Below are 47,125 nucleotides of genomic sequence, written 5' to 3'. Positions count from 1 at the left end.
CCGGATCCTTCGGCTACACCGTCCGGGTCTTCCCGAAGCACCCCTCCCTGGCCTCGAAGGCCGAACTGGGTCTGATCGCCAACGCCTGACAGTGCGCGCCCCCGCGGCCGGATCGGGCAGCGGGGGCGCGTTCCACCCCGAGCTTCATCGCAACGCGCGGTGGCAGATCCAAAGCCAACATCAAACACAAGGGAGTGACGATGGCTTCGAAGAAAGTCTTGGCGATTGTGCTGGCCGGCGGTGAGGGAAAACGACTCATGCCGCTTACCGGAGATCGGGCCAAACCAGCGGTCCCGTTCGCAGGGAGTTACCGGCTGATCGACTTCGCCCTGTCCAATCTAACCAATTCGGGCTATTGGCAGATTGTGGTCCTGACCCAGTACAAGTCCCACAGCCTGGACCGGCACATTTCAGAAACGTGGCGGATGTCCGCACAATTGGGCAACTATGTAGCGTCGGTGCCAGCTCAACAGCGCGTCAGCAAAAGCTGGTTCCTCGGCAGCGCCAATGCGATCTACCAGTCGCTCAACCTCATCGAGGACGCCCGTCCTGACATCGTCGTAGTAGTTGGTGCTGACCACGTCTACCGGATGGATTTCGAGCACATGGTGCGCAGCCATATCAGCTCCGGTGCAAAGGCCACTGTAGCGGGCGTGCGTCAACCTCTGGCCATGGCCGACCAGTTCGGCGTGATCGAAGTAGAGCAGGCGGCTAGTTCCGGTAGTGCGAGCGACGGCACGGCCAAGAGGATCGCAGCATTTGTGGAAAAGCCGGCTTCGACGCGTGGACTTCCTGCAGACCCTTCCCAGTTCCTGGCATCGATGGGGAACTACGTTTTCGACGCCGATGCCTTGGTGGCGGCACTTGAGCACGACGCTACGCGGCAAGACACGAAGCACGACATGGGCGGTGACATCATCCCCTATTTCGTCTCCCGCGGCGAAGCGTTCGCCTATGACTTTTCAAACAACGATGTCCCCGGGTCCACAGACCGTGACCGCAACTATTGGCGTGATGTCGGCACTATCGACTCATACTTCGAGGCACACCTCGACTTGATCTCGCCGGAACCGGTGTTCAATCTCTACAACTCCGATTGGCCCATCTACACACGGCAAAGCGCATCGCCTCCGGCCAAGATGGTTCGCGGGGAAGGCGGTACCGTCGGCACGGCCCAGGACTCAATTGTTTCCAACGGCGTCATCGTATCGGGCGGTCTCGTGGAAAATTCGGTGCTTTCCAACGATGCGTTCATTTCCAGTGGTGCTCGCGTTATCGACTCGGTGCTGCTGGACAACGTCACCATCGGCGAAGGGGCGGTGGTCAAGCGGGCCATCCTGGACAAGAACATCAGGGTTCCAGCCGGCGCAACCATCGGCCTGGATCCGGACCTGGACCGACGGCGCGGCTACAACGTCACGGATTCCGGCATCACGGTCCTGAGCAAAGGTCAACACGTACCGCTCCCGGATGAACACGACCGGGAACTGGCTCGTGCGGTACTCCTGACTACCTGAAATCGCGGGAGTTGGACTTCACGGTCAGGACCAAGGGTTCCAGCTTGTCTGCCACGAGATTGGTGACTCCTTCCGGCGATCGTTCAAGGAAACCCCGGACGATCAGTGCGGATGACTCCCGGGCTACACGGCGATGCCTCTTCCAGAGGCCGACGCTGCAGATGACATTGAGGATGCCGCTCTCGTCCTCCAGATTGATGAAGGTGATCCCTTGCGCAGTCTGGGGGCGTTGGCGGTGGGTCACGACGCCGGCCACCTCAACACGCCTGCCGGACTCGACCTGGGAGAGTCGGTCTACCCGCAACACCCCTCTGGAATCCAGGGCTGCGCGGGCATGGCGCATCGGGTGGTCATCGGTGCTGATGCCCGTGGCCCACATGTCGTAGGCAACATTTTCCAGGGGCGAGAGCTCGGGCAGCAGCGGCGGCTGAACCGCGACGTGGGTCCCGGGCAATTGTCCTTCCCGCTCGAGCGCGGCATCGCCGGCCTGCCACAGTGCTTCGCGGCGGTTCATCCCCAGCGAATCGAGTGCGCCGGCTGAAGCGAGTGCCTCCAGCTGGTCCGCGCTGAGATTCGCGCGGCGGGACAGATCCGCCATGTCCCGGTAGGCGCCATGCTCCTCACGCTCGGCGACGATCCGCTTCGCCACCTCGGTCCCGATGGACGTGACGCCGTCGAGCCCCAACCGCACCGCGCGTGAGCCATCCCGCCGGTGCAGGTGGTCCTCGCGTGGTCGATCCTGCTGGAAGAGGCCGATCTCCGGCTGGTGGAAGTCCAAGCAGGAATCCATGCCGCCCACTTGGCCCGCTTCGGCCCTTGTAACCTCGTCGAGCGCTTCGAGGGTCGCCTCTGCAAGGGAATGCAGTACATCCGGGCGCAACACCTGGACCCCGTGCCTGCGGGCATCCGCCACGAGGGTTTGCGGGGAGTAGAAGCCCATGGGTTGTGCCCGAAGCAGGGACGCGAGGAATGCGCCAGGATAGTGCAGCTTCAGCCACGAGCTTGCATAGACCAGCACCGCGAAGCTCAAGGAGTGGGATTCCGCGAAACCGAAGTTCGCAAAGGCTTGGATCTTGGCGTAGATGGCATCGGCGTCGTCCTTGCTGATCCCGTTGGCCGCCATCCCCGCATAGAGCTTGGCCTCGAGCGACTCGATCTTCTCCCGGCCCCGTTTGGAGCCCATCGCGCGGCGGAGCAGGTCCGCATCCTCGGCAGTGCACCCGCCCACGGCAACTGCCATCTGCATCAGCTGCTCCTGGAACAAGGGCACACCCAAGGTCCGCTTAAGCACTGGCTCCAGCAATGGATGAAGATACGTGATTTTTTCCGTGCCCGCACGGCGCCGGATGTACGGGTGGACAGCGCCGCCTTGGACGGGACCTGGGCGGATCAGCGCGATTTCGACCACCAGATCGTAGAATTCCCGCGGTTTCAGCCGCGGCAGCGTGCTGATCTGGGCCCGTGATTCCACTTGGAACACCCCGATCGAGTCGGCCCGGCAGAGCATGTCGTAGACAGCCGGTTCTTCCCGCGGAATGGTCTCGATTGTCCAACGCTCCCCGAAATGCTTGTCGATCAAATCAAAGGAGTACTGCAGGGCGGCGAGCATTCCGAGGCCGAGGAGGTCGAATTTGACCAGGCCCATCCATTCGCAATCGTCCTTGTCCCATTGCAGGACCGTGCGGTTTTCCATCCGGGCACGCTCGATGGGTACCACCTCGCCGACAGGCCGCTCGGTGAGGACCATGCCGCCGGAGTGGATGCCCAGGTGCCGCGGGAAGCCCAGTATCTGATCAGCAAGGTCCAGGACCGGGGCCGGGATGTTGTTGGTCTTTCCTTCACTGAGATCGCCCCAGTGATCGAGCCGCTTGGACCAGGCGTCCTGCTGGCCCTGGCTGTAGCCGAGAGCCTTGGCTATGTCCCTGACGGCGTTCTTCGGCCTGTAACTGATGACATTCGCTACTTGGGCCGCGTTGAACCGTCCGTACTTGCCGTAGACGTATTGGATGACTTCTTCCCGCCGGTCCGAGTCGAAATCGACGTCGATGTCCGGTTCTTCCTCGCGGAGGCTGGAGAGGAAACGTTCAAACGGAAGGTTGTAGAAAATACTGTCGACGGCGGTGATCCCCAGCGCGTAGCAGACGGCCGAGTTCGCCGCGGAACCCCTGCCTTGGCAGAGGATGCCGCGGGAACGGGCAAACTGGACGATGTCGTGCACAATCAGGAAATAACCGGGGAAGTCCTTCGCCTCGATCACTGCGAGTTCCTGCTCGATCCGGCTACGGACCCGTTCGTCGGCGTCCGGGTATTTGTCCCTGATGCCTTCTTCAACCAGTTGCCGCAGCCAAGTGATAAGGCTGTGCCCTGCAGGAACATCGAGCTTGGGGAGCTTCGGGCGGGCGGCCCGTAACTGGAACGCAAGCTCCTCAGCGATCTCGACAGTCCGTTCGACCGCGCCAGGGTAGCGGGCGAACCGCGCTGCCATCTCGGAACCGCTCCGCAAATGGGCGCCGCTGCTTGCCGGCAGCCAACCGTCCAGTTCCTCCAGGCTGCGGCGTGCCCGGACAGCCGCCATGGCCGTTGCCAGCGGGTATCCCTCCGGGGACGCATAATGTACGGCGTTGCTGGCGATGAAAGGGATGCCTGCGCCCTCGGCAATACGGACCAGGGCGTCGTTGTGGCTGCTGTCGAGGGGATTCCCGTGATCGAAGAGTTCGACCGCCACGTTTTCCCGCCCGAATCTCTCGATCAAGGCCTCCACTTCAAAGGCAGCGGCTTGCTCGCCGGCGCTCATGAGGGCCCTCCGGACGGAGCCTTTGCGGCATCCGGTCAGCACCAAGCAGTGGTCCCTCAGGGAATGCCCCAGCTCGTCGAGGTCGTAGATGGGGTGGCCCTTCTCGGCATCGGCCGCCAGATGTGCGGACGTCATCGCCCCTGCCAAGCGGTGGTAGCCCTCTTCCTGGCGTGCGAGGACGAGCAAATGGTCACCTTCGGGGTCGGCTTCCCCTTGCTGGGGTTTGCTGAGTCCGAGCGACAGCTCAGCGCCGAACACGGTCTTCAGCTCGTAGGCTTCGGCGGCCTCGGCCATTCGCACGATCCCGTAGAAGCCGTCGTGGTCGGTCAGCGCTAGGGCATGGAGGCCCAGCCGGACGGCCTCCTCAACAAGTTTTTCGGGTGATGAGGCGCCGTCCAGGAAGCTGTAGTGCGAATGCGCGTGTAGTTCGGCATAAGGCACGACGGCGGCACCCGCCCTGGACACGACCCTTGCGGGATCGAGGGGGACCGGACGGTAAGGTCCGCGTTTCCTTGACCATGCGGGGCTGTCACCGCCGTCTCCCTTGGCCTTGCCGATCTCCGGCACGCGCCGGTCTGAAAGCGTGCGTTCGAACTCCGACCACGGGATTGACGGGTTGTTCCAAGCCATCTTTAACTCCTGCCTAAAAGTTCGGTGTTCGACTCTGGCTATTCAGTCGTAGCGGGCCTCTGCCCACCAGTTCTGCTCGTCCAGGAGAAGGAGCCACGCCTCTCCGTTTCCGTCCACAAGCTGGAAGCGGTCCGCTTCAAGGCGATGGGAGGAGTCCCACCACCGCTGTTTCAGCGGCCAGGGTCCTGCCCACTGAATCACCAACCGTCGTCGTGCAGGGTCTCCGGTGGGACAGAACCACGTTGGCGGGGCAAGCAATCCGCCACGATGGTCCGTGCGGACTTTTTCCTTGTCCGCATCAAGCAACAGGACAGGGATGAGGGAAGCGAACACCGTGGCGGGCTGCGGGTCTGGAATCCTGCCGGGCCAGGGTCTGGAGGCCAAGTCGGCTGCTCCCGCGGGCAAGGCATCTCCCCAAGGAACCAAACGACGACGCTCGGCCAGCAGCCGGCCTCCGGAGATCGCGGGCACTACTACGGCCTCATGCCCCAGCATGCTTTGGATCCGGCTGAGTCCATGATGAATCTGCTCCTCGGCTCCGTCTCCAAAGAGCGCCCGCCCATGATGGGCGATGGAGTCCACCCGGATGGGGACGAACTCGACCCGCGTGACCGGTGACGACAGCCCGCCGCGGGCCATTCCGCCGTCGCTCATTCCACCGTTGACTGCTTTATTGCTGGTGTGGGCAGGGGGCTGTGACTGAAGCTGCCAACGCACCCTGTCCACGACGTCGCTGGCCGTGAAATGGCGGGGATGGCCCCACGTCCGCTCGGAGCGGCTCCCTGCTTCGTCAGTGATGAGAACCCTCAGCTCCGTGCAGACCAAGCCCTCCGTCTGCACTCCGGCGACGAAAGCATCTGCCGTGGCGCGGAGCTGGAAGGCGAGTTGGTCAACCCGGTCCAGGCCGGGTTCGAATTCCGCCCGTTGATCCAGTTTCCGCGGGGGAGTCCGGGGGATCACTTTGCGGGGATCCTGGCCGCTTGCCAGGGCGTGCGCAATGATTCCGGCAGCCCCGAAACGTGCCCGGACATCTGCAGCGGGAAGATCGGCGAAATTCCCCAAAGTGAGGATGCCAAGGCGTTTGAGCAAGGAAGCCAGCTTCGGCTGGCCTAGTACTTCCACCGGAAATGGAGCAAGGAAATCCCGGGAAGAACCCGGCGGGAGCACAAGAACAGCAGAGAGTTCGCTGGTGCTCCGGGCTGCTTGCTCGGCGGCGAACACGGAATCGGCGATCCCCACCCGGGCCTCCACGGCGAGGCGGTCGGCCGATTCAAGCACAGCACCCGCGGCCGCTTCTTCTCCGCCGTAATACCGGGCAGCACCCTTGGCCCGTATAGCGCATAGGCCGGGGCGAAGCACTTCCACTCCAGGAGTCCGTTCCTCGAGCGACGAGACCACAGGCTCGAATTCCCTCGCATCCCGCACAGGATCAACGGCACATACCACCAGTTCAGGACAACGGGTCTGTGCTTCCCTCAGCCGCAAGCCCCGGACCACTCCCTCTGCCCGGGCTTCCGCGGAGCAAGCAGCTATGACACCTTGGCCTATGACTGCCGCAGGCACATCAGGCGGGAGGGCATCTGCCAAGCGGGCGGCGACGAGGGGCCAATCCGGGAACCATGTCACCAACGCGCGGACCGGGGTTTCACGCTGAAACAGCATCATGCTCCCATCCGATGGCGGGACAGATCTACCGGACCGCTGTCCGCAAGATCCACGGAGGCCCTGCGGGAACTTCCCCGCAGTGCGACTTCGAGCTCGAGCTCCTGCTTGGCGAGATGTCCATTACCCTGTCCGAGCCCCGCCCACTCATATCCATTCACTTGCAAGACAGCTTCACTCTGCGGCCATGGTCCCAGGACAAGGAGGACGGCACTCCGCTCCCGGAGCCTGGCTCCCAAGCGGGCAGCCTCGGCGGGTGCGACTTTTTCCGGAGCACGCGCAAGCACCACCGAGAGCACGTCCGCCATGGCGGCGATCACCGGCGTCCAACTGGCCCCGGGGTCAGGCACCAGCACCAGCCGATCAAGCGCAACGCCGAAACCCGCTGCCGCCTCGACCCCGAAGTCAGGCAGCCCTGCTACTCCGCACCATGAGCCATTGCGTGACGGGCCGGCCAACAAGGCCATGGCCAGCGACATGGATCCCTGTATGGAGTACGCCGCTCCCGGCCGCAGTCCACCCGGGAGGAGCCTGCTGAGTGAGGGGAGCACGGGGAGCGAGCGTTCGCTTCCGCGCTTGCCCTGCATGAGGTGGATCCGCGCCTGCAAGTCATCGCGCAGCGAGGCCGGCGAAGCGGAAGACAGGCGAGAAGGCATGCTTCAATTTTCGAACATATATTCGAATGAGTCAATCGGAGCTGCTCGCCGGGTTTCCCTTCGCTGGTTCCCTCGACCACGTCACGCTCGACAATGAAACAGCCAGAATCGAGGCGAGGATCAACGCCGACGCCGGCGCGGCAACGGCCCAAGGGGCGCGCTCCACATAGTTGATGCCCTCAGCCAGGATGAGGCCCCACTCGGGCGACGGCTGATGGGGGCCGAGGCCCAGGAACCCCAAGGCAGCCAAGGCGAGCGCGATTCCCGGTATCCGGAGCATCGAATGCCTGAACACCGGGCCAAGGACCACTGGGAGGATATACCGCCAGAGGATGCGCGCCCGTCCTACGCCCAGGACCGGAAGGATCTTCACGTGGGGCCGGGCCCTTGCCTCCTGCGCCAAGGCCGCTGTGTGGGCTGCCAGGGGTGCCCAACTGACCAAGGCGACGGCTATCGCCGCGCCTTCGGCCGAGGGCCCGGTCATCACGGCAACGATCAGGCCGGCCAGGATAGGGGGAGCGGCGTTGGCTACTTCAAGGGGGCCGGTGGCCGCGAGCGGGAAGAGCCCGACGACGATCCCGATCACAAGGCAAGCCAGCACCACGAGCAAGGCCGTTCCCAGCGTGGACACGGCACCATGCCCCACCCGGGCAAGGAGGTCCCGTCCGCTGGCATCGGCCCCGAAAGGCAGATCGAAGCCCGGGCCGGCAAGCCGTGCATGGTTCGAGGTGAACGGATCGCGAAACAAGCCCACGACAACGATGAGCAGCAAGGCCCCCGCTGCACTGAGCGGAACGGCGACATCCCGCCGTCGTGGTCTTCCCGGCGAGTCTGGAACCGGAACCGTCCCCGAGCGCAGCGCCGCTCCCAAGAGAAGGTATCGGGCAACCGCGCCGAGGGAACCTGCCCCGATCGCCAGCATGAGGAGGGCCAGAACGCCTGCCTGCAGCGCGGGTATGTCCTGGGCGCCCGCCGCGCCCAGGACCGCGCGGCCCAAGCCCGGAATCGCGAACACTTTCTCCACGGCAACCGCCCCGCCGGTAAGGCCAATGAGGACAAGTCCGATCTGGCTCATCACCGATGGCAGGGCCCGGCGGAGCACCGCCGCGGCGAGCCGGGCGCGGGCTGCTCCGGCCATCGCCCACGTGGCCACCCATTTTTCGGCGAACGCCAGGCTGATGGCGTCGGAAAGAAGCCGCCCGATGAGCCCGCCGGCGGGCAGGCCGAGGGAGAGCGCCGGCAACACCGCGTCGTCCATGCCCTGCCAGCCATAGGGCGGAAACCAGCCCAGCCACACGGCACCGACCACAAGGAGCATCGCCGCCAGGAGGAACTCAGGAAGGGCGGTCATGGCCGCCGCCACGACGCCGGAACCCCGCCCGGGGTTCCCGGCCAGCCCGCGGATCACGGAAGGAACGCACAACGCGGTGGCCACCACCGCTGCAACGGCCACCGCGCACGCCATCAGGGTGACGGAGACGCCGAGGGTTTCAACGGTGCCAGGGCCAACAGGCGTATTGGTGATCCAGGAATTTCCCATGTCCCCGCGCATAAGGCCTCCGGCCCAGTCGAGGAAAATGTGTACCGGTCCTCGATCGAGTCCGAGTTCCGCGCGGATCAGGCCCAGCGTTTCATCAGTCGCTTCCCGGTCGGCGTACCGGGCCCGCAGGATGGTGTACTCCGGGCTTTGTCCCGAAAGCCACGGCAATAGCCCGATCAGCACAACTATGGCAAAGAGCGCGACGGCTCGGGAAGCCGCAGTTTTGATGAACGCAGGGCCCCGCATCAGCCGGCGATTCCTGTCTTGCTGGTGATCAGGGCGCGCTCGCGGGGATCACGTTCGACGTCGCGGATCCTGGCCGATTCGCCTTGGATGACGCGCTCGTGCAGCAGCGGCACGGCCGCATCCTTCGAGAGGATCAGTGCTTCGGCGGCGGCAATTGCCGCCCGGCGCTCCGGTCCTGCCGGGATGGCGGCGGCCTTGCTCAGTGCCGCCTCCACCTCCGGATCGCAGAACTGGGAGATGTTGAAGGAGCCTTTGCAGGAGAAGTCGCTGAACATGTAGGCGACGGGGTCGCCGGAGTCGAGGACCGTGGCGCGGGACAGGATGAAAGCATCGAACTTGCCGGCCAGGGCGTCTGCCTCGATGTGCTGGTACTCGCGGACTTCCTGCTCCACGATGAAGCCGGCGGCTTCGAGCTGCTGCTCAAGCTGCACCGCGACCTCCGGCAGCTCGGCCCGGTCAGTGAACGTGCCGAGTTTGATGCGGCGGCCACTGGCGGGTGCCGCTTCCGCACGATTCTTCAGTGTTTCGGTATATGAGGTGTTTTGCCGCTCCTTGGCGGCCCAGGGGAGAGCCGGGCCCAGGAGGCCTTCGGCGATGTCCGCGCGTCCCTCGTAGACCCGGTCAACAATGGTGGCCCGTTCGATCGAGGTGCGTGCCGCTGCCCGGAGAGCGGGATCCGCAAAAGGACCCGCCTTGGTGTTCAGGTAAAGGGTATTGGTGCGGGGCATGGGGACTTCGTGAATCAAGTCTGCCTTGATCTGGGTGACCTGGCCTACGGGAATGGCCTCCACGACGTCGGCGGTTCCGGTCCTCAGGGCGGCCGCGCGCGCCGTCCCGTCGGGAACGTATTGGACGTCGACGCCGTTGCTCGCCGCTTTTTCGCCCCAGTAGTCGGCGAAGCGGTTGAGGGTTGCCGAGCTGGTGCCATCGGCCGACGCAAGGACGTAGGGGCCCGTTCCGGCGTTGATGGGACTCACGACGCCGCCGGGCTTGTAGGCGGACGCGGCGAGGATGGAAAGCTGCGGGCTGGAAAGCCGCTGCGGAACCAGCGGATCGTCCGTTTGGGTGGTTATGACGACGGCGTTCCCGCCGTCCGTGCGGACGCTTAGCTGGACGCCGTCGAGGATCCGCGGCTTGGGCTTGGCATTGGCCGCCGCCGTCAACGATGCCGCCACTTGCTCCGCCGTCAGAAGCGTCCCGTCATGGAATTTCACGCCGGCACGGAGTTCGAAGCGCCAGTTCTTGCCGTCAAGTTGCTTCCAGGCTGTTGAAAGCGATGGCTGGGCATCGCCGAGGGCATCAAGAACCACCAGTGTCTCGGTGGTTTTCCAGCGTGAGAGTTTGAAGGCGTCGTCGCTCAGGGGAGTGAGTCCTGAACGGGGTGGTTGCAACATGGCTACCTTGATTCGGGCGTCAGCACTGCTGGCCGGTGACGCGTTGCCTTGGGCGAAGCACGCGCTGAGGGAGGCGGCCATTGCGGAGGAGAGGAGTATCGCGGCAACTGCTTTTGGACGTGGAATCGCCATGGATTGGTGCCTTCTTTCGTGGGTGTGGGTGGATTAGACGCGGTGGAGTCGTTACGGGCGCGGTGCCGGGAGTGGTGCTGGAAGGAAACGGTGAATGAGTGCCGCGGCGGTGACGAGCTCCTTGGCTTCCACGGTCTGTGGTTTCGCGTACACAGCCGCAGTGGATCCTTGTTCCACGATGCGTCCCCCCGAGAGGACCAGGGTTTGAGAGCACAGACGGGCGACGGCGGCCAGGTCGTGCGAGACAAACAGGAGCCCAAGCCCGTCCCGATGGACCAGCTGTTCAATGAGGGCCAAGACCGTGTTCCTGAGGGGAAGATCGAGCCCGCTGACGGGCTCGTCTGCCAGGAGGAAAATCGGCGCGGGAACCAAGGCGCGGGCAATAGCCACGCGTTGCTTTTGCCCGCCCGAGAGTTCCCTGGGCCTGCGCGTAAGCATGCCAGGGTCGAGATCGACCCGTTGCAGGGCATCCAGGATCATCCTGCGGTGGTCTCCGTCGATGCGCAGTTGCCTCAGGGGTTCCAAGAGAAGCCGCTCCACGTTCATGCCCGGATCGAGGCTCGCCGCCGGATTCTGCGGGATGTATTGCACCGCCCGGCGGTACCATCTCAAGGACGGGGCCGGACCGGGCACAACCGGGGCGTCGTTGAACGTGACGGTTCCGGCGTCAGGCTTCTCCAAAGCAAGCAAGATCCGCAGGAGGGTCGATTTTCCCGCGCCAGAGCCGCCCACCAGGCCGATGCTGTCTCCCATCGCAATGCTGAGGGAAACGTCCTGCAATGCGGGCGGGGCTGACCGTTGCTTCAGAAGCCCTCTGCCTGGGTAGCTAAGACCAAGGTTTTCGGCGCTCAAGACTGCATTCATGCTGTGGCTTCCCGGCGAAGGGAATCGAAGCCGACATGGGCGGCTTCCACCAGTTGCTTCGTGTAGGGGTGCCTGGGCCGCTCCACGAGCGACTGCATCGATCCCTCCTCGACGATCCGGCCGGAACTCAGGACAACGGCCTTGTGGCAGAAGGCCGCAGCCACGGCGAGGTCATGCGTAATGAACAACATCGCGCCGGCGGATTCGGAATGTGCAGATTCGAAATGCGCAGATTCCGAGTACAAGGACAAGGCATCGAGGACCTTGGACTGGCTGACCATGTCCAATGCGGTAGTGGGTTCATCCGCCACCAGGACGGAGCTGGGGCAGGCAAGGGCGAGTGCGACGCAGACCCGTTGCAGCTGACCGCCCGACAATTCGCCGCTGAAACTTTCCATGGTCCGCTCGGCTTCCCCTATTCCCACCGACGCGAGCAGCTCAAGTGCCCGTTGCCGTGCCATCGAGCCGGAAAGGCCGGCCTGCCGCAGCGGGATCTCCAACTGTTTGCCCAGGCGCACCAAGGGATTTAGCGCTGACATCGGGTCTTGATGGATTGCGGTGATCCCGACGCGCTGGCGTTGCCGATTGGACAACGCCACCTCCACTCCATTGATCCGCAACCGCCCGGAAGCACTCATCGCCGCTGGAAGCTGTCCCAGGAGGGCAGCCGCGGTCAGGGACTTGCCTGAACCCGAGGCTCCGAGAAGAGCCAGTCTTTGACCCGGGTCGATAGCGAAGCTGACTCCGTCGATCAAGGCGCGTCCGCGGAGGGACACCCTCAAGTCTTGAACCAGGAGGGCAGGGTGCATGGGGAACTTTCGGGTAGGAATGAGAATGAATCTTGATGCTATCAATACTCATTCTCATTAATCGAAATATTGAGGCTTATTGAGCCCCCACGCTCTTGCCAAATAGCCACAGCCGGCGGTTAGGGTGGGGGCGTGGACTTTGAGCATGGCTATGCACACAACGGCTCCCTGCAGATGTATTACGAGGTTCATGGCCAACGTCGGCCGGACCGCACGCCCTTGCTATTGATCCATGGCGGCGGGTCCACGATCGAGTCGAACTTCCGGGAGCTCATTCCGCTGCTGGTCGAGACGCGGCAAGTCATTGCCGTCGAAGAAGAAGGCCATGGCCACACGGCGCCGATCGATCGTCCCCTTACTGCCGAAAACTCAGCCGCAGACGTCGCGGCGGTCCTTCGTCAGTTGGATGTGCCGTTGGCGGATGTGCTCGGCTTCAGCGCCGGCGGGCACACCGCGCTCGCATTGGCCATGGAACATCCTGCGCTCGTACGAAGGTTGATCATCGCTTCGTCCATGGCCGCACGCGACGCCATGGTGGATGGATTCTGGGATGGACTGCAAAACGCGACTGCCGCAGACATGCCCGAGGTCTACCGGGACGCCGACCGCAAGCTCAATCCGGACCCTCAACACCTTGAGAAACTCTTTGTCCTGGACAGCCAGCGAATGCTCACGTTTCCCGGATGGTCCGAGGAACAATTGGGCTCCATCACCGCTTCGACCCTCGTGTTGCTCGCCGACCGTGACGTGATCAAGCCCGAGCACGGAGTGCAAATGGTCCGGGCGATCCCGGGGAGCCGCTTGATGATCGTGCCGGGAAACCACGGGGACTACCTTGGGGAGCAAGCAGCCAGCGACGGCGATCTCCGGACGATGCGTGCGACCTTCCCCTTTCTCCTGCGCCACCTCGACGAAGCCTAAGGGGCAATCACCTTATTGCGGCGTGGAGAACTGCGGCATTTTCGGCCAGCCACGCTTGGCGGCGAAGAATCTTGTCACCGACGCCTTCATCCCACATCCGCTTCCACCCGCCGCCCTGGGTGAGCGCCCTCCGCCGCATCAAATGCCAGGAGCGCTCGGCGGCGTTCCGGGCGACGCCAACAACCTTGGCTCGATCAGCCGGACCTAGGCCATAGGCGTCCACCAGCACGGCGGCCCGGGAGGCGGCGTCGACCTCGCGCATCACGGGATCGCGGTCGCTGATGGGCATCCAGGCGCCCCACCAGAGGAGCAAGTTCGCGACTTCTTCCGCCCGGGTCGCGGGGCGCACCAAATCGAAGTCGATCAGCGCGACGGCGGTACCGTTCCGGAAGACGACATTCTCCGGAGTGATGTCCATGTGGGCGAGGAATGTCGCAGGTCCCGCAATCGAGCTCGGACACCCCTGGGGATCGGCAGCGTCGCCCGCGCGTGCCCAGTCCGGTACCCCAAGCGGCTGCACGGCGTCATCGTAGGCCCGCACCAAGCGCGCGACGCTGACGGCGCTCGATTCGTCGGCGACCCAACCGGGCCAGGGGCGGCCGGCGGTGTCACCGGGCACGAAACCCAGGGTGTCCCTGCCGCTTTCGTCGATGCCCAGGAAGCGGGGCGCCCCGTGGAATCCGGTCGATTGCAGGAAATCCAGGAGGCGGCGGACTCGCGGCGAAGCGTCGCTCACAGGGCGCCGCACGGTATCGCCCACCCGGACGAGCCCCTCCGTCACGTCTCCGCCGAGCAATGGAACGGCAGGCTCCGGCTGCTCGGGCTCGACGTACGGACGGGTATCTGCAGTCATCGTCCGATGCTGCCACGGCGGAGTCGATGGCGCCAGCCGGTGCGGTCCGCGCAAGAGCGCAGGCTCCAAGCGGTAGTGTCATCAGCGATGGAAGATCTGGGCGGCACGGTGCTGACAGCGGCTGGAGCCTTTGCGGCGACAAACCTCGATGACCTCCTGGTCCTGTCCGTTCTCTTCTTGTCAGCCAGGACGCGCCCGGTGCCAAGACTCTGGAGAATTTGGGTAGGCCAGTACATCGGCATCGGAATGCTGACCGGTGCGGCGGCCGCAGCGGCATTGGCGCTCACTCCTGTCCCGGTGGAGTGGGTGGGATTCCTCGGCCTCGTGCCGCTTGTCTTGGGCTGTTACGCCTTAATTAAGGTTGCCCGCCCGTCCGGAGATCCACCGAAGCCCCGCTCGTTGACGGTGCCCGTGGTTGTCGCGGTGACAGTGGCCAACGGCGGAGACAACATCTCCGTATACATTCCGCTGTTCCACTCGCTGGAACCGCCTGCTTCGGTGGTGACGGGGCTGACGTTCGCGGTGATGGTGGCGGTGTGGTGTGCCGCGGGCTACTGGCTGACCGCGCACCCGAAGGTGGGCGAGATCTGCCGCTGGGCCGGAAACTGGGTTATACCCGTGGTGTATGTCGCGCTTGGGGCCACAATCATTGTCCACTCCGGAGTCATTTCGATGCTGTTCCAGCGCTGATCTGTACGCATTCATCGCAGCTCGGCTCGGCCTCGCGATTCTTGGAAGTTTCGGTATTTAGACGCAGCATGCAGCGTTCTCCCATCCGCAAGTGATATGACTGCGGGTGGGTTTCAACCGGAAGCGCGCAGGAGGATTGGCAGGGTATGTTCCGAGGTTGGTTTGTTGTAAGCGCGCTCGTGCTGCTTTTCGGGGCAGCGGCTGTGTTGGGGTTCGGAGCCATCCTCCGCGCCAAGAGTGTGGCGGCCCGGATTGACGCGGCCGCCGCAGGGATATTGGCCGCGGCCATGGCGGCGGTAGGGCTCGGATGGGCTCCGCTGGGTGTGGTCCCGCTGGGAGCGGCGATTGGCCTTGTCTTCCTCCTGTTCGCCGTCAGGATCGTGTACCAAGGGCCACGGACAGCGGGAACAGCCGGGACAGGGCGATGGTCGGCGATCTATGGCGCAGGCATGGCGGCTCTTTCGGGCTGGGTACTGCTCTCCGCGTCGAGTGGAGCCGGATCGGTGTCGGATCATCCGGGACACCAACTGGGAATCATCCTTGCCGACATCATGGGCGCGCTGCTCATGCTCTTCGCCGCAACGGGGTGGGTGTTGGGCACGTTCGCGATGCCGGTCGAGAGCAAATCGCACGCTGTGCCCCGATTGAAGGGTGTCCGCGAGGCGCTGATGGCGGCTGGACTTGCCGTCGCGCTGTACGCGATCTCATAAGCCCGTCGCCGCCCGGAGCGACCGGGCGGTGGATTTAGAATGGAGCCATGATCGATATTTCGGTCGAGAAGGTTGCCCTTCTCCTGATCATTGCCGTTTTGGTCCTCGGACCCACCAAGCTTCCGGAGTATGCGAGGAAGCTGGGGCGGCTTATCCGCGAATTGCGGCGCATGGCCTCCGGCGCGCAGGAAAAGCTCCGCCAGGAACTCGGTCCGGAATTCGAGGACATCGATTGGCGGAAAATGGATCCGCGCCAATACGATCCCCGCCGCATCATCCGTGAAGCCCTCCTCGAGGACGAACCGCTTCCGGAGCCTGCCATCTCAACCCAGGTGCAGCCTCCTGCCCGCCCGGTTGTGCGTTTGGCGGCCGGGCAGAAGGCCCCTTTCGACGACGAGTCCACCTGATCGGTCAGTCGAGCCGCGGTGTGCGCGGGGGAACGGTGCGGCGCTCGCCTGTTGCTTCAAAGGCCGCAGCCAGGGCCAGCAGCGCGGTGTCGTCGTAGGCGCGGCCGGCAAACGTGAGCCCCACGGGCATGCCGGTATCGCTCATGGTTCCCATCGGCACGGTGACTGTCGGGATCCCGAGATGCCGCGGAACGAGGTTGCCGTTGGCCACCCATACGCCGTTGCGCCATCCGAGATCGGCTGAGGATTTGTTGACGTCCATGTCGGCTGGTCCGACGTCGGCGGCGGCGGGGAAGATGACCGCATCCAGGCGGAGGCCGTCCATCCATTCCTCGAGGTCCACCCGCCGGGTCTCTTCGAGTCCGCGGAGGCCTTCTTCGAGGAGCGGGATGTCGGTGACGGAAGCAACCGCGTGCGTGCGGATGTGCGCCGGGTAGTCGGCGATATCGTCGTCGAATCCGTCATAGCGGTCGGGGAGCGCCCCTTCCGGGTGCGGGAAAATCGCGCTGCCTTCGACGTCGGCGAGGCTGTTGAGTGCCGGGTCCCCGTTGGCCGAGAGGAAGTCGTCCCACGCCCACGCCGAGAGGTCGACGATTTCCCGCCGGAGGAACTCCGGGCTGACCAATCCGCGGGTGGCGATGGTGGGCGCTCCCGGGCGGTCGCCTTCGTAGTTGGAAACCACGGGGAAGTCCACCAACACCACGTCGGCACCGGCGGATTCGAGGTCGCGCCGGGCCGCCTCCCACAGTTCCAGCACGGAAGCGCGCGTGTCGATTCGCTGGCCGGTGGGTCCGCCGATGCCAGGAGTCTCGCTGGTCCCGGCGTCGGGGTCCGCGTTGATGTACATGCGCGGCACCCCGAAGCGTTTGCCCTTCAAAGCCGAGCGCGCGCCGTCGACGTCGGATGGTGCCAGCGTCGGGTACGAGGCCGGACGGACCCGGGACGCGGCCGGGATCTCAACCCACGGCTGCGCGCGCCAGAAGTCGCCGCGGGTTTCGGCGTCGTCGGCAACAATGACATCCAGCAGTTCCAGGAGGTCGGCCATGGACCGCGTGTGGGGCACCACGACATCCATGGTGGGGACCAGCGGCCAGTTGCCGCGCACTGAAATGACTCCTCGCGAGGGCGTGTACGCGCACAAGGCATTGTTCGACGCCGGCGCGCGGCCACTGGACCAGGTCTCCTCGCCCAGGCCGAAGGCTCCGAAGCTCGCCGCGGTCGCGGTTCCCGAGCCGTTCGAGGAGCCGGAACCGAAAGCCGCGGTGAGGAAAGCGCCGTTGTAGGGGCTCTCGGCGCGTCCGTAGACCCCGCGCTGCATGCCGCCGTTGGCCATGGGCGGCATGTTGGTCAGTCCGATGAGCACGGCGCCTGCCGCGCGGAGGCGTTCGATGGTGAAGGCATCGCGTTGGGCGATGAGGTTTTCGAACGCGGGGGAGCCCGCGGCGGCCGTGAGCCCTTTGGCCAGGTAGCTATCCTTGGCGGTGTACGGAATGCCGTCGAGGGGCCCGTGGGTGGCGCCGCTTGCCCGGCGCTCGTCGGAGGCCCGGGCATCTGCGAGAGCTTCGGGGTTCATGACAACAAGCGCGTTCAACGTGATGCCGTTGCGGTCGTAGGCGTCGATGCGGTCCAGATACGCCTGGGTGAGTTCCTCGCTGGTCACCTCACCGGCTTCCAGTGCTGCGCGCAACTGTGCAATTGAGGCCTCGACGACGTCGAAGCGGCTCATCGTGCAGCCTGCCCGTTGAGTGTGGGCTGCTGCTGCGTGATGCAGTGGATTCCCCCGCCCCGGGCGAGGATCGGCCGGGCATCCACGGTGACGACGCGGCGGCCCGGGTAGGCCTCGGCCAGGATTTCCGCGGCCAGGGCGTCGGCCCGCTCTTCGCCATAGCCGCAAGCAATGACCCCACCGTTGACCACAAGGTGGTTCACGTAGCTCCAATCGACGAAGCCTTCCTTGTCGCGGAGGGTCTCGGGCGCGGGAAGCAGCGTGATCTCGAAAGGTTTGCCGGCGGCGTCCTCCTGGGTTTCGAAGAACCGCTGCAGGGAGCGGCTGACCTCGAAATCGGGGTGTTCGGGATTGGTCTGCGAGTGCAGCAGGACCCGGCCGGGGGAGGGAAGCGTGGCCACCATATCGATGTGGCCGCGCGTGCCGAGGTCCTCGTAGTCACGCGTGAGGCCCCGCGGTACCCACACGGTGTGGGTAGTGCCCAGCGTGCGTGAGAGTTCCGCTTCGACTCGTGCCTTGTCCGCGTGGGGGTTCCGGTGCGGATCCAGCTGGACGGTTTCGGTGACGAGGACGGTGCCTTCACCGTCGACGTGGATGGCGCCGCCTTCGTTGACCAGCAGCGAAGTGACCAGTTCCGCGCCGGACGCTTCGGCGATAAAGCTGGCCATGCCGGCGCTCTTCTGCCATTCGGACCAGGCCGGTGCGCCCCAGCCGTTGAAGATCCAGTCGACTGCGCCGAGCACACCGGGGCGCTCGTCGTCGACGACGAACGTTGCTCCGACGTCGCGCATCCAGAATTCGTCGAGGGGCGCCTCAAACTGTTCGATTCCGGCGCCGAGCATGCGGCTGGCCCGGTCCCGTTCGCTGGGGTCGACCACCATGGTGACGGGCTCGAACTCGGACACCGCGTGGGCGACGGCGGTCCAGGCCGCGTACGCTTCTTCCGCCGAAGCGGCGTCGTCGCCCAAGGTCAGGCCGGTGCGGGGGAACGCCATCCAGGTGCGGTCGTGGGGGGCGGTTTCGGCTGGCATTCTCCAGGCCATGGAATTCTCCTCTGTGTTGTGAGGTTGTAGCCGCGGAACCAGGGCGTCCTTGCCTTCGGTGCGGCTGATGGATCTTGTTGATCGCATGATCAATAAGAAGAAAACTACTTTAGACTGTTCTGTGATGTCAAGCACCATACAGAAACGCGCTGCCCGGAAGACGCCGGCCGAACGCGCGGCCGAAATAGCCGAGGCCGCCCGGGAAATAGCGCTTGAGCAAGGGCTTTCCGCCATTACGCTGCGCAATGTGGCAGCGCGGGTGGGCGTGGCCTCGGGGCTCGTCGCGCATTACGAACCCAATGTGGAGGCCCTCGTGGCGGGCACCTTTGCGACCATCGTGGCGGCGGAGACCGAGGAGGTCGCGGGCCTTCTGGAGAGGCTGCCGACTCCCTTGGAAAAACTCGGGATGCTCCTCGAAACGCTTATGGACGGCAGCCGGCTCGATGTCACTGCAATCTGGGTGGAGGCGTGGACCCTAGGGCGCAGGAACGAGGCGCTCGCAGCCTGCGTCCGTGAGCAGATGGATGCATGGCAGGCAGTGGTGCAGCGCGTCGTCGAGGCAGGGATCGAATCCCGTGAGTTCGACACGTTCGACGCTCCGTCGGTCGCCTGGCAGATCCTGGGCATGGTGGACGGCCTGAATGCCCAGGCGCTGGTGCGCTGGGACGGCGTCAGTGACCGCGGTACGCATCTGGCCCGCGCGGTGGAAGGCATGGTAGGTGCGGCCCGCGGTTCGCTGTTGCCGGGCGGTGTCGCGCACATCGGGCGGATCTCAAGTTCGGATCCTTAGATCCCCAGGTAGTGTTCCAGCCGCTCGAACTCCGGTTGGGAAAGCTCGCTCGCGACGGCGGCGGCTCCCACCGCGCAGGCCGCCGCGAGGCTGCTTTCCTCATCAAGGCCCGATGCAAGTGCCAGCACCAGGGCCGCACAGAAGGCGTCGCCGGCCCCCACGCTGTTGACAACGCTCGTCTTGCTCGCGGGCGCATGGGCGGTCTTGACCCCTTGCCTGTACATCGACGCCCCGCCCGCACCGTAGGTAACGGCCACGCGTTTGGCGCTCCGGAGTTCGGGGATGAGCTCGTACTCGGACTCGTTGACGATCACCAGGTCGCACCGTTCCAAAAGTTCTGCCGGGAGTGCCTGTGCCGGGGCCGCATTGAGGGCGAAGAACCCGGTGGTGCGGCGCGCGGCTTCCAGCACGGCGTCGACGGCGATCTCCAGTTGCGCAAGCACGGGGCCGCCGTCGGAGAGCTCGGCGCGGTCCAGCGAGACCAGCGTGTTGGCTCCAGGTGCGACGGCGATCTGGTTTTCGCCGTCGCTGTCGATCACGATCAACGCCGTGCCCGTGGGCGCGGATACCTGTTCCACTGCCGCAACATCAACCCCTGCCCGGTCCAGGGCCTCCATGAGAAGCCGGCCGTCCGGGTCCTCGCCAACGGCGCCCACCATGCGGGCCCCACCTGCCAGCCTCGCAGCAGCCGCCGCTTGGTTGCCTCCTTTTCCGCCGGGCTGACGGGTAAGGGTGCCTCCGCCGATGGTTTCACCAGGGGAGGGCAGGCGGTGGACGCGGCACGTGAGATCGACGTTGAGGCTGCCAACGACTGTGAGCGTGGTGGGGATAGGCATGGGTTGTCCTTCGGGGATGGTGCGGGATGGCGGTGTTGGGTTTCCGGTCTAGTGCCAGAACCCGAGGTGGACCTCTGTTGCCTCGGGAAGCGGAACAGGGCCCGTTACGGTGACATTTCCGCCGCCGTGGGCAAGGACTTCGCGGCAGGGCAGGTCAAGGGTGGGCACACCCGACTGCTCGGTGACGATCGAGGCAAGGTCCTTCTCGGACAAGGCATAGACCACGCGTCCGATTCCTGCCCAGTAGATCGCGCCCGTGCACATGGCACACGGTTCGGTGCTGGTGTACAGGGTGCTGCCGGCCAATGCCCCGGCATCGAGCGTTTTGGCGCTCAGGCGGACCAGATTCGTCTCGGCATGCCCGGTGGGATCGTGTTCCGTGTTGACGGTGTTCATGGCTTCCACGATGGTTCCGTCCGGGGCCAACAGGAGTGCGCCGAACGGATGGTCGCCGCGATCCCGGGCTGCCCGCGCGAGGGAAACGGCGCGGTGCAGCAACTCGAGGTCGGCCTGGCTGGGCCCGGTGGGCGAAGAAGAAGTGTTCATCAAAAGCCCCTTTAGTTCGTCGCGGGCAAGGACAGGATCCGCTCCAGGAGGTGCGCCGCGGCGTCGCCCTTGACGGACAGCACAACCCGGGACGCCCGTTCCGGTACCTTCCGCGCGCTGGCGGCTCCGCCGTCGAGACGCTCACAGCGGGTCTGGCCATGAGCCGCACCCGTGCTCGTGTCCACGGAGATTCCGACGTGCGGGGCGTCGTCCAGCTCGAGGGCACCCACGGCGATTGCCGCTGCTAGCGGATCGTGGAGGGCGGCGCAATGCTCACCGAAAATGGTGTTGTAAAAGGCGAAGTACTGGACGAGCATGCCGGAGAGTGCGCTGGCCACCGGATGCCCGGCTGTCGCAAGGGCCGCGCGATGGGCCTCATCGAAGCGGTGGTTCATGGTGACGTCCAAGGGAACCAAGGTCACCGGCCAATCGGCCTCCGTCACCACGGCCGCCGCCTCTGCGTCATTGAAGATGTTGGCTTCGGCGACAGGGCTGATGTTGCCCGGCACAAACGCGGCCCCACCCATGATGGTGACATCGCGGACGAGTGCCGGGAGCTTCGGGTCCAGCTTCAGCGCGAGGGCCAGATTGGTGAGCGGACCGACGGCGATGACCCGCAACTCACCCGGGTGCTCATTGGCGAGCCGCACGAGCATCTCCGCGGCGGTCTCTGATTCGAATGTCAGTCCGGAGTCTTCCAAGGTGACCCCGCCGATGCCGTTCTCGCCGTGAACGTGCGGCGCTCCGCCGTCGAACGTTCCCACGAGGGGATCGTGGGCACCCACGGCAACCGGGATCGCGGCCCTGCCGGCAGCGTGCAGCAGGTTCAAGGTGTTGACGGCCCCGGTCGCGGCGCTGACGTTTCCGCTGACCGTTCCGATCCCGGCCAGCTCCACCTCGGGGCTCGCCAGAAGATAGGCGATTGCGAGGGAATCGTCGATGCCGGTATCGCAATCGAGATAGAACGGCTGCGGTGTGGTGGTGGTCATGGTGCTCCTTCGTGGATGTGGTGACGTGGGTTCGGGCTTAGGCATGGGCGACGACGACGGCGGGTGCCGCTGCGGCGCTCGCAGCGACAGGCCGGAGGACCAGGGAAGCAGCAAAGGCTGCGAGGGCGAAGCCCGCCGAGATCCACAGGGCAGTTTGGTAGCCGGCGATGGTTCCGGCGGCGACGGCGGGTGCGACGACGGCGATTCCCACACTGGCTCCGATTCCAAAGCATGCCCCATTCAGGCCGGGCACGGAACCCGGCGCCGATTTGGGTGAATTCAACACGGCGATGCCGCTGACGGTGCTCTGGAACTGGCCGAGATAGAGGACTCCCATGATGATCAGCAGGGCGAAGACCATCCAGCGGTCCGCGGCAAAGATTGCGACCGCTACTGCTGCAACGACGATCAGCCCGCTGCTGATCCGCAGGGCCTTGAACCAGCCGATCCGCTGCGCGAACCAGCCGGAGAACACTGCAGTGAGCACGCCCACGAAGGCTGTGGGCGTCAGGTACAGGAGGGCTGACATGGAAGCGGACAGTCCGTATCCGGCTCGTGCGTCCTGGCTCAGGAGGATCACGGTGAAGTTCAACGCCGAGAAGATGCCGGCAAGTGTCAGCACCGTGCTCGCCAAGACCGGCCATACTTGGCGGGACCGCAATTGCTCGATCGCGATCAGCGGACGCGCCACCCGCCTTTCCACGGCCACGAACGCCAGCCCGGCAATCAGTGCGCCGGCGAGATAGCCGAGGGTCCAGACATCGCCCCATCCGGAAGTGGAAGCCTGTCCGATCAGGTTGCTCAAGAGAACCAGGAACGTGCCCAGGGTGCCCGCGCCCCACCAGTCCATGCGTCCCTCCCGTGTCCGGGCGGGCCTCTTCGGGACCACGACGGCGACCAGCACGATCGCCAGCACGCCCACGGCGAGGACCAGGACAAAGAGGAACTGCCAGCCGATGGTGTCGGTGATGAATCCGCCCAGGAAGCCGTCGAGCCCGCCGATGCCGCCGTTGACCGCCGAAATGACGCCGACGGAAATGCCGAAGAGGCGTTTGCTGAAGCGCTCGGACAAGAGCAGGAAAGAAATGGTGAACGTGGCGCTCGTGGCACTCTGCAGGACCCTGCCCACGAGAAGAACGGTCAGGTTCGGCGCCAAAAGGCATAGGACCGTGCCGCACAACATGAGGGAGAGGACGATCAACAGGGTCCGGCGGCGTCCCAGGAAGTCGCTCCATCGGGAAAATGCCATACCCAGGACGGCGCCGGTCAGGAAGAACAGCGACTGGACCTTGGCCACGTTTTCCGTGGATTCCTGGAAATGGGCGGCCATGGCCGGCAGGGCCGCCGAGAACAGGCTGGCGTTGAGCTGGTAACTGAGGATCGAAAGGATGAGCGTGGCGATGAGGACAGGCACTCGGGCTGCTTTTCGCCGGACAGGGAGCCCTGCGGTGTTGGTGGCTTGGGTTGTCATGGACAAACTTCCTTGTTTGAAACAAAACGGCTTCGGGGGCGGCTCGATGCAGGTGTGGCGCAGAGCACAAGATGGCTTATATGTGAATCATACACGCTTGTTATACAAGCTCGGAATACCAATCGCGTAAACTCTCAATATCGACGAAGGGAGCCATCTTGGACCGCAGTGCTGAGGCCGTTCTTTCGGAGCCGTTGGATGCAACCGCCAACATCCCGCTCCGCGTTGCCGTTTACTCGCGCATCATGAACGCAATCAGGGCGGGGCACTTTCCCGTTTCGTCGCTATTGCCTTCGGAAACGGACCTGGGTTCGGCGATGAAGGTCAGCCGGACGGTGGTCCGTGAGGCGCTCATGCTCCTCGAGGAAGACGGATACGTACGGTCCCGCCGGGGCATTGGACGCTTTGTGGCTACCCGCCTGCCGCGGGTCGGCCTTGAACGGATCAGGCCGATGGAAGAGATTTTGGCGGAGGCCGGCTCCGCTATCCAGGTCAGCCGTACGCAGCACGTACTCCACCCGTCGTCGTCGGTGTTCACCGCAGAGCCCCTCGGAATCCGCGAAGAGGAGCCCTCCTGGTTCTTCGAGAGCGTCCTCAGACGGGATGGCTCACCTATTGCCTTAGTCCAAGAGCATGTCGCAAGCAAGGGGGGGCTCATTGATCGTGACCCTGAAGCGGCACGGGCCATTGTGGACGACGCAGGGGGGGAGGCTACGCTCCTGGCTAACTTGATCACGGCTGTTGGGCCGGCCTTTGGTCCCGGCGAGACCGACATTGCTGCGGGCACCCCGGGCGTCGCCCGAGGCGAGCTGCTTGAGCTGGATGCCAAGGATCCGGTGCTGATTCTGACTCAGACCGTGGAGCACTCCGGCCAGGTTGTCTACTTGGCCAAGACACTGGTCAACACGGGAGTAGTCCAGATCGGAATCATCCAGGGAACCTGATCGCAGGGCTGCCCATTTTCGCGTGGCAGCCCAAGTGGCTGGCAGTAGATGCCGTTTTGGGCGCTCAAAACGACACCTACTGCGAGTTGGTTGGGCGTGCGACTAGTTGGCCGTGGGACTAGTTGGCCGGGCGCACGGCTCGTCCCGCGGCCGCGATCACAAGCTTCTCCGGGAGCAGCTTGACGGCTACCCGGGCAACAAAGGAGTTGAGCCGGCCATCCACAACGCTTGGCTTGTTCCCGCGAATCGCGGACATGGCGGTGTCCACGACTTGTCCCGGGGTCCGCATGGATCCAGCGGCTGCAGCCTCGCCGGCGACTTCAAAGAACGGTGTGTCCGTAGCCCCCGGGCACACGGCCAGGACTTTCACGCCCGTTCCTTGCGTCTCTGCCCACAGCGCTTGGGTGAACGAGAGTACGAAGGCCTTTGTGGCCCCGTAGACGGCCATGTGGGGTATCGGCTGGAATGCGGCCGTACTCGCGATGTTGATGATGGTCCCCGCGCCGCGCTCAACCATACCGGGCAGGTAGCGCGTGGTGGTACCGACCAAGGTGGAGCAGTTCAACTGGATCTGTTCTGCATAGCGATCGGCGTCTGCGTCGAGAACTTGTCCGTGTGTTCCGAATCCCGCGTTATTGACCAGGATGTCCACTGTGAGTCCCAGGGAATCGGTGGTGAGCTGGAGTTCCTTTGCGGAGTCCGGCAGGCTCAAGTCCATGGCCAGGACGGTCACTTCGGTGCCGAGCCCGCGAAGTTCATCCGCAAGCGCGTCAAGTTTGTCCTGGCTGCGCGCAACCAGGATCAAGCGTGCGCCCTCTGCGGCCAGCCTTCGGGCAAAGACTGAGCCAATGCCGGTAGACGCTCCAGTGATGAGGGCTGTTTTGGCTGAAATATTCATTTCTACTCCTAATAAACTGACTGTGCGGTTTGTTTTTTGGCTACGCGTCGAAGTCTTTGGCTCTTGGTTTGCTGCGCTACTCGCTGGAAATGAACTGCTGCTCGAGGAGCTGCAGTAGTAGGGTCGCGCGTCGCTCGAAGGCATCGAGATCTTTGGGGTCAAGGGCGTCGGTGACCGACTTCAACCCATCGAATGCGGCCACGATAACCGTTGCCGCGTCGCCGGGATCGCCTGAAAACGTCAAGACGCCGCTTGCGCGGCCCCGTTGAAGAATGTCGGCGACGAGATCCACCCATGCGGCCAGCGGGGAGGCTCCGCCGGGGTGCTCCTTCGTGGATGCCAGTTGATTCGCCAAATGCACCACGCCCCACGCGGATGTGTCGCTCAGGACTGTCCTGACCATGAACTCCCCGAGATGGCGCAACTCCTCCAGAGGGTTGTTCTTGCTGAGAATTTCCTCGTGGACACGGCGCAGCCAACGTGCCTTTTGCTCGTCGACGACGGCCTGGGCCAACATTGCCTTCGAGGAGAAATGGAAGTAGATGGCCCCCTTCGTGAGCCCGACTTCGCGGATGATGTCGTCCATCCGGGTCTGCTCGAAACCCTTGCGCGCAAAAACATCCGCGGCAACCCGAAGGATCTCACTACGCGTGGCTGCGCCCTTGGGCGTGCTGCCGGTATCGCCTATCTCCATATAGCCAAACTACAAACCGACCAGTAGGTATGTCAATTTGGGGCCGGTTCACTCCCTCCGATAGCTCCATGGGCCCGGCTTGCCGATAGGATTTGGGCGTTTAATGGGGGCGCAACAGCAGCGATCGTTGCTCCAGCAGATCCTGGGAGGAGTGGGGGGACCCAATGCGCGATGAAGCGCTCTTCGAGGCTTCCGTCAATCGGGAGCTCGTTCATAAGCGCTCCGTTTCGGAAGTCTTCTTGACTGACTTTGTTCAATCAAGTTCCAGGCGGTTCGTTGCGGGGGCGCAATGGCCGCGATGGCATGTCTTTTATGGATCGCCGGACGGTTCCCCGGATTCGGCCCTCATGGCCGAGACGTTGAGGCAGGCAGTGATCTTTTTGTCCCACTTGTGCGGAGTGCCCCTCACGCACAAGTTCCTCATGCCGCACATGAGCATCTCGGTGGAACCCACGGCCTTGGATCCCCTGGTGCCCGCGCAGGTTGCTGTCGAGCTTGACGTGAAGGATATGAAGCTCAGCGGAGGGCAGCTGTCGGCCCTGACTGTGTCTGCGCGGTTCGTCGTTGATGGCACTCCCATCGGGGAAGGTGCGGCGGCTGCCCGCATTGTGAATCCTGCCACGTACGAGCGATTTCGCGGCGCGGTCCCCCCTGTGCTTCCCGGGGCCGGCGAAGACTTGCTGGCATGTGCCGACGTCGGGCATGCCACCCAGCGGAACGTGATGCTCGGGCAAAGTTCGCGCCCGTCCGTCTGGCCGCTGCGGGTTGATCCAACCCACCCCATCTTCTTTGACCATCCCCTGGACCATGTCCCGGGAATGCTTCTGGTTGAAGCCGCGAGGCAAGCTGTGCGCGCAGCGTCTTCCCGCCCGGATGCCGATTTTGCCCTGTTTGAGGCGGAATTCATGAAGTTGGTCGAGTTCAGCTATCCCGTGGATGTTGCTGTGACACAGCTCGAACCACATAATGCCCTCGGTGTGATGAGGGTCCGGTTGTTGCACCAGGAAGACATCCTCATGTCCTTGTTGGCTCGGGTCAAAAGTCCGCGCTAGTTCACGGGGTCACTGAGCCCTGCGGGTGAATCGGCGCGATCGCGGGCATCATGAAACGCCACATGTCGTCGATCCGCTTGAGAACGTCGCGCCGTTCGGTCAGCACGTTGGAAACCATCTGGACGCCCGTGAAAGACGCAACCAAATACCGTGCGAAATCCGCGGCATCAACTTCGGGCCGCACGTCACCTTCCAGTTGAGCCTGGCGCGTCAGCATCTCCATGGTCGTGACCCAGTCCTGGTAGGGACCTTTGACGTCTCCATTGAACGCCGAAGCTTCAAATGTCAGCCGGATTCCAGCCCTGACAATGGGCTCGTCGAGTAGCTGTTGCCCGAATGTCCGGCACATGGCGATCATGGTCTCCAGTGCGGGCAGTCCCGCGGCGGCGATCTTCTCTCCCGCGACACGCACGATGTTGTGCTGTTCGGCGATGACCGCAAGCGCCAGGTCTTCCTTCGACTTGAAATGGAAGTACAGCGCGCCTTTGGTGACCGAGGCGCGGTCAGTGACGTCGCTCAGGCTTGCATTTCCGTAGCCGACCTCTTCAAAGATCGACGCTGCTCCCTCAATTACTGCTGTTCGGGTGGCTTTGGCACGTTGTTGCATGATCAGCGTGGAGACCTCTCCGGTTTCTGCGTCCGGGATACTTGAGTACATGAATCTGACGAACCCTGAGGATCGGTTGAGGGCCATGCCAACACGTGTTGACCGTGTGCCCCGGGTTCTGGTCCTGGGTTCGTCAGGCTTCATTGGAAGCCGGGTTGCAGCCTCACTCGCCGGATCCGGAGAGGCGCACGTTGTGGCACTCTCACGAAAACCGGTTGCAAGACTACGAAACAATAACGCTACCATTGCGACCGCCGACATTTCCGTGCCGGGGAGCCTGATCCCCTTCTTGTCCGATACGGATGTCGTCATCCACGCAGCATCATATGTGGGCTCCGACCCTCGTCTTGCCCATGCGATCAACGAGATCGGCACGCGCAACGTCATTGAGCAGTGCCGGCAAGCCGGAGTTGACCGGCTGATCTATGTCAGCACCTGCAGTGTTTACGGAAGCGGCCCGCACCGCGGCCTCCTTGAAACCGAGGCCGGCTATCACCCGGCATCGGTGGCCAGCGCCAGCCGTGCGGCGGCTGAACAGTTGGTTCTCGGCTATGGCGCCGAGGTTGTTCGTCCCAACCTCGTGTTCGGCGCGGGAGACCGCTGGTTTGTTCCGGGGCTGCTCAAGCTGCTGGAAGTGGCGGGGGGATGGCCGGGCGATGGTTCGGCGCTGCTTTCGCTCATTGGTGTGGAGGCGCTGGGAGGACTGGTTTCCGGGCTTGCCCTGGCTCCTCGGCAACCCGGACGGGCCTTCCATGCCGCATATCCGGAACCCGTTCGGGTGTCATTCCTTCTGCAGAGTGTTGCCCGGATATTCGATATGGAGTACCCGAAGTTTCTGGGAGATGATGAACGTGCCGGCTCTGCACTGCGCGCCGCAGGATTCAGCGGCCACCAGATTGACTTGGTGACGAAGGATCACTGGTACTCCTCTGAGCATCTCTGGCGGATATCCGGGCGCGAACCCGAAACGTTCAGCAGTGCTCTTGCTGAATTTTCTTCCGCCTACCTGGTTTCCCGCGAGCTCGATCGATCATAAACCGGTTGAACGGTTTGTTTAATGGCCTTCCAGTCTCTAGACTTCAGCCCAGTGGCTCGTTGTGTTTGCGGCAACAAGTTGAAGGGCAGTAATGGGGGGAGGTGCGGCCGAGCAATCGACCGCACCTCATCTGTCCTAACGCGCCTCACCTAACGGGGAGCCGACGGCGTTCGATTTCCTATCTCACATCGTTGTGGTTTAGTATTGACGAGTTGCTCCGGCGGGGATGAAAGTCGCGGCGGGCAAAGTTCGGGGCTGTGGCGCAGCTGGTAGCGCACCTGCATGGCATGCAGGGGGTCAGGGGTTCGAGTCCCCTCAGCTCCACCAAAGGGGTCTATTCGAACATGGACGTGATCCGTGTTTCGCTAGGCTCAGAATTATTGAAATTGACAGGGTCACCCATTTCGGGTGGCCCTTTCGTTTTCCCCGGGGTTCTCCGTTGCTATTGCCGGCTGTCCGTGGAACTTGCCGGCACCGTTCAACCCGCCGGCAAACAGCTCAGGAAGCGCTGGACAGACGGAAACCCGAAACTATTAAATAGCTGGTCCGTAAAATGCAGTGGCCCGGAACCTTTTGGTTCCGGGCCGCTGCTCGTTTTTGCCGGGTTCCATTGCTTGGTGCCCGGATCCAGCAAGCAGGAGTACTCGAGTGCGATGCAGGTACGGCGGCGAACGTTGCAGGTGTCGTCGCTTGGAAATGATAGGTGGGGGCTACTCGTGTGAGGGGAGCCGATCTTTCATAGCCTGAAGTTCCCTTTGGTTGGCAATTTCCGACGTCGAGCCAGCCAGACCAAGAACTTGTGGAAGAAGCGGGTGTCGATGTGCCCTGCAACATGCTTGTGATAAAAGTGCGCTGCCCTTTTGTATCGAAAAGTGTGGCAACAATTGCCCCAGGAGATAGCGGGCAAACTCTCCATGCGACGATGGTGTGGCCGTGAGCCCCTCGGAAGAAGCTGCAACAGGTGACGTTGGATTCGGGCTTCGTACGTCTTTCATCAAAGATCCTTTGTTCGACCGTTCCCAACGTGACGGTAGGCGTTATGCCGGCGCCGTGTCCGGAGTGTTTTGGGCTCGCCGCTACTACCGTCTTTTGTGGCTCGTCGATGCCATAGTCGTTTTTTCCGTGGCCGCTTTCGCGCAGGTTGCCCGATTTGGATTCGAAAATGCCTTTGTTATTATTGGCGGCTTTCGTGTGGGATATTTTCCGATTTCGCTAGCGCTCGCCAGCGCCTGGATGGTCGCGTTGGGTGTCTACCGCAGCCGGGACAAGCAAGTCGTTGGAATCGGCCCGGACGAGTACAAACGCGTCTTTAGCGCGACCATAGTCCTCCTTGGGCTGCTCAACATGGCGTGCGTTGTCTTCGAGATAGAGATTGCGCGCGGCTACATTGCACTCGTGTTTCCGCTGGGGTGCCTAGGACTGATGACGTCCCGGTGGTCGTTGAGGCGGTGGCTGACGCGCCAGCGCGTTCATGGACATTACCTCTCGAGAGTCTTGGTCCTGGGCGCCTCCGAAGAAGTCCGATACGTCATCAACCAGATTGAGAAGAAGTCCGGACCGATCTATAAAGTAGTCGGCGTCGCGCTGCAGGGCCCGCAGCAGCCGCCAAACCTGATGGTCAACGGAAAGGCCGTGCCCGTCGTCGGCGACATCTATTCGGTCGTGCACGCGGTCGCGGCGACCGATGCCGATGCAGTCATCATTGCCGGGCAGGTTGAAGGCGGCAGTACATACATTCAGGAGCTCGGCTGGCAGTTGGAGGAAAGTTCAACCGAGCTGATCCTGACGACAGGACTGACAAATGTGGCCGGCCCCAGGATTCATTCGCGTCCTGTGGAGGGGCTGCCGCTCATGCACGTTGAGCTCCCGCAATATGCCGGTGCCAAGCATGCGATGAAACGGGTGCTCGACGTCATTCTCTCGGCCGCCGCCTTGGTGGTGTTGTTGCCCGTTTTTGCGGTGCTCGCCGTTCTGATCCGGCGGGACAGCCCGGGGCCCGTAATTTTCCGGCAGGAGCGCATTGGGCGAAGAGGACAAACCTTCGTCATGTTCAAATTCCGTTCCATGGTGGAGACCGCGGAGCAGGACCTGGCCCAGTTGCTTGACCAGAATGAGGGTGCCGGGTTGCTATTCAAGATGGAACACGACCCTCGGGTAACCCGGGTCGGTAAATGGATGAGGCATTATTCCCTCGATGAGCTCCCGCAGTTCTGGAATGTGTTTCTCGGGGACATGAGTCTCGTTGGTCCCAGGCCACCCCTCCAACGGGAAGTCGATGGCTACGAGAGACACGTCCACCGCCGGCTTTACATCAAGCCCGGGCTGACCGGAATGTGGCAAATCAATGGCCGCTCGGAGCTTAACTGGCAGGACAGCGTCCGGCTGGACCTGTATTACGTCGAGAACTGGTCGATCGTCGGAGACATCATCATTCTTTGGCGGACGGCGCGGGCGATGATCCGGCCCGTGGGCGCATATTAGGCCACACCAAAGACGGCGGGACCTTTGAACGCTTGAGGATCAGGGCAGGGCCGAGTTCCTGCTGAGTGGTCATTCGGGCCCGGACGAGTGGCGGATGAGGTCAATTCAAGTGACAAGTACTCGCGCTCCGCGGGGCGGACGTCCATAGGCTGAATCCAATGTTCGATCTGGCTTTTGGTCTCGGTCTCAACTGGAGGGGACGCTCTAACCATGAAATACGTGGATGCGGGGAACCATGAGAATCATGCGACCGCGTAGCGCCCGGAACACAGCCCAAGTGACCGTCGTCGTACCTTGCTATAACTACGCACAATACTTGCCCGCCGTCACCGCTTCAGTATTGTCCCAGGCCGGCGTCGATGCACAAGTAATAGTTGTTGACGACGCGTCCACCGATAATTCGGCCCAAGTGGCCCGCGATTTGGCGCTACGCGATCCCCGGATAACTGTGGTGGTCCACGAACGGAACATGGGTCATATAGCCACGTATAACGACGGTTTGTCGCGCGTGGTCACCGAGTATGTCGCACTTCTTTCGGCAGACGATTTGCTGGCCCCCGGGGCCCTGTCCCGTGCCACTGACTTGATGCATTCCAACCCGCGGGTGGGAATGGTTTACGGGAGGCCGCTGGAATTCTCCAATGAGCGTCAACTGCCCCGGGCCGCCAGCTCGAGGTGGCAGTCGTGGACCGTTTGGGCGGGTCACGAATGGATCAATTGGGCTTGTCGGCGGGGGAGGTGCTTCATCTTGTCCCCTGAGGTGGTCATGCGCACCGAGGTCCTGCAACAAGTGGGCTTTTACAATCGATTGCTGCCCCATTCCGGAGATTTGGAATACTGGCTCCGTACCGCGGCCCATTGGGATGTAGGCAGGATCAACGGGCCGATCCAGGCGTTCTACCGGGTCCATGGCGCCAATATGCATTTGACCTCGTTTGCCACCATGGTGGTTGATCTACGGCATCGGCTTGAGGCGTTCCGGGTTCTGCTGACGTCGGAGGTCTTGCGCGGGTTACCCCAAGCGGACAGGCTCCTGGACCGAGCCCGGCGCGCACTGCGCCGTGAAGCGCTTATCCTCGCGGCTCGCACGCTCGACTCAGGTGGTTCCACCTCGGACGCCTCGGCCCTGCAGGATTTCGCGTTGCGAGTCTGGCCGGGACAACCGGCGTCGTTCCGGATCCGTGGGGTGCGCTGGCGTTTGGTGCGAGCCGATGAGGGCAAACCGCCGCTGCCCTGGCAGCGGACTGTCGAAATTTTCCGCACCCAGGCGGACCGCGTGCGTTGGCGTGCTTGGCGAATGGTGGGGATTTCATGAGCGCACTCGGCGAAGGGACCGGATCGCTGGCCAGCAGGCTGCGCAGGGGCACTCTCTGGGGTGCACTCAATGTTGGTCTTTCCCGCGTCCTTCAATTCATCACCACGCTCGTGGTCGCCCGTCTTATTGCGCCGGAACATTTCGGCGCCTTGGCGGTGGCACTCGTCGTGCAGGTAATTGCCGTGAATATCGCAGAGCTTGGAGCCACGGCTGCCCTCGGCCGCGGTGATCGCGATCCGGACGAGATCGCTCCGACTGTTTTTACCATTTCGCTGGTCACGAGCGTCCTGCTGACTGCGCTCGTGATCCTGCTTGCACCCTTGCTTGCTGCCGCACTGGGGGATCCCGGTGCAGCCCCGGTCGTCCAGGTAATGGGGCTGACGGTATTGCTCTCTGGAATGGCGTCCGTTCCTACTGCACTGATATGGCGCGACTTCCTGCAAAAGCGCAGGATCCTGGTTGACGTACTGAACACCGTCGTTGCCCTGGTTCTGGTCATTCCGATGGCGCTGTGGGGCTGGGGTGCGATGGCTTTGGCACTCTCACGGGTGGGAGGGCAACTGACAGCAACCATCGGTTACTGGATCATCAGCCCAAAGCGCTACTTCCCCGGTTTCAATATCGTGGAAGCCAAGGGGATTCTTCGGCTCGGGCTTCCACTGGCCATGGCCAATCTGGTCGTTTTTGTCACCCTGAACCTCGACTACATGATCATCGGCCCGGAGTTGGGACCCGTGCAGCTAGGGTTGTATTTACTGGCCTTCAACTTGGCGAGTATGCCCAGCAGCGTGATTACCGCCGTGATCCGGACGGTTGCCGTGCCGACTTTCGGCAGGCTGAATGCAAATGGAACTCTCGGCGCCGCGGCGTTGAAGGTCACGGCCGGAATTGCGTACATCGGTTTCCCGGTCTCGGCCCTCCTGGCGGGGCTCGGCGCACCCCTCATTGTCACCTTCTACGGCGACAAATGGAGTGCAGCAGCCGCCGCGATGGTCAGTTTGGGAATCTTCGGTGCCGCGAGGATCCTCTCGGAGATGTTCGCTGATCTGTGTGTGGGCGCGGGCAAGACCGTTGGCCTGTTCTGGGTCCAGGTCATTTGGCTAGTTGCCCTTGTTCCGGCGATGCTCATCGGCGTGCGTCTGGGGGGAATTGCGGGTGCCGGGTTCGCCCACGTCGTCGTGACCTGGTTCGTCGTCATTCCCGTTTATCTCGTGCTGGTGGCGAAATCCACCGGTGCAAGGATCCTGTCCCTCTTGCGTATTTGTTTCCCCGCTGCGGCTGCGGCGGTTGTTTGCGGCGTCCTGGCCTGGCTGGTAGCCGCCCAGATCCCGGTTGCCCTTCTCGCGGTTCTGGCCGGAGCGTTCGCTGGCCTCGTCGTCTATGCCCTTTTCACCTTTCGTCGGGCGCGGGCGTTGCTCAGTGACATCAAACAAGCAGCCGCAGGCGAGGCCACCCTCAGGAATCCCGTATTGGCCGGCACTGACCGCACAGGGAACAGGAGTTGACCGTGCCCTCCCGCATAGACGCCACCCAGTTGATCTCGCACCTCAGGAATGAGGGGTGGTCTGGTTTCGCCCGGCGTGGAAGCCGCCGGCTCTTTCAAGCTTTGGGTGAACGGCTCTCCTGGGCAGAGTTCGATTTTCCCTTGCGTCAAGAGGACATTGCGGACTCGGGCAATCTGAGCTTGCCGGCGCCGCGGCAGATCCTGAAGGAGCAACTGCACATCGGCTGGGTATGCACGCCACCCGCTGCCGGATCCGGCGGGCACACGACGCTGTTCCGGATGGTCCAGGGCCTGGAAGAGCGTGGCCATCGCTGCACCTTGTTCCTCTACGACCGGTACGCGGACGATGTGGCGCGACATGAGGAAGTCGTGCACCGCAACTGGCCCGGGATGCGGGCAGAGGTTCGAAGCGCCACGCAGGGCATGGCGGACGTGGACGCGGTAGTTGCTAGCTCATGGGCAACCGCGCACGTCGTGGCGTCCCGCGTGACCAGCCCGGCCCATCGCTTTTACTTCATTCAGGACTACGAGCCCTTTTTCTACCCGCGTGGCACCTTCTATGCGTTGGCCGAGGACACCTACCGATTCGGTTTCAAGAACATCGCGCTGGGGAACATGATCGCCGGGGTGATGGAAAACGAGGTCGGGACGCCCCCGGACGCGATTGTTCCGTTCGGCTGCGACAACGATATCTATCGGGTTCTTCCCGAACGTCCCGTATCGCGCCGTGGGGTGGTCTTCTACGCCAAGAAGAGCGTGGACCGCAGAGGCTATTTGCTCGCGAAGCTGGCGCTTGAGCGCTTCCACCAGACACACCCGGAACAAGAGATCCACGTTTACGGTGACAACGTATCGGGTTGGTCCATCCCTGTCATGAACCACGGAAACTTGACGCCAACACAGCTGAACGAGCTCTACAACCGGACTATCGCTGGCCTGGCCATATCCTTTACGAACATTTCGTTGGTTCCGGAAGAATTGATGTCTGCAGGCAATATCCCGGTGCTCAACGAATCTGCGTATTCCCGTGCCGTCTTGTCCACGGATGATGCCGTTTGGGGGCGTCCCACCCCGTGGGGGATGGCGGACGCGCTCTCGACGGCGGTCGAGGCCGCCGACGTCGAGGGCAGGGCTGCGCGGGTGGCCACAAGGGAGCGCCAGGACTGGGAAGAAACCAAGAAGCAGGTGGCTTCCATTATCGAGACAGCGTGTGCCGAGGTTCTCACCGGGGATCGTGCCTCGTGACCGCAAGCCAGGAAATGTCCGGGACAAAGAGCCAAAGGAGGGCCAAGCGGTCATCCCGGAGCCCTTTGGTGTTCCCGAAGCCTCCTGCTGTCACCAGGCTCGATTTCGACCCTCAGACGTCCAAGGCTGGCCGCACGCCCCTCTTCCTAAGGATTGTCGCGTTCAGCATTTTCTTCTTTCCCTCGAGCATGGTCCTGGCGCCGGTAGGCGCAGCAGGGACAATGCCCCTGATACTCGCGCTGTTTCTTTTTGCGCTGTGGTTTTGCTCTGTTCTCTTTGGCTTGCACGACCCTTTCACATTCCGGCATCCAGGCAGGATCGGGCTGGCCCTCCTGCTATCGGGGACCTGCGCTTCCTACGTTGCGCTCTACCTGGGCTTGACCGGCGGCAGCTCAATAGCGTCGCGGGCGGCTTCGGATCGATGGGTGATTTTGCTTGTTGCAAGCGCCGGAATCGTCCTTGTCACGGCGGAGGTTGTCCGGACCATGGGCGACGTCCTGTTGCTCGTCCGGGCGATACTGGCGGGGGCCTTCTTTTGCTGCATAGTGGCTGCGGTCCAGTTCATTTTCCACATCAATCCGATGGATTGGTTCCAACTGGCTATGCCTGGGTTTACCGACAACGGAGCAGGTACGACATTTCAAGTCCGCGGCACGCTGGTCCGCGTTTCGGGTAGCACCTTTCACTCCATCGAACTGGCCGTCGTGTCCGGAATGCTGCTTCCGCTCTCAATCTGGCGGGGCCTATTTGATCCGGTGGGCCGAAAATGGCTGCATTGGACCGGAACCGGCCTCCTGGTGTTTGCGATCGCCGCAACGATCTCAAGGGCAGGCGTTATTGCACTGCTGGTCGGGATGATTGCGTTCATTCCGTTCCTCCCAGCGCTGGCCCGGCGCTGGGCATTCGTCCTAGTCCCCGTTGCCGCAGCGGGTCTCTTCCTCGCGGTGCCGGGCCTTATCGCAACGATCGCAGGTTCTTTCACCACCGCTGAAAACGACCCGTCAATTTCCACGCGCACCAACAACTATCCGCGCGTTATCGAAATGGTTGGTCAGAACCCGATACTCGGCCTGGGCCCCGGCAACTACATACCGGATAACGCCTTGCACATTCTGGATAATCAATACCTGAATTCCGCGGTCACCCTGGGCCTGGTGGGCCTGGTCGCCATTATCGCCTACTTGGTTTTGCCGGGAGCCATTACGGTGAGCGTCGCCCGCCGAGCACGCTCCCAGGCACTGAAATGCCTTGCCGGTGCAGTGGCAGCCGGCGGCCTGGTGGCAGCCGTGTGCTCGCTGACGTTCGATTCTTTGTCATTCCCGGTCTTCGCGCTGACTTACCCGCTGTTCATCGGTCTGGCCGGCGCCGTCTGGATAATGGTCAAACGCGAGATCGAATTGCCCGGACCTCACGATGGGAATGACCCACCGTTTCGGAAGACACCAGTTTCGGTACGTTCCACCCCGAAAGGAAGACGATGGATCCCCTAGGAGTACTCAAGACACTCTGGCACTACAAGTCTGTTGCTTTGCCTGTCCTTTTCATTACGATCATTGCGTCAATCTACGTTTTCCAGTTCGCGCCCCGCACCTACGAATCCACGATGACGTATGCCCTGATCAACCCCAATATCCCGACCGAAGCCGACAAAATAAAGAATCCGGCGCTCAAAGACCTCAATTCAAGCAATCCGTATTTGCGTTCATCGGATCCCACCCTGGTTGTGCAGGTCCTGATCACGCGCCTCAAGGACAGTTCCACAGCTGACGGACTCACCGCCGAGGGGCTAAGCAAAGATTATGATGTCACCCGGGATGCGGTTGGCGGACAGAACTCATTCCTTGTTGACATCACAGGGGTCAGCTCGACGCCGGACCGCTCGCTGGCTACGACGCGGCGCCTGGGGGAACTGCTGACGCAGAACCTTCGCACTATTCAGAAAATCGACGGCGCTGACGACACCTATCTCTTCTCTTCGCTGGTGGTCGCATCCCCGGACAAAGCGACTGAGCAGTTTTCAAGCCGGCTGCGCTCGCTGATCGCCGTCCTCGTGGGCGGTGCAGTCCTGATGTTCGGAGCCGTCTCCGTGGCCCGGGGTCGCGGAATCGCACGCCAGCGGAAGGCCGCCTTGCGTGCCGCTGCGGCGTCGGGCGCAGGAGGCAGGCCGGAGCGCGATTCATTGTCATTGGACGCAGGATCCACGGCGGAGGAGTGGCTGAGTCCCGAACTCGCCGTCTTCCCCACAGGCCGCGGCCGCCGTCGGGATTCAGGGACCCACAGTCGGGAGACCCAGGAAGTTCTTGAGGCTGAGTCCGTGGGCGAACCGTCCCGATGACGGATCGTGCGAACAGCGGGGATAGCCGTACTCCGGCGGCTACCCTCGCCCCCGGATAGTAGGGCTCGGCGGATTTCAACGCTCGGCCCGGACGCTACAGGGCGGCCCGAAGAGTTTCGACTACGAACTTCTGCTGCGCGATGGTTATGTGCGGGTGCAAAGGCAAGGACAGGATTTCGCCTGCCGCGCGCTCCGCCACCGGAAAGGTTCCCGGCCCGAGACCCAGGTGGGCGAAGGCCCCGCTCAGATGCAGGGGCGTTGGGTAGTGGATTCCCGCTCCGATTCCCGTGCCGTTCAGGCTGGCAAGGATGCGATCCCGGTCTGCCACCCGGATGACGTACAGATGCCATACATCGTCATTGCCTTCAGCACTGATAGGCGCGGCGGCTCCCGGAACATCGTCGAGCATTTCGCTATATCTCGCTGCGGCCTCCCGGCGGGAATCATTCCACGCAGACAGGCGCCGAAGTTTGGCATTGAGGATCACTGCCTGGATCGTGTCCAGCCGTGAATTGAAGCCAACCACGTCGTGGACGTATTTCGTCGCGCTGCCGTGCGAGGCAAGCATCCGGACGCCGCGGGCTATTTCAGGGTCGTTGGTCGTCACCGCGCCGGCATCGCCTGCGGCGCCAAGATTCTTACCGGGGTAGAAGCTGGTCCCGGCGGCCGCCCCCAGGGAGCCCGCCGAACTCCCGTGCCGGGTTGCACCCTGGGCTTGTGCTGCGTCCTCGATGATCACCGCTCCACAGGACTCCGCCACGGCGCGCAGCTGCTCGACGGGCGCCGTCTGGCCGAATAGGTGGACCGGAACGATGGCCCGCGTGCGGTCCCCGACCGCCTCCGCCACCAGCGCGGGATCGATGAGCAAGTGGACCGGATCCACATCGACGAACACGGGAACGGCTCCGATCCGGACCACGGCTTCCGCTGTGGCAATGAAGGTATTGACCGGCAGGACCACTTCGCAGCCGGGGCCAACTCCCGTTGCCCGCAGGGCCAGTTCCAGGGCGTCGGTGCCATTGGCAACGCCTATGCAGTGCTTCACGCCTAGCCACGCGGCGTAGGCTTCTTCAAACTGCCCGACGGCGGCCCCGCCTATGAACGCCGTGGTCGCGAACACGTCCTCCAAGCCGCTGAGGACCTCGCTCTCGACTTCGGCGTGCTGTGCCGCGAGGTCAACCAGGGGTATGTTCGTCGCCAAGGATGGGTCCATCAGCTGTACCTTCCGTCAGAGGTCTATGCGGGTTGTTCTTGTTGGCTGTCATCGACAGGCAGGCGAATCGGGGCAGCGGGTACGCCTACCCAGGTCTCACCGGGAGGGAAGTCCTGCAGCAGTACGGCCCCCATTCCCAGGGTTGCTTCTTCGCCCACGCGCACTCCTTGGCGGACGCTGGAGTTCATGCCCAGGTAGGCGGCACGTCCAATATGCACACCGCCGCCCAGGGTCACGCCTGCGGCAAGGGTGGCGAAGTCCTCCACGACGTCGTCGTGAGTCAGCGTTACCTGCGGCATGGCGACCACATGCCTCCCCACGGTGACATCGGCGGTCAGCACGACATTGCTCAGCAGGATACTTCCGCGTCCGACCGTGCAGCCGGGTGGCACCCGCACTCCCGGGTCCAGGACCGTCGCGAAGCGCTCGCCCGTGATGCCCTGATATGCCAGGCGCTGCACTATCTGCTGCCGCGCGGTTCCAGAGCCGGCACAGACCAGGAACTGGGTGTAGTTGTACAGGGCGGCATCCGCGATGGTGCCCAGGACGGTTACGCCGCCAACGAGCCTGCCTTGGATGGTGGAGGAGTCATCGAGGAAGCCGACCACGCGGTACTGATCCGAGCCCCGGATGACGGCCAGCACTTCCCGGGCCAATCCACTGGCAGCGATCAGCATCAGCTCCTGCACGGTTCACCGTCCCCCGGTCACCGCGGCGCGCACGGAGTGTATGACCCTTGCCTGTTCAGACTCGGTCATCTGATGGAAAACCGGAAGGATGAGCGTATTGTCCGTGAGGCGTTCGGTGACCAGGAGCAGAGCCTCTCCTGTGTCCCGTCCGCGATACGCGGGCTGGCGATGGGCCGCCATGATTCCCCGACGAGCCGATATTTCATCCCGGGCCAGATGTTCGAGCACGCCTTCACGGTCGGTGGCGGATCCGGGGAGGACCTCCAACCAGAAGGACTGGAAATTGCTGGTACCCCAGGCCGGGTCCCGTACCACGCGCATTCCCTCGACATCCGCAAATTGCTTGCTGTACTCGGAGGCAATATCCCGGCGTCTGCGGACTATCTGCGGCAACTTGTCCAGCTGAACCAAGCCGACGGCGGCCTGCAGGTCAGTCATGCGGTAGTTGAAACCGGGCTCCCCATACTCCTCTGCGGGTGCCAGCACGGAGGCGTGCCGGGCGCTCGCGGAGACGCTCATAGAGTGCTCGCGCAGCCGGCGGGCACGATCGGCCCAGTCCTGGTGCGGCGTGGTCAACATGCCCCCCTCGCCGGTTGTGAGGATTTTCCGGGGGTGGAAGGACCACGCGGTCACGTCAGCGCCCGCTCCCACCGGCCGGCCCCGATAGCGCGATCCTGCGCCGCAAGCAGCATCCTCGATGACGACAATCCCGAGCGGGTCGCACAGCCGACGGATGGAATCCAGATCAACCGGGACTCCGCCCTGGTCCACGGCAATGACAGCCCTGGTACGGTCCGTCAACGCGGCGCGCACCGTTTCGGCTGTGAGGTTTCCGGTGGCCAGGTCCACGTCGGCAAAGACCGGCCGCGCGCCTACATAGGTGGCCGCATTCGCTGTGGCGATGAAGGAGAACGACGGAACGACGACGTCGTCGCCCGGGCCGATGGAGGCAACTACCAAGGCCAGATGCAACGCCGTCGTGCAATTCGAGGTGGCGACCGCGAAAGGAGCATGTTGGCTGCGGGCGAAGGCCGATTCGAATTCGGCGACCCGAGGACCTTGCGCGACCCAGCCGGATTCGATCGTTGCGCTGACGGCGGCCACTTCCTCTGCCCCGAACCACGGCTGCATGACATTGATGCGGGTCATGAGGATACCCCGGCGGTTCGCGTGGCGGCGATTTCCGCTCGAAGGGGTTGCCACCAGTGCACCAACTGCCGAAGCCCATCGTCGAGGGAGACTTCGGCCGCAAAGCCCAAGTCCGAGTGGGCCGCGGAAATATCGGCCAGCCTGCGGCTCACACCGTTGACCGCCCGTTCCGGTCCATGTTCCACGGCAAGCTCGGAGTCCATGGCGCGCAACAGGGACTGTGCGAGTTGCAAAAGGCTTGTCTCCGTTCCGCTGGCGACGTTGTAGACCCCTTCCCTCAGTTCGCTGGCGGCCGCGAGCAGATTGGCCCGCGCGATGTCGCCGGTAAAGACAAAGTCCATCGTCTGTCGGCCGTCCCCGAAAATCAGCGGTGGTCGGCCGTCAGCAATTCGCTCCATCCATCGCACCAGGACTTCGGTGTAGAGCCCGTGGACATCCATTCGCGGACCGTAGACGTTGAAGTAGCGCAGTATCACGTAGTCCAGTCCGTCCATGGCGCGGAAGCTGCGCAACATGCCCTCGTTGAAGGATTTGGCGGCCCCGTAGAAGGTGTCGTTGTTGTGGTGGTGATGCCGCTCATTGGTGGGGAAGGTTTCCGCCAAGCCGTAGACAGAGGCGCTGGAGGCGGCAATCACCTTGTCGACCTTTTGAGCGACGGCGGCTTCGAGAACGTTGAACGTCCCGTTGACCAGGACGTCCAGGGCCAGCCGGGGCTCTTCCGCGCACTGGGTGATCCTGATGGCGGCCTGGTGGAAGACGACGTCCTTGCCCCTGGTCAAATCGTGGACGAGGTCCCGGTCGCGCAAATCGCCCTCCACCAAAGTGACGCGGCCGCTGAGCAGCGCATCGCTCAGGTTGTCCCGGCGCCCGCGCACCAGATTGTCCAGTACGTCGATGCGGGCCGCGCCGGCGTCGAGGAGTTGGTCCACTATGGTGGAGCCAATGGTCCCGGCACCGCCCGTGACGAGAATCTGTGCTCCGGCCAAATTGCTCACGCCGTCTCCTCAAGCTGCAGTTCGGCACCGTCAACCAGGGCGGTGCGGCCATCCTCGGCCAGGCTCCGCGAAGCGGCCTCGAGGACCGACAGGACGCGCAAGCCGGCCGATCCGTCGGTGCGCGAGAGCCGCCCTTCGCGGATGCTGGCCGCGTACTCGCTGACCATTTGCCCGAGCGGTTCATGTTCCGGCAAAGCAGGGGACCAGGTGTCTCCCAGACGATACGAGATGGTAGCGGCCGTCCGGTTGGCTCCGTCGGAGGGTTGATGCTGGAGATTGACGCCCCGGTCGTAGAGGCTCAGCCGCTGCTGTGGATTCAGGTCATCCCAGACCAGGGTCCGCTTCGATCCGCCAATCACCATCTGGCGGATCTTGGTTGGGCTGAGCCAGTTGACGTGGACGTGCGCCAAGCCTCCGGCTGCCAGCGGGAAGCTCAAATGACCTACACAAGCCCGGCCGGCACCGAGCGGGTCTGCGCCGTGTGCCGACACATGGGCGGGCTGCAGTCCTCCCGGAAGGATGAAGTCCAGGATCGAGAGGTCGTGCGGAGCGAGATCCCAGAAGACGTCGACATCAGGCTGGACCAGGCCAAGGTTGATACGGACGGAATCGATGAAGAGAATGTCGCCCAACGCCCCGTCAGCGATGAGTTCCCGGATCTTCAGAACAGCCGGCGTGTAGCAGTACGTGTGGTCTGCCATCAGCACCAATCCCTTTTGCCGGGCGAGTTCCACCATCTCCTCACCTTTTTCACGACTATCCGCAAGCGGCTTCTCGACCAGCACATGCTTCCCGGCCAGCATTGCCGCCAAGGCAATCCGGTGGTGGGTTCGTGCGGGTGTCGCAATGGCGACGGCTTCAAGATCGGGCCAGGCCAGCAGCTCATCCAGATCCGTCACCACGGGCACGTTGCCCACTTGCTCGGCGACGTCCATGGCCCGGCCGGCATCGAGATCGCAGATGGCCGCAAGATCCCAGTCCGCGCTGATTTTGAAATTACGGGCCAAATTCGGCCCCCAGTAGCCTGCCCCGATCAGCGCAACTCGCAGCTTCCTGCTTGTCATGGCGATTGCTTCCCTTCATCCTGAGAACCGGGATCGAACCTTTACATGAATGCTCGTCTCAGCCTATTTGCGGGCTAGAAGGCCAGGCACGAGTGGCTGGTACCCGCATTCGCGACGGCCCGCTACTCACCCCACACCCGGAAGCTCGTGCTCGGTTCGATCAGCACTCGACTTCGGCCCGATGTCACTTCCATCGGCAAGAAAGGGTGTCTTCAGCACCTTGATCGGTGGTATCTTTTGGGACGAACTCCGTAGCTGATGGTCTCCGTTTCGGGCTCCTTGCAAGAGTGGCCTGTGAAATTTCCGATGTATTAACGGGAGCCGATGGCGATGACGAAGCCCAACATTTCCGCCCGAACGAGTGTCCTGTTGGCTGCTTTCCTGGCCCTCTCAGCCTCGGTGGCGAGCTCCACTGTGCCGACCGTTGTGCCGCTGCCGGCCGGAGTGACCGTCCGCGCGGTTGACGGGGGCCCGCAGTACTACGGAAAGTTTCCCAACGCCCTGCCGGCCACGCCAAACTACTTTCCCGTGGGCATTTGGTTCGAAAGCGTCCTCGATCCTACCGATGTTCCCTTGGACAGGGCAGCGGGCATTAATTTGTACGTCGAGTTGACCGCCGACTCGAATGTTCAGTACATCAGGGACGCCGGGTCCTATGCGATCCCGTCCCGGACATCGCCGCTTGCCTCCGGGTTCTTGCTCTCGGACGAGTCGGATATGTGGGCCGGGCCCGGCTCTGCCAGCTGGACCGGAAATTACCCCGGTGCCGGGACGGTTTGCGCTCCCGCCGAAAGCAAATGCGGATTCACGGTGCAGGGAACCCTGCTCAACAAAGCCCCGGCCAACACCATGATCTACGCGAATTACGGCAAAGGCGTGACGTTCTGGGAGTCGGCCACTGAAGCCGGGCAATTCGTCAATACCTACCAGCAGGTGGTTTCTGCCGACAATTACTGGTTCACCGATCCCAACATCTGTGCTCCGACTGAAGGCGGGGTGATGCTGGCGACACCCCGTGCTTTGACCGACTCCGAGTGCCGCAAAGCCTCAAATTACGGCTGGACCGTGGAACGCACCCGTGCCTTCGTCAGCCCAAAGGGAAACGTACCTGTCTGGGCCTTCGTTGAGTTGGGACACCCCTTCACGGAAGCCAGTGCTCCAACCATCACGGCACCGGAAATCAGGGCCGCAGTGTGGAGCAGCATCATCCATGGTGCACGCGGGATCACGTATTTCAACCACAGTTTTGGTGGGAGTTGTATCTCTCAACACGTCTTGCGGGATGCATGCGGCGCCGCGATCCGAGCGACGGTGACAGCCGTCAACCAGCAGATCGCGGAGTTGGCCCCGGTGCTTAATTCGCCGTTCGTGGATGGCGTGGCAACCGCGGGGGGCAACATCGATACCTCAGTAAAGGCCTACAACGGCAGTTTCTACATCATTGCCGGGTCCACCCAGACAGGAGCGCAATCTGTCGCCTTGAACCTCAAATGCGGCGGCGGAACCAGCGTAACGGTACTCGGCGAAAACCGCTCCCTGGCCATGGCCAACGGCTCTTTCACCGACACTTTTGCCGACGGCAACGCGGTACATATTTACCGGGTGGAAGGCGGCAACGCATGCGGGGTCTCCGGCAAATAGCCGGCGCCGACTGGCGGCGTAATAGCGGGCGCCGACTAGCGGTGCGAAAGGCACGCGGTGCTGTGTTGGCCCAACTGGCTTAGCGCCGGCTGCTCTCGTCCCGTTCCCATGTAGTCGCGGTTGCGGGCCCCTTCCGAAGCCGGGCGGCGACGGCAAAGCCCGCGTAGACTGCGGCGTCGAAGGCCGTGAGGGGACCGCGAACCGAACCCAGGAGTTCCCGGAGGCTTTGGCTCGTGCCGCCACCGCCCTCGGCCGGCTGGAAATTGAGCAGATGCACGTTGCTCCGGTAGTTCCGTCGCAGGACCGTGACGAGGGCGCGGGCGTCCTTAGGGGTGTGGACCTTGATGGGACGGCAGGTGACAATTTCCTTTTCGTTGGCGCCAAAGTGCCGGTCAACGAACACATCATCGGCCTGTACCGGCGGAAACTTGCCAAACCGGGCGCGGGCCTCGCGGGTCAGGGCAAAGGCCCCCGCGCCCCATAGGCCGCTCCTGGTTGACGCCATACGGCCCCGTGCACGATAGAAGGCCTGAACGAGGCCGGTGGCACCGCCGGTGTCGTATTGCGACGCCGGCCGTGCCGCCAGGAGGTCGCCTTGCCCAAGGCGCCTGAAAAGCTGCTCGATGGCCACGGGGTCGATCTCCACGTCCGCGTCGAGATAGAGCCGTGGCCAGGCCGTGGCCAACGCATCGCCGGTGTCCATGGCGATGGTTTTCGATGGTTCGTCGACCTCAACTACCTGGACACCGCTGAACCGGCCGGCTATTTCGGCGGTGTTGTCAGTGCAGCCGTTGCACACCAGGAAGATCTCCACGGCGCCAGTGGCCGCGAGCGGCTTCAGGCTGGTGAGCGTGCGGGCAATGACCGCCGCTTCGTTATGCGCCGGGATGATGATCGAGCCGGCGGGGAAGTCCCTGAGGCGACCGCCGTCGTCGTGGTTTGCTTGTGGAGCGGGCACGGCATGGGGCAGTTGCTCCCAGCTGCGTTTGTTCAGGAGGGCTCGAAGCGCCGGCCGGTGGTCGCGCTGGTATGCCCGTAGTGCCTCGGAGAGCACCGCCGCACCGCGGAATGCGGCAGCGGTTGCCGGCGGGTGGTGTTTTTCCGCGTAGCGGGTCCGGTTCACCGCCATCAAGGCGGTGAGCGCCGCCGAACTGCCGGAGCCGCCCCTGCGATGCCGCATTTTAGCGGCGGGTTCAAACCATGCGTCCGTCCCTGCCTCCCGGGCCCGCCGGAAGAAGTCGGTCTCTTCGAGGTAGAGGAAGAACCGCTCATCCCAGGGCCCGAGTTCGGTCGCGAGGCCTGCGTCGATCAGCAACGCCGCGCCCGTGGCCCATTCCACTGGGTGCGCATGCTCGTAGCTGACTTGGTCATAGTCGATTTCCGAGAGCCAGGCAGGCCGGCCTGGTAGCCGACAGCCCAGCGCGGCGTCCGCCCAGGCGCGCGGAAGGGTTGGTTCCCTGCGCAGGGACGGATATGTTGAGCCGTCTTCGTCCAGAAGAGCGGGAACCACGATCCCGGCCCCGGAGAGGCGTTGCCGCCGGATCATCGCGGCGACGGAGCCGCGTTCGATGACCAGATCCGGATTGGCCACCAGCAAGTACTGGACGTCGCCGCAGAACTGTTGCGCGGCGTTGATGCCGCCGGAGTAGCCCAGGTTGCCGCCGGTGGCGAACGATATGACGTCGTCGTACCTGGAGAGCGCGTCCAGCGTACCGTCCGAGGAGCCGTTGTCCGCGACGATCACCCGGAGCCACTGCTCGGCCGCCTCGGATCGCAGGCTTTCGATCAGGGGTCCGACGTCGTCGGCGTTGTTGTAGGTGACTACCAGGACGGCGACATCCGCGGCTTGCCCGGCGATCGCAAAGGTCCGGTTGCCTGCGGGGGGCGGGGCGGGAGTGGCCGGCGCGGGTCCATCGCCCGGACCGCTCGATGCGTCCCCGGGCACTTCCTCCAGGCCGGAACTTTTCGACCGGAGCGACGCGTAGGCCGCGGGGCCGTCGAGCAGGTAGCGGCGGGCCAGTCGTCGTGGTTCCAGCGCGAGCCGCCAGGCCCATTCGAGGCCGTGGGAGCTCACCCATTCGGGGGCCCGCTGGATGCGGCCGGCCAGGAAGTCCACCACAGCGCCGAAGGCCAACAGGACCCGGGCTTCCGTGAGCGCCCCGTATTCGGCAATCCACAGCTCTTGCCTTGGTTTTCCGAGTCCGACGACGAGGATGTCCACCTTGGCCGCGGCGATGGCTGCCGCCAGGCAGGTTGAAGCCGCGGGATCTGTGAGCTCGTCGCGCCCCGGGGACCAGAAGCCTGCCACCACAAGGCCCGGCCGTTCGCGGGAGAACCTCGACTTGAGTGATTCGTGCGCGGACTCCGCACCGCCCAGGAAGCCGACCCGGAGCTGAAGGTCTGTGGCAGCATCCAGGAGCGGCCCGATCAGGTCGCTACCGGCCAGTCGCGGCCAACTGCGCCCGGTCAGTCGCTGCGCTTCGGACACCAAGGGGGCGCCATCGAGCAGCGTGAGCCAATCGACAACCGGGGAACCGTCCACCCATGAGCGACCGTTTCCTAGAACGGAAGCCCATCTGCTCCCGACGCCGAAGTGGTTGATGTGGTCCAGGTTGGCCGAGGCAATAGCCAGGGGCGGCAACTCCCTCGAAGTCGCCCGCGCGGAAATCAAGCCGATAGCCTCCGGGAAGCCCAGAAGGTCGACCACGGCGCCGCCAAGGAGTACCCGTCCCGATGGCGCGTTTGCGGAGTTGCCCGCGTGGCGTTCTGGAACGGTGTGTTCACGAATGCGGGTCCGGGAAACACGAGGTTCAGCAACAACGTGATCCGTAAGGCCGTGAAGCGCCGGCATGGTGCCGGCCACGGCCCGGGCTCCGGTGGCTGGCGGAATCAAGAGCTTGGCGGCCATCATTTTGAGGCCTTGAGCTGTTTTCACGCGGAGTTATCCCTTCTTACCGGCTTACGGGTTCCGGCTACGGTGCTGTGAAGACGGCGTCGACCCAGTAGTTGGTGTTGTTGTAGCTGTTGGTGGGGAAGG

At 63.5% G+C, this 47,125-nt stretch carries 39 protein-coding genes, 1 tRNA gene and 1 pseudogene; 18 read left to right on the top strand and 23 right to left on the bottom strand.

From position 1 onward, the window contains the following. Positions 1-89, top strand: an 89-nt coding sequence (locus tag QRN52_RS24035; RefSeq protein ID WP_502869740.1) for a hypothetical protein, incomplete at its 5' end; no start/stop codon positions are given. Positions 90-194: 105 nt separating this feature from the next. Further along, positions 195-1,514 (top strand): annotated as a pseudogene (gene glgC, locus QRN52_RS20600) (glucose-1-phosphate adenylyltransferase); the annotation flags it as partial. Here the strand turns inward: glgC and QRN52_RS20595 are convergent. From QRN52_RS20595 to QRN52_RS20565, 7 genes are read right to left on the bottom strand one after another with little or no spacing between them, the layout of a single operon-like run. Next, positions 1,510-4,941 (bottom strand): error-prone DNA polymerase, encoded by a 3,432-nt coding sequence (locus QRN52_RS20595; protein WP_284755441.1) that lies wholly within the window; start codon positions 4,939-4,941, stop codon positions 1,510-1,512. The pseudogene glgC and the gene QRN52_RS20595 sit on opposite strands and share 5 nt — an antisense overlap. A gap of 42 nt (positions 4,942-4,983) precedes the next feature. Continuing rightward, the gene (locus tag QRN52_RS20590) at positions 4,984-6,606 is read right to left on the bottom strand and encodes a DNA polymerase Y family protein (RefSeq protein ID WP_284755439.1); all 1,623 of its coding nucleotides are present in this window, start codon (positions 6,604-6,606) and stop codon (positions 4,984-4,986) included. Further along, positions 6,603-7,259, bottom strand: coding sequence for a DnaE2-dependent mutagenesis accessory factor ImuA' (imuA', locus tag QRN52_RS20585; RefSeq protein WP_284755437.1), 657 nt, complete (start codon positions 7,257-7,259; stop codon positions 6,603-6,605). Before imuA' ends, QRN52_RS20590 begins: the two co-directional genes overlap by 4 nt. Before the next feature lie 31 nt (positions 7,260-7,290). Beyond that, positions 7,291-9,045, bottom strand: a complete 1,755-nt coding sequence (locus QRN52_RS20580; RefSeq protein ID WP_284755435.1) for an ABC transporter permease subunit — start codon at positions 9,043-9,045, stop codon at positions 7,291-7,293. Beyond that, positions 9,045-10,571 (bottom strand): ABC transporter substrate-binding protein, encoded by a 1,527-nt coding sequence (locus QRN52_RS20575; protein ID WP_284755433.1) that lies wholly within the window; start codon positions 10,569-10,571, stop codon positions 9,045-9,047. The genes QRN52_RS20580 and QRN52_RS20575 overlap by 1 nt, the downstream gene beginning before the upstream one ends. 51 nt (positions 10,572-10,622) lie before the next feature. Next, the gene (locus QRN52_RS20570) at positions 10,623-11,435 is read right to left on the bottom strand and encodes an ABC transporter ATP-binding protein (RefSeq protein ID WP_284755431.1); all 813 of its coding nucleotides are present in this window, start codon (positions 11,433-11,435) and stop codon (positions 10,623-10,625) included. After that, on the bottom strand, positions 11,432-12,244 hold the full coding sequence (locus QRN52_RS20565) for an ATP-binding cassette domain-containing protein (RefSeq protein ID WP_284755429.1): 813 nt from the start codon (positions 12,242-12,244) through the stop codon (positions 11,432-11,434). Before QRN52_RS20565 ends, QRN52_RS20570 begins: the two co-directional genes overlap by 4 nt. A gap of 132 nt (positions 12,245-12,376) precedes the next feature. Here QRN52_RS20565 and QRN52_RS20560 point away from each other — a divergent pair, with 132 nt between their 5' ends. Further along, positions 12,377-13,165 (top strand): alpha/beta fold hydrolase, encoded by a 789-nt coding sequence (locus QRN52_RS20560; protein ID WP_284755428.1) that lies wholly within the window; start codon positions 12,377-12,379, stop codon positions 13,163-13,165. A gap of 7 nt (positions 13,166-13,172) precedes the next feature. On the opposite strand, the gene QRN52_RS20555 is transcribed toward QRN52_RS20560, so the two are convergent. After that, complete coding sequence (locus QRN52_RS20555) at positions 13,173-14,018, bottom strand: phosphotransferase (protein ID WP_284755427.1); 846 nt, start codon at positions 14,016-14,018, stop codon at positions 13,173-13,175. Positions 14,019-14,093: 75 nt separating this feature from the next. On the opposite strand from QRN52_RS20555, the gene QRN52_RS20550 reads away from it, so the two are divergent. The 3 genes from QRN52_RS20550 (at position 14,094) to QRN52_RS20540 (ending at position 15,825) form a co-directional block, all read left to right on the top strand. Beyond that, positions 14,094-14,708, top strand: coding sequence for a cadmium resistance transporter (locus QRN52_RS20550; protein ID WP_284755425.1), 615 nt, complete (start codon positions 14,094-14,096; stop codon positions 14,706-14,708). 146 nt (positions 14,709-14,854) lie between these two features. Then, entirely contained in the window at positions 14,855-15,418 is a 564-nt protein-coding gene (locus tag QRN52_RS20545) for a hypothetical protein (protein ID WP_284755422.1), read from the top strand. A 47-nt stretch (positions 15,419-15,465) separates the two neighbouring features. Then, a complete protein-coding gene (locus tag QRN52_RS20540) occupies positions 15,466-15,825 on the top strand; it encodes a sec-independent translocase (protein ID WP_284755420.1) in 360 nt (119 codons plus the stop codon). Between the two features lie 4 nt (positions 15,826-15,829). On the opposite strand, the gene QRN52_RS20535 is transcribed toward QRN52_RS20540, so the two are convergent. Further along, complete coding sequence (locus tag QRN52_RS20535) at positions 15,830-17,551, bottom strand: amidase (RefSeq protein WP_284755419.1); 1,722 nt, start codon at positions 17,549-17,551, stop codon at positions 15,830-15,832. Then, positions 17,548-18,594 (bottom strand): agmatine deiminase family protein, encoded by a 1,047-nt coding sequence (locus tag QRN52_RS20530; protein ID WP_284755418.1) that lies wholly within the window; start codon positions 18,592-18,594, stop codon positions 17,548-17,550. Before QRN52_RS20530 ends, QRN52_RS20535 begins: the two co-directional genes overlap by 4 nt. A 124-nt stretch (positions 18,595-18,718) precedes the next feature. Here QRN52_RS20530 and QRN52_RS20525 point away from each other — a divergent pair, with 124 nt between their 5' ends. Next, positions 18,719-19,384 carry a TetR/AcrR family transcriptional regulator gene (locus QRN52_RS20525; protein ID WP_284755417.1) on the top strand — a complete coding sequence of 222 codons (666 nt, stop codon included), beginning with the start codon at positions 18,719-18,721 and terminating at the stop codon, positions 19,382-19,384. Here the strand turns inward: QRN52_RS20525 and QRN52_RS20520 are convergent. From QRN52_RS20520 to QRN52_RS20505, 4 genes are read right to left on the bottom strand one after another with little or no spacing between them, the layout of a single operon-like run. Beyond that, positions 19,381-20,220: a PfkB family carbohydrate kinase gene (locus QRN52_RS20520; protein WP_284755416.1), complete on the bottom strand. Its 840-nt coding sequence runs from the start codon at positions 20,218-20,220 to the stop codon at positions 19,381-19,383. The two genes, QRN52_RS20525 and QRN52_RS20520, sit on opposite strands and share 4 nt — an antisense overlap. Before the next feature lie 48 nt (positions 20,221-20,268). Further along, positions 20,269-20,766 carry a nucleoside deaminase gene (locus QRN52_RS20515; protein WP_284755414.1) on the bottom strand — a complete coding sequence of 166 codons (498 nt, stop codon included), beginning with the start codon at positions 20,764-20,766 and terminating at the stop codon, positions 20,269-20,271. Positions 20,767-20,777: 11 nt separating this feature from the next. Further along, positions 20,778-21,755, bottom strand: coding sequence for a nucleoside hydrolase (locus tag QRN52_RS20510; protein ID WP_284755413.1), 978 nt, complete (start codon positions 21,753-21,755; stop codon positions 20,778-20,780). A 37-nt stretch (positions 21,756-21,792) separates the two neighbouring features. Continuing rightward, positions 21,793-23,226 carry an MFS transporter gene (locus QRN52_RS20505; protein ID WP_284755411.1) on the bottom strand — a complete coding sequence of 478 codons (1,434 nt, stop codon included), beginning with the start codon at positions 23,224-23,226 and terminating at the stop codon, positions 21,793-21,795. Between the two features lie 158 nt (positions 23,227-23,384). Here QRN52_RS20505 and QRN52_RS20500 point away from each other — a divergent pair, with 158 nt between their 5' ends. Beyond that, positions 23,385-24,170, top strand: a complete 786-nt coding sequence (locus tag QRN52_RS20500; RefSeq protein WP_284755409.1) for a GntR family transcriptional regulator — start codon at positions 23,385-23,387, stop codon at positions 24,168-24,170. Between the two features lie 118 nt (positions 24,171-24,288). Here QRN52_RS20500 and QRN52_RS20495 read toward each other — a convergent pair whose 3' ends face one another. After that, positions 24,289-25,068: an SDR family NAD(P)-dependent oxidoreductase gene (locus tag QRN52_RS20495; RefSeq protein WP_284755407.1), complete on the bottom strand. Its 780-nt coding sequence runs from the start codon at positions 25,066-25,068 to the stop codon at positions 24,289-24,291. Between the two features lie 76 nt (positions 25,069-25,144). Further along, positions 25,145-25,762, bottom strand: a complete 618-nt coding sequence (locus tag QRN52_RS20490; protein WP_284755406.1) for a TetR family transcriptional regulator — start codon at positions 25,760-25,762, stop codon at positions 25,145-25,147. 164 nt (positions 25,763-25,926) lie between these two features. Here QRN52_RS20490 and QRN52_RS20485 point away from each other — a divergent pair, with 164 nt between their 5' ends. After that, positions 25,927-26,814 (top strand): ScbA/BarX family gamma-butyrolactone biosynthesis protein, encoded by an 888-nt coding sequence (locus tag QRN52_RS20485; protein ID WP_284755404.1) that lies wholly within the window; start codon positions 25,927-25,929, stop codon positions 26,812-26,814. 1 nt (position 26,815) lies between these two features. On the opposite strand, the gene QRN52_RS20480 is transcribed toward QRN52_RS20485, so the two are convergent. Continuing rightward, positions 26,816-27,472: a ScbR family autoregulator-binding transcription factor gene (locus QRN52_RS20480; protein WP_284755402.1), complete on the bottom strand. Its 657-nt coding sequence runs from the start codon at positions 27,470-27,472 to the stop codon at positions 26,816-26,818. Between QRN52_RS20480 and QRN52_RS20475 the strand changes: the two genes are divergently transcribed. From QRN52_RS20475 to QRN52_RS20440, 8 genes are all read left to right on the top strand, one after another. Continuing rightward, the gene (locus tag QRN52_RS20475) at positions 27,420-28,457 is read left to right on the top strand and encodes an NAD-dependent epimerase/dehydratase family protein (protein ID WP_350225166.1); all 1,038 of its coding nucleotides are present in this window, start codon (positions 27,420-27,422) and stop codon (positions 28,455-28,457) included. The two genes, QRN52_RS20480 and QRN52_RS20475, sit on opposite strands and share 53 nt — an antisense overlap. Before the next feature lie 251 nt (positions 28,458-28,708). Next, positions 28,709-28,784, top strand: a tRNA-Ala gene (locus QRN52_RS20470). 762 nt (positions 28,785-29,546) lie between these two features. Beyond that, positions 29,547-30,938 (top strand): sugar transferase, encoded by a 1,392-nt coding sequence (locus QRN52_RS20465; RefSeq protein WP_284755399.1) that lies wholly within the window; start codon positions 29,547-29,549, stop codon positions 30,936-30,938. A 244-nt stretch (positions 30,939-31,182) separates the two neighbouring features. Next, positions 31,183-32,253 carry a glycosyltransferase family 2 protein gene (locus QRN52_RS20460; RefSeq protein ID WP_284755398.1) on the top strand — a complete coding sequence of 357 codons (1,071 nt, stop codon included), beginning with the start codon at positions 31,183-31,185 and terminating at the stop codon, positions 32,251-32,253. Beyond that, on the top strand, positions 32,250-33,758 hold the full coding sequence (locus QRN52_RS20455) for a lipopolysaccharide biosynthesis protein (protein ID WP_284755395.1): 1,509 nt from the start codon (positions 32,250-32,252) through the stop codon (positions 33,756-33,758). Before QRN52_RS20460 ends, QRN52_RS20455 begins: the two co-directional genes overlap by 4 nt. A gap of 2 nt (positions 33,759-33,760) precedes the next feature. After that, positions 33,761-35,002: a rhamnosyltransferase WsaF family glycosyltransferase gene (locus QRN52_RS20450; RefSeq protein ID WP_284755393.1), complete on the top strand. Its 1,242-nt coding sequence runs from the start codon at positions 33,761-33,763 to the stop codon at positions 35,000-35,002. Between the two features lie 485 nt (positions 35,003-35,487). Next, entirely contained in the window at positions 35,488-36,492 is a 1,005-nt protein-coding gene (locus QRN52_RS20445; protein WP_284755392.1) for an O-antigen ligase family protein, read from the top strand. Next, on the top strand, positions 36,480-37,337 hold the full coding sequence (locus QRN52_RS20440; protein ID WP_284755391.1) for a YveK family protein: 858 nt from the start codon (positions 36,480-36,482) through the stop codon (positions 37,335-37,337). The genes QRN52_RS20445 and QRN52_RS20440 overlap by 13 nt, the downstream gene beginning before the upstream one ends. Positions 37,338-37,431: 94 nt before the next feature. Here QRN52_RS20440 and QRN52_RS20435 read toward each other — a convergent pair whose 3' ends face one another. From QRN52_RS20435 to QRN52_RS20415, 5 genes are read right to left on the bottom strand one after another with little or no spacing between them, the layout of a single operon-like run. Beyond that, a complete protein-coding gene (locus QRN52_RS20435) occupies positions 37,432-38,550 on the bottom strand; it encodes a DegT/DnrJ/EryC1/StrS family aminotransferase (RefSeq protein WP_284755390.1) in 1,119 nt (372 codons plus the stop codon). 23 nt (positions 38,551-38,573) lie between these two features. Then, positions 38,574-39,239, bottom strand: a complete 666-nt coding sequence (locus QRN52_RS20430) for an acetyltransferase (protein WP_284755389.1) — start codon at positions 39,237-39,239, stop codon at positions 38,574-38,576. Positions 39,240-39,242: 3 nt separating this feature from the next. Then, a complete protein-coding gene (locus QRN52_RS20425) occupies positions 39,243-40,388 on the bottom strand; it encodes a DegT/DnrJ/EryC1/StrS family aminotransferase (protein ID WP_284755388.1) in 1,146 nt (381 codons plus the stop codon). Beyond that, a complete protein-coding gene (locus QRN52_RS20420) occupies positions 40,385-41,383 on the bottom strand; it encodes an NAD-dependent epimerase/dehydratase family protein (protein WP_284755386.1) in 999 nt (332 codons plus the stop codon). Before QRN52_RS20420 ends, QRN52_RS20425 begins: the two co-directional genes overlap by 4 nt. Further along, on the bottom strand, positions 41,380-42,447 hold the full coding sequence (locus QRN52_RS20415) for a Gfo/Idh/MocA family protein (RefSeq protein ID WP_284755384.1): 1,068 nt from the start codon (positions 42,445-42,447) through the stop codon (positions 41,380-41,382). Before QRN52_RS20415 ends, QRN52_RS20420 begins: the two co-directional genes overlap by 4 nt. Positions 42,448-42,777: 330 nt before the next feature. Between QRN52_RS20415 and QRN52_RS20410 the strand changes: the two genes are divergently transcribed. Further along, positions 42,778-44,088 (top strand): hypothetical protein, encoded by a 1,311-nt coding sequence (locus QRN52_RS20410; RefSeq protein ID WP_284755382.1) that lies wholly within the window; start codon positions 42,778-42,780, stop codon positions 44,086-44,088. Between the two features lie 79 nt (positions 44,089-44,167). Here the strand turns inward: QRN52_RS20410 and QRN52_RS20405 are convergent, their stop codons facing one another. Then, entirely contained in the window at positions 44,168-47,023 is a 2,856-nt protein-coding gene (locus QRN52_RS20405) for a WecB/TagA/CpsF family glycosyltransferase (RefSeq protein WP_284755381.1), read from the bottom strand. Positions 47,024-47,125: the final 102 nt, after the last annotated feature.

This window comes from Arthrobacter sp. efr-133-R2A-120 (assembly GCF_030209835.1).
Lineage (GTDB): Bacteria > Actinomycetota > Actinomycetes > Actinomycetales > Micrococcaceae > Arthrobacter.
Note: the sequence above shows the minus strand (reverse complement) of the source record. Positions and strands in the feature narration are given on the sequence as shown.

Excerpts from the sequence above, each read along its gene's own strand:
- QRN52_RS20455 (WP_284755395.1), top strand. The coding sequence starts at position 32,250 with ATGAGCGCACTCGGCGAAGGGACCGGATCGCTGGCCAGCAGGCTGCGC.
- imuA' (WP_284755437.1), bottom strand. The coding sequence starts at position 7,259 with ATGCCTTCTCGCCTGTCTTCCGCTTCGCCGGCCTCGCTGCGCGATGAC.
- QRN52_RS20565 (WP_284755429.1), bottom strand. The coding sequence starts at position 12,244 with ATGCACCCTGCCCTCCTGGTTCAAGACTTGAGGGTGTCCCTCCGCGGA.
- QRN52_RS20410 (WP_284755382.1), top strand. The coding sequence starts at position 42,778 with ATGACGAAGCCCAACATTTCCGCCCGAACGAGTGTCCTGTTGGCTGCT.
- QRN52_RS20540 (WP_284755420.1), top strand. The coding sequence starts at position 15,466 with ATGATCGATATTTCGGTCGAGAAGGTTGCCCTTCTCCTGATCATTGCC.
- QRN52_RS20520 (WP_284755416.1), bottom strand. The coding sequence starts at position 20,220 with ATGCCTATCCCCACCACGCTCACAGTCGTTGGCAGCCTCAACGTCGAT.
- QRN52_RS20510 (WP_284755413.1), bottom strand. The coding sequence starts at position 21,755 with ATGACCACCACCACACCGCAGCCGTTCTATCTCGATTGCGATACCGGC.
- QRN52_RS20425 (WP_284755388.1), bottom strand. The coding sequence starts at position 40,388 with ATGACCCGCATCAATGTCATGCAGCCGTGGTTCGGGGCAGAGGAAGTG.
- QRN52_RS20555 (WP_284755427.1), bottom strand. The coding sequence starts at position 14,018 with ATGACTGCAGATACCCGTCCGTACGTCGAGCCCGAGCAGCCGGAGCCT.
- QRN52_RS20580 (WP_284755435.1), bottom strand. The coding sequence starts at position 9,045 with ATGCGGGGCCCTGCGTTCATCAAAACTGCGGCTTCCCGAGCCGTCGCG.
- QRN52_RS20570 (WP_284755431.1), bottom strand. The coding sequence starts at position 11,435 with ATGAATGCAGTCTTGAGCGCCGAAAACCTTGGTCTTAGCTACCCAGGC.
- QRN52_RS20480 (WP_284755402.1), bottom strand. The coding sequence starts at position 27,472 with ATGTACTCAAGTATCCCGGACGCAGAAACCGGAGAGGTCTCCACGCTG.
- QRN52_RS20535 (WP_284755419.1), bottom strand. The coding sequence starts at position 17,551 with ATGAGCCGCTTCGACGTCGTCGAGGCCTCAATTGCACAGTTGCGCGCA.
- QRN52_RS20435 (WP_284755390.1), bottom strand. The coding sequence starts at position 38,550 with ATGGACCCATCCTTGGCGACGAACATACCCCTGGTTGACCTCGCGGCA.
- QRN52_RS20590 (WP_284755439.1), bottom strand. The coding sequence starts at position 6,606 with ATGATGCTGTTTCAGCGTGAAACCCCGGTCCGCGCGTTGGTGACATGG.
- QRN52_RS20515 (WP_284755414.1), bottom strand. The coding sequence starts at position 20,766 with ATGAACACTTCTTCTTCGCCCACCGGGCCCAGCCAGGCCGACCTCGAG.
- QRN52_RS20595 (WP_284755441.1), bottom strand. The coding sequence starts at position 4,941 with ATGGCTTGGAACAACCCGTCAATCCCGTGGTCGGAGTTCGAACGCACG.
- QRN52_RS20475 (WP_350225166.1), top strand. The coding sequence starts at position 27,420 with ATGATCAGCGTGGAGACCTCTCCGGTTTCTGCGTCCGGGATACTTGAG.
- QRN52_RS20440 (WP_284755391.1), top strand. The coding sequence starts at position 36,480 with ATGGATCCCCTAGGAGTACTCAAGACACTCTGGCACTACAAGTCTGTT.
- QRN52_RS20490 (WP_284755406.1), bottom strand. The coding sequence starts at position 25,762 with ATGGAGATAGGCGATACCGGCAGCACGCCCAAGGGCGCAGCCACGCGT.
- QRN52_RS20495 (WP_284755407.1), bottom strand. The coding sequence starts at position 25,068 with ATGAATATTTCAGCCAAAACAGCCCTCATCACTGGAGCGTCTACCGGC.
- QRN52_RS20460 (WP_284755398.1), top strand. The coding sequence starts at position 31,183 with ATGCGACCGCGTAGCGCCCGGAACACAGCCCAAGTGACCGTCGTCGTA.
- QRN52_RS20415 (WP_284755384.1), bottom strand. The coding sequence starts at position 42,447 with ATGACAAGCAGGAAGCTGCGAGTTGCGCTGATCGGGGCAGGCTACTGG.
- QRN52_RS20530 (WP_284755418.1), bottom strand. The coding sequence starts at position 18,594 with ATGGCCTGGAGAATGCCAGCCGAAACCGCCCCCCACGACCGCACCTGG.
- QRN52_RS20525 (WP_284755417.1), top strand. The coding sequence starts at position 18,719 with ATGTCAAGCACCATACAGAAACGCGCTGCCCGGAAGACGCCGGCCGAA.
- QRN52_RS20575 (WP_284755433.1), bottom strand. The coding sequence starts at position 10,571 with ATGGCGATTCCACGTCCAAAAGCAGTTGCCGCGATACTCCTCTCCTCC.
- QRN52_RS20445 (WP_284755392.1), top strand. The coding sequence starts at position 35,488 with ATGGGCGACGTCCTGTTGCTCGTCCGGGCGATACTGGCGGGGGCCTTC.
- QRN52_RS20545 (WP_284755422.1), top strand. The coding sequence starts at position 14,855 with ATGTTCCGAGGTTGGTTTGTTGTAAGCGCGCTCGTGCTGCTTTTCGGG.
- QRN52_RS20505 (WP_284755411.1), bottom strand. The coding sequence starts at position 23,226 with ATGACAACCCAAGCCACCAACACCGCAGGGCTCCCTGTCCGGCGAAAA.
- QRN52_RS20485 (WP_284755404.1), top strand. The coding sequence starts at position 25,927 with ATGCGCGATGAAGCGCTCTTCGAGGCTTCCGTCAATCGGGAGCTCGTT.